Origin of the sequence: Mesorhizobium sp. M6A.T.Ce.TU.002.03.1.1 (assembly GCF_003997275.1) — a bacterium.
GTDB classification, from domain to species: domain Bacteria; phylum Pseudomonadota; class Alphaproteobacteria; order Rhizobiales; family Rhizobiaceae; genus Mesorhizobium; species Mesorhizobium mediterraneum.
In genome coordinates this window covers 1-44,114 of sequence record NZ_RZTI01000038.1, presented here as the reverse complement: position 1 = coordinate 44,114, position 44,114 = coordinate 1, and the positions used below count along the sequence as shown (strand labels likewise).

Annotated in this window: 45 protein-coding genes; 29 read left to right on the top strand and 16 right to left on the bottom strand. The window is 63.2% G+C overall.

The window, feature by feature from the left end; all coding sequences use genetic code 11:
- A partial coding sequence (locus tag EOC93_RS14335) for a zinc-binding alcohol dehydrogenase family protein (protein ID WP_164759135.1) occupies positions 1 to 867 on the top strand: 867 nt, incomplete at its 5' end.
- 341 nt (positions 868 to 1,208) lie between these two features.
- Here EOC93_RS14335 and phnF read toward each other — a convergent pair.
- Positions 1,209 to 1,952, bottom strand: a complete 744-nt coding sequence (gene phnF, locus EOC93_RS14330) for a phosphonate metabolism transcriptional regulator PhnF (protein ID WP_095488286.1) — start codon at positions 1,950 to 1,952, stop codon at positions 1,209 to 1,211.
- Between the two features lie 122 nt (positions 1,953 to 2,074).
- Between phnF and phnG the strand changes: the two genes are divergently transcribed.
- The 12 genes from phnG to phnE (EOC93_RS14265) all read left to right on the top strand — a co-directional run bounded on the left by phnG (position 2,075) and on the right by phnE (EOC93_RS14265) (position 13,025).
- The gene (gene phnG, locus EOC93_RS14325) at positions 2,075 to 2,536 is read left to right on the top strand and encodes a phosphonate C-P lyase system protein PhnG (protein WP_095488284.1); all 462 of its coding nucleotides are present in this window, start codon (positions 2,075 to 2,077) and stop codon (positions 2,534 to 2,536) included.
- A complete protein-coding gene (gene phnH, locus EOC93_RS14320) occupies positions 2,536 to 3,147 on the top strand; it encodes a phosphonate C-P lyase system protein PhnH (RefSeq protein WP_095488282.1) in 612 nt (203 codons plus the stop codon). The genes phnG and phnH overlap by 1 nt, the downstream gene beginning before the upstream one ends.
- Before the next feature lies 1 nt (position 3,148).
- Positions 3,149 to 4,261, top strand: coding sequence for a carbon-phosphorus lyase complex subunit PhnI (locus EOC93_RS14315; RefSeq protein WP_095488280.1), 1,113 nt, complete (start codon positions 3,149 to 3,151; stop codon positions 4,259 to 4,261).
- Positions 4,258 to 5,169, top strand: coding sequence for an alpha-D-ribose 1-methylphosphonate 5-phosphate C-P-lyase PhnJ (locus tag EOC93_RS14310; protein WP_095488278.1), 912 nt, complete (start codon positions 4,258 to 4,260; stop codon positions 5,167 to 5,169). The genes EOC93_RS14315 and EOC93_RS14310 overlap by 4 nt, the downstream gene beginning before the upstream one ends.
- Positions 5,166 to 5,942: a phosphonate C-P lyase system protein PhnK gene (gene phnK, locus EOC93_RS14305; RefSeq protein WP_095488276.1), complete on the top strand. Its 777-nt coding sequence runs from the start codon at positions 5,166 to 5,168 to the stop codon at positions 5,940 to 5,942. The genes EOC93_RS14310 and phnK overlap by 4 nt, the downstream gene beginning before the upstream one ends.
- A 208-nt stretch (positions 5,943 to 6,150) precedes the next feature.
- The gene (phnL, locus tag EOC93_RS14295) at positions 6,151 to 6,858 is read left to right on the top strand and encodes a phosphonate C-P lyase system protein PhnL (RefSeq protein ID WP_095488272.1); all 708 of its coding nucleotides are present in this window, start codon (positions 6,151 to 6,153) and stop codon (positions 6,856 to 6,858) included.
- On the top strand, positions 6,855 to 7,472 hold the full coding sequence (locus EOC93_RS14290) for a DapH/DapD/GlmU-related protein (RefSeq protein ID WP_095488270.1): 618 nt from the start codon (positions 6,855 to 6,857) through the stop codon (positions 7,470 to 7,472). The genes phnL and EOC93_RS14290 overlap by 4 nt, the downstream gene beginning before the upstream one ends.
- Positions 7,473 to 7,672: 200 nt before the next feature.
- On the top strand, positions 7,673 to 8,377 hold the full coding sequence (locus EOC93_RS14285; RefSeq protein WP_206073003.1) for a DUF1868 domain-containing protein: 705 nt from the start codon (positions 7,673 to 7,675) through the stop codon (positions 8,375 to 8,377).
- A gap of 123 nt (positions 8,378 to 8,500) precedes the next feature.
- Complete coding sequence (gene phnC, locus EOC93_RS14280; RefSeq protein WP_095488266.1) at positions 8,501 to 9,358, top strand: phosphonate ABC transporter ATP-binding protein; 858 nt, start codon at positions 8,501 to 8,503, stop codon at positions 9,356 to 9,358.
- Between the two features lie 146 nt (positions 9,359 to 9,504).
- Positions 9,505 to 10,413, top strand: coding sequence for a phosphonate ABC transporter substrate-binding protein (phnD, locus tag EOC93_RS14275; protein ID WP_095488264.1), 909 nt, complete (start codon positions 9,505 to 9,507; stop codon positions 10,411 to 10,413).
- 73 nt (positions 10,414 to 10,486) lie between these two features.
- Positions 10,487 to 11,461: a phosphonate ABC transporter, permease protein PhnE gene (gene phnE / locus EOC93_RS14270; protein WP_095488262.1), complete on the top strand. Its 975-nt coding sequence runs from the start codon at positions 10,487 to 10,489 to the stop codon at positions 11,459 to 11,461.
- A 4-nt stretch (positions 11,462 to 11,465) separates the two neighbouring features.
- Positions 11,466 to 13,025 (top strand): phosphonate ABC transporter, permease protein PhnE, encoded by a 1,560-nt coding sequence (phnE, locus tag EOC93_RS14265; protein ID WP_095488260.1) that lies wholly within the window; start codon positions 11,466 to 11,468, stop codon positions 13,023 to 13,025.
- A 20-nt stretch (positions 13,026 to 13,045) separates the two neighbouring features.
- On the opposite strand, the gene EOC93_RS14260 is transcribed toward phnE (EOC93_RS14265), so the two are convergent.
- From EOC93_RS14260 to EOC93_RS14250, 3 genes are all read right to left on the bottom strand, one after another.
- Complete coding sequence (locus EOC93_RS14260) at positions 13,046 to 13,900, bottom strand: sugar phosphate isomerase/epimerase (protein ID WP_095488258.1); 855 nt, start codon at positions 13,898 to 13,900, stop codon at positions 13,046 to 13,048.
- Between the two features lie 226 nt (positions 13,901 to 14,126).
- A complete protein-coding gene (locus EOC93_RS14255) occupies positions 14,127 to 15,314 on the bottom strand; it encodes a Gfo/Idh/MocA family oxidoreductase (RefSeq protein ID WP_127204930.1) in 1,188 nt (395 codons plus the stop codon).
- Positions 15,315 to 15,466: 152 nt separating this feature from the next.
- Positions 15,467 to 16,522 carry a sugar phosphate isomerase/epimerase gene (locus tag EOC93_RS14250; RefSeq protein WP_095488471.1) on the bottom strand — a complete coding sequence of 352 codons (1,056 nt, stop codon included), beginning with the start codon at positions 16,520 to 16,522 and terminating at the stop codon, positions 15,467 to 15,469.
- Between the two features lie 396 nt (positions 16,523 to 16,918).
- Here EOC93_RS14250 and EOC93_RS14245 point away from each other — a divergent pair, with 396 nt between their 5' ends.
- Genes EOC93_RS14245 through EOC93_RS14225 form a run of 5 tightly spaced genes read left to right on the top strand, consistent with a single transcriptional unit; the run spans position 16,919 to position 21,160 of the window.
- Entirely contained in the window at positions 16,919 to 17,806 is an 888-nt protein-coding gene (locus EOC93_RS14245; RefSeq protein ID WP_095488254.1) for a sugar phosphate isomerase/epimerase, read from the top strand.
- Between the two features lie 57 nt (positions 17,807 to 17,863).
- Positions 17,864 to 19,033, top strand: coding sequence for a mandelate racemase/muconate lactonizing enzyme family protein (locus tag EOC93_RS14240; RefSeq protein ID WP_095488470.1), 1,170 nt, complete (start codon positions 17,864 to 17,866; stop codon positions 19,031 to 19,033).
- Positions 19,034 to 19,035: 2 nt separating this feature from the next.
- The gene (locus tag EOC93_RS14235) at positions 19,036 to 19,749 is read left to right on the top strand and encodes a FadR/GntR family transcriptional regulator (protein ID WP_126104826.1); all 714 of its coding nucleotides are present in this window, start codon (positions 19,036 to 19,038) and stop codon (positions 19,747 to 19,749) included.
- A gap of 1 nt (position 19,750) precedes the next feature.
- Positions 19,751 to 20,731 carry a hydroxyacid dehydrogenase gene (locus EOC93_RS14230; RefSeq protein ID WP_127204929.1) on the top strand — a complete coding sequence of 327 codons (981 nt, stop codon included), beginning with the start codon at positions 19,751 to 19,753 and terminating at the stop codon, positions 20,729 to 20,731.
- A 42-nt stretch (positions 20,732 to 20,773) separates the two neighbouring features.
- Positions 20,774 to 21,160 (top strand): hypothetical protein, encoded by a 387-nt coding sequence (locus EOC93_RS14225; protein WP_245461459.1) that lies wholly within the window; start codon positions 20,774 to 20,776, stop codon positions 21,158 to 21,160.
- 11 nt (positions 21,161 to 21,171) lie between these two features.
- On the opposite strand, the gene EOC93_RS14220 is transcribed toward EOC93_RS14225, so the two are convergent.
- Positions 21,172 to 22,467, bottom strand: coding sequence for an amidase (locus EOC93_RS14220; protein ID WP_127204928.1), 1,296 nt, complete (start codon positions 22,465 to 22,467; stop codon positions 21,172 to 21,174).
- 119 nt (positions 22,468 to 22,586) lie between these two features.
- Between EOC93_RS14220 and EOC93_RS14215 the strand changes: the two genes are divergently transcribed.
- Positions 22,587 to 22,934: a GFA family protein gene (locus tag EOC93_RS14215; protein WP_127204927.1), complete on the top strand. Its 348-nt coding sequence runs from the start codon at positions 22,587 to 22,589 to the stop codon at positions 22,932 to 22,934.
- 37 nt (positions 22,935 to 22,971) lie between these two features.
- Here the strand turns inward: EOC93_RS14215 and EOC93_RS14210 are convergent, their stop codons facing one another.
- Positions 22,972 to 23,880 carry an SDR family oxidoreductase gene (locus tag EOC93_RS14210; protein WP_127204926.1) on the bottom strand — a complete coding sequence of 303 codons (909 nt, stop codon included), beginning with the start codon at positions 23,878 to 23,880 and terminating at the stop codon, positions 22,972 to 22,974.
- Between the two features lie 94 nt (positions 23,881 to 23,974).
- Here EOC93_RS14210 and EOC93_RS14205 point away from each other — a divergent pair, with 94 nt between their 5' ends.
- Positions 23,975 to 24,544 (top strand): helix-turn-helix domain-containing protein, encoded by a 570-nt coding sequence (locus tag EOC93_RS14205; protein WP_127204925.1) that lies wholly within the window; start codon positions 23,975 to 23,977, stop codon positions 24,542 to 24,544.
- A 45-nt stretch (positions 24,545 to 24,589) separates the two neighbouring features.
- Here the strand turns inward: EOC93_RS14205 and EOC93_RS14200 are convergent, their stop codons facing one another.
- Positions 24,590 to 25,801 carry an MFS transporter gene (locus EOC93_RS14200; protein WP_127204924.1) on the bottom strand — a complete coding sequence of 404 codons (1,212 nt, stop codon included), beginning with the start codon at positions 25,799 to 25,801 and terminating at the stop codon, positions 24,590 to 24,592.
- A 92-nt stretch (positions 25,802 to 25,893) separates the two neighbouring features.
- Between EOC93_RS14200 and EOC93_RS14195 the strand changes: the two genes are divergently transcribed.
- Positions 25,894 to 26,865 (top strand): AraC family transcriptional regulator, encoded by a 972-nt coding sequence (locus EOC93_RS14195; protein WP_095488245.1) that lies wholly within the window; start codon positions 25,894 to 25,896, stop codon positions 26,863 to 26,865.
- A 54-nt stretch (positions 26,866 to 26,919) separates the two neighbouring features.
- On the opposite strand, the gene EOC93_RS14190 is transcribed toward EOC93_RS14195, so the two are convergent.
- From EOC93_RS14190 to EOC93_RS14160, 7 genes are all read right to left on the bottom strand, one after another.
- Positions 26,920 to 28,005 (bottom strand): ABC transporter ATP-binding protein, encoded by a 1,086-nt coding sequence (locus tag EOC93_RS14190; RefSeq protein ID WP_127204923.1) that lies wholly within the window; start codon positions 28,003 to 28,005, stop codon positions 26,920 to 26,922.
- Positions 28,005 to 29,114, bottom strand: a complete 1,110-nt coding sequence (locus EOC93_RS14185; protein ID WP_127204922.1) for an ABC transporter ATP-binding protein — start codon at positions 29,112 to 29,114, stop codon at positions 28,005 to 28,007. Before EOC93_RS14185 ends, EOC93_RS14190 begins: the two co-directional genes overlap by 1 nt.
- Entirely contained in the window at positions 29,111 to 29,320 is a 210-nt protein-coding gene (locus tag EOC93_RS14180) for a hypothetical protein (RefSeq protein ID WP_126104818.1), read from the bottom strand. Before EOC93_RS14180 ends, EOC93_RS14185 begins: the two co-directional genes overlap by 4 nt.
- Positions 29,317 to 30,276, bottom strand: a complete 960-nt coding sequence (locus EOC93_RS14175) for a carbohydrate ABC transporter permease (RefSeq protein ID WP_095488237.1) — start codon at positions 30,274 to 30,276, stop codon at positions 29,317 to 29,319. Before EOC93_RS14175 ends, EOC93_RS14180 begins: the two co-directional genes overlap by 4 nt.
- A gap of 1 nt (position 30,277) precedes the next feature.
- On the bottom strand, positions 30,278 to 31,183 hold the full coding sequence (locus tag EOC93_RS14170; RefSeq protein ID WP_029348308.1) for a sugar ABC transporter permease: 906 nt from the start codon (positions 31,181 to 31,183) through the stop codon (positions 30,278 to 30,280).
- A gap of 73 nt (positions 31,184 to 31,256) precedes the next feature.
- Positions 31,257 to 32,573 carry an ABC transporter substrate-binding protein gene (locus tag EOC93_RS14165; protein ID WP_095488235.1) on the bottom strand — a complete coding sequence of 439 codons (1,317 nt, stop codon included), beginning with the start codon at positions 32,571 to 32,573 and terminating at the stop codon, positions 31,257 to 31,259.
- A 357-nt stretch (positions 32,574 to 32,930) separates the two neighbouring features.
- Positions 32,931 to 33,611: a TetR/AcrR family transcriptional regulator gene (locus EOC93_RS14160; RefSeq protein WP_127204921.1), complete on the bottom strand. Its 681-nt coding sequence runs from the start codon at positions 33,609 to 33,611 to the stop codon at positions 32,931 to 32,933.
- Positions 33,612 to 33,907: 296 nt separating this feature from the next.
- Between EOC93_RS14160 and EOC93_RS14150 the strand changes: the two genes are divergently transcribed.
- Genes EOC93_RS14150 through EOC93_RS14140 form a run of 3 tightly spaced genes read left to right on the top strand, consistent with a single transcriptional unit; the run spans position 33,908 to position 36,466 of the window.
- Positions 33,908 to 35,104, top strand: coding sequence for a Tm-1-like ATP-binding domain-containing protein (locus EOC93_RS14150; protein WP_127204920.1), 1,197 nt, complete (start codon positions 33,908 to 33,910; stop codon positions 35,102 to 35,104).
- 11 nt (positions 35,105 to 35,115) lie between these two features.
- Positions 35,116 to 36,042 carry a phosphoenolpyruvate hydrolase family protein gene (locus EOC93_RS14145; protein ID WP_095488229.1) on the top strand — a complete coding sequence of 309 codons (927 nt, stop codon included), beginning with the start codon at positions 35,116 to 35,118 and terminating at the stop codon, positions 36,040 to 36,042.
- Positions 36,043 to 36,046: 4 nt separating this feature from the next.
- Positions 36,047 to 36,466, top strand: coding sequence for a cupin domain-containing protein (locus EOC93_RS14140; protein WP_095488227.1), 420 nt, complete (start codon positions 36,047 to 36,049; stop codon positions 36,464 to 36,466).
- Here the strand turns inward: EOC93_RS14140 and EOC93_RS14135 are convergent.
- Positions 36,463 to 37,653 carry a Xaa-Pro peptidase family protein gene (locus tag EOC93_RS14135; protein ID WP_095488225.1) on the bottom strand — a complete coding sequence of 397 codons (1,191 nt, stop codon included), beginning with the start codon at positions 37,651 to 37,653 and terminating at the stop codon, positions 36,463 to 36,465. The genes EOC93_RS14140 and EOC93_RS14135 overlap by 4 nt on opposite strands.
- Before the next feature lie 368 nt (positions 37,654 to 38,021).
- Between EOC93_RS14135 and EOC93_RS14130 the strand changes: the two genes are divergently transcribed.
- The 5 genes from EOC93_RS14130 to EOC93_RS14105 all read left to right on the top strand — a co-directional run bounded on the left by EOC93_RS14130 (position 38,022) and on the right by EOC93_RS14105 (position 43,540).
- Complete coding sequence (locus tag EOC93_RS14130; protein WP_095488223.1) at positions 38,022 to 39,632, top strand: ABC transporter substrate-binding protein; 1,611 nt, start codon at positions 38,022 to 38,024, stop codon at positions 39,630 to 39,632.
- Between the two features lie 275 nt (positions 39,633 to 39,907).
- Positions 39,908 to 40,894 (top strand): ABC transporter permease, encoded by a 987-nt coding sequence (locus EOC93_RS14120; RefSeq protein ID WP_127204919.1) that lies wholly within the window; start codon positions 39,908 to 39,910, stop codon positions 40,892 to 40,894.
- Complete coding sequence (locus tag EOC93_RS14115; protein WP_095488219.1) at positions 40,891 to 41,721, top strand: ABC transporter permease; 831 nt, start codon at positions 40,891 to 40,893, stop codon at positions 41,719 to 41,721. Before EOC93_RS14120 ends, EOC93_RS14115 begins: the two co-directional genes overlap by 4 nt.
- Positions 41,718 to 42,737: an ABC transporter ATP-binding protein gene (locus EOC93_RS14110; RefSeq protein ID WP_164759134.1), complete on the top strand. Its 1,020-nt coding sequence runs from the start codon at positions 41,718 to 41,720 to the stop codon at positions 42,735 to 42,737. Before EOC93_RS14115 ends, EOC93_RS14110 begins: the two co-directional genes overlap by 4 nt.
- Positions 42,734 to 43,540, top strand: a complete 807-nt coding sequence (locus tag EOC93_RS14105; protein ID WP_095488217.1) for an ATP-binding cassette domain-containing protein — start codon at positions 42,734 to 42,736, stop codon at positions 43,538 to 43,540. The genes EOC93_RS14110 and EOC93_RS14105 overlap by 4 nt, the downstream gene beginning before the upstream one ends.
- On the opposite strand, the gene EOC93_RS14100 is transcribed toward EOC93_RS14105, so the two are convergent.
- The coding region (locus EOC93_RS14100; RefSeq protein WP_206532237.1) for a gamma-glutamyltransferase at positions 43,534 to 44,114 on the bottom strand (581 nt) is incomplete at its 5' end. The two genes, EOC93_RS14105 and EOC93_RS14100, sit on opposite strands and share 7 nt — an antisense overlap.

Below are 44,114 nucleotides of genomic sequence, written 5' to 3'. Positions count from 1 at the left end.
CTGGCCTACCCGCGCATCATGGGCCACGAGGTTTCCGGCACTATGATCGAGGCCGGCGACGGCGTCGATCTGGCCGTCGGCGAGCCGGTGGTCATCAACCCCTATCTCGCTTGCGGCAAATGCATCGCCTGCCGGCAAGGAAAACCGAATTGCTGCGTGAAGATCGAGGTGCTCGGCGTGCATCGTGACGGCGCCATGTGCGAACGCATCCTGGTGCCGGCGCAAAATCTTTATCCGGCAAACGGCCTGTCGCTGGCCGATGCCGCCGCCGTCGAATTCCTGGCGATCGGAGCGCATGCCGTGCGGCGCTCGCTGGCACAGCCAGGCGCGCGCACCCTGGTCATTGGCGCCGGGCCGATCGGGCTCGGCACGGCGCTGTTTGCCCGCATCGCCGGTCTCGACGTGACGCTGCTCGACATGAGCGCGGAGAGGCTGGATTTCGCCGCTAGCGAACTCGGCTTCGCGACCCTCGACGGTTCGCGGACGTCTGCGACCGATCTGGTGCGGGAGGCGACCGGCGGCGAAGGTTTTGACGTGGTTTTCGACGCCACCGGCAACACCCAGTCCGTCCAGTCGGCCTTCGCCCATGTCGCCCATGGCGGGACGCTGGTCCTGGTCAGTGTCGTCAAGGACGACATCGTCTTTTCCGATCCCGAATTCCACAAGCGCGAAATGACGCTGATCGGCAGCCGCAATGCGCTGCGCGCCGATTTCGACCATGTCGCCGCCTCGATCCGCGATGGCGCCGTGCCGCTGGCGAAGCTCGTCACCCATCGCACGACGCTGGGCGAGACGCCGCGCGACCTCGCCCGCTGGGCGCATGAGAAATCCGGCCTGATCAAGGCGGTGATCGAAGTCGGGTCATAACACGGCAGGCGGTGAGCCCGGCCCGAATGACAACGCCCCGCGCAGGTCGACCCCCACTCCGTCTCGGCTTCGCCGAGCCACCTCTCCCCCGAGCGACGGGGTAGAGGAAGGGTGCGAGCCTATTGCAGCCAACGCTCCTCAACCAGACTCCCTACTTCTCTCGCCGTCAGCGGGCTCCCTTCCTCTCCCTCCGGAGGGGGGAGAGGTGGCTCGGCGAAGCCGAGACGGAGTGGGGGAAGGCGGTCCTCAAACGCCAAACCGCTGACATGTAAGCGCGACCGAGCTGGTATGATATCAGCGTGGGTCAGATAAATCACGGTCTCGTATAAGGCCGGCACTACCTACAGCGCCGACAGTTTGAGCTCGACGCGCTCAGCCGGAAACCGCGTTTCGGCGAACTGGATCGGCTGGCCGTCCGGCGTGACGTTGACGGCGACCGTGACCAGCACGATGGCGCCGGGCTGCAGATCGAGATCGGCAAGGTCGGCGGCATCCGCGTGGCGCGCCGACAGCACCGTCGATTGCCTGAGATAGTCACTGATGCCGAAACGCTGGAGCGAAGCGGTCACCGATCCAGTTTCCGCGATAGCGGTCTCGATGCCTGCGAAGCGTTTTGCATCGAACCAGCCGGTGGCACGCGAGACCGGCTGTCCATCGGCTTCACCGCGTGTCTCAAGGCGGATGACGCTGGAACCCTTGGCTAGACCTAAGCCTTCGGCGACACGCCGGCTGGCCGGCTCGACCGCCGACTCGAGCAGCACGCTGCGGCGCTCAGACGCTTGCCCTTGCAAGCCCTCCGAAAAACGGGTGCGGGCGCCGATCGGATAGGACAGGCGCTTGCGCGAAAGCACGAAAGTGCCGCGCCCCTGCTCGGCCCTGAGCACGCCATCCTGCACCAGTGCTGCGATGGCGCTGCGCACCGTATGGCGGTTGACACCATAGCGCTCGGCCAGCGCGACTTCCGGCGGCAGCGCGGTATTCTCGGCAAAGTCGCCGACGGCGATCGAACGCAGGATTTGATCGGCGATCTGCCGCCACAGCGAGACGCCGCTGCGCCGCTCTATGCTGCTGGGCTGCCCGATCATGTCTTGCCCCGATCTTTTCGCCCGTGTCATGCACCCGTCATAGACACGCATTAGATAATAGGTATAATTTGTATAATTGTCTATATCAATAGACAAATTTTCGATGCAAGGGAATGTTAACCATGCGAGGACAGGAAGCGCGCGATCAGGCTCAGCGCAAGGCCGTTATGGCAACGCTGGCGCAATCGACCGGCGACGATATCGTCCGGCTGTGGAACGAAGCCGGCCTGCCTTCTGAGGCGGAACTCCTGCGCGGCCCCGAAACCGGCTTGGTCACCGTGCGCGGCCGCATCGGCGGCGGCGGCGCGCCGTTCAACGTTGGCGAGGCGACGGTCACCCGCGCTACCGTCCGGCTCGCCTCCGGACAGGTCGGCCACTGCTACGCGCTGGGCCGTGACAGGCAGAAAGCAAAACTGGCGGCGATCGCCGACGCGCTCTGGCAGGACCCTGCCCTGCGCCGTGAGGTCGAGACCAAACTCATTGCGCCGCTGCAGGCCGCACTGGCCAGCGCACGTGAACGGCGTCGCGCCGAGACGGCGGCAACGAAGGTCGATTTCTTCACCATGGTACGCGGAGAAGACTGATGGACATCGTAACCCAAGCGATCGAAGGCGGCTTTGCCGATCCGGTGTTCGACGCCCAGACGGTGTTCCGCGCCGTGATGGACGCAATGGCGCGGCCGGGCACCCTGCAGCCTCTGCCGGTCTTTGCCCGCCCGCCGGCGCCGCTATCAGCCACCGCGGGCGCCATTGCGCTGGCGCTGTGCGACAACGACACGCCGCTGTGGCTCGACCCCGTTTTGCAGGCCCCGGTAGCGGTGAAATCCTGGCTCGGCTTCCACACCGGCGCGCCCCTGGCCAACACGCCGGCCGATGCGCATTTCGCGCTGATCGCCACGCCGGCCGAAATGATGGCGCTCGACGGCTTCTCACAAGGCACCCAGGATTATCCCGACCGCTCCACGACGCTGATCCTGCAAGTCGGAGATCTCGTTTCAGGCGCCCCTCTGTTGCTCGAAGGTCCTGGCATCGAAAAGACTGCAAGCATCGCGCCGGCACAGATGCCGCGCCATTTCGTCGAACAGTGGAAGCAGAACAACCAGCGCTTTCCGCGTGGCGTCGACATCGTCCTCGCCACCCCGGACGGCGTCGCCTGCCTGCCGCGCACGACGCGCATCAAGACGATGGAGGCGTGATATGTATGTCGCGGTAAAGGGCGGCGAAGCGGCCATTGCCAACGCCCACGCCCTGCTCGCCGACCGCCGGCGCGGCGACCGCTCGGTGCCGGCGCTTCGCCTCGACCAGATCGTCGAGCAACTTGCGCTCGGCGTCGACCGGGTGATGAGCGAAGGCTCGCTCTACGACAGGGAATTGGCGGCGCTCGCCATCGTCCAGGCGCGCGGCGACATGATCGAGGCGATCTTCCTGGTTCGCGCCTATCGCACGACGCTGCCACGCTTCGGCTACACCAAGGCGATCGACACCGGCGCGATGCTGGTCGAGCGGCGTGTGTCGGCGACCTACAAGGATCTTCCCGGCGGCCAGCTTCTCGGCCCGACCTTCGACTACACCCACCGGCTGCTCGATCCCGAGCTTGCCGCGGGCCGCGACGTCGCCGAGCCGCAGCAGCGTGCCAGCGAGGCGGAAGCCATGCCCCGTGTCTCCGCCATCCTCGCCCGCGAAGGCCTGATCGAGCCCGACGGCGACATGCCGCAGGACCATGTCCCCGGCGACATCACCCGCGAGCCGCTGGAATTCCCGATGGCGCGCGACATCCGCCTGCAGGCGCTGTCACGCGGCGACGAGGGTTTTCTCCTCGCACTCGGCTATTCCACCCAGCGCGGCTATGCCCGCAACCACCCCTTCGTCGGCGAGGTTCGCATCGGTGAGGTCGAGTTGGAACTCGATGTCGCGGAGCTGCCCTTCGCGGTACCGCTCGGCTCCGTTCGCGTCACCGAGTGCCAGATGGTCAACCAGTTCAAGGGCTCGGCCAAGGCGCCCCCGCAATTCACCCGCGGCTACGGCCTCGTCTTCGGCCAGAGCGAGCGCAAGGCGATGGCCATGGCGCTGTGCGACCGGGCGTTACGCGCTTCGGAATTCGGCGAAGATGTCGTCGCCGCGGCCCAGGACGAGGAGTTCGTCATCTCGCATTCCGACAATGTCCAGGCGACCGGCTTCGTCGAGCATCTGAAGCTGCCGCACTATGTCGACTTCCAGGCCGAGCTCGACCTCGTGCGCCGCATGCGCGCCGAGCATGATGCTCGCGAAAACGCCGGCAAAGCCGAGGAGAAAAGGGAGGCAGCGGAATGACCGCACAACCGACCGACATCGCCACCTACAACTTCGCCTATCTCGATGAGCAGACCAAGCGGATGATCCGCCGGGCGATCCTCAAGGGCATCGCCATTCCCGGCTATCAGGTGCCGTTCGCCTCGCGCGAAATGCCGATGCCCTATGGCTGGGGCACCGGCGGCGTCCAGGTCACCGCTTCGATCATCGGCCCGGACGATGTGCTGAAGGTCATCGACCAGGGCGCCGACGACACCACTAATGCCGTTTCGATCCGCGCCTTCTTCAAGAAGGTCGCCAATGTCGCTGTCACCACCGAGACGGCGAAGGCGACCATCATCCAGACCCGCCACCGCATCCCAGAACATCCGCTGACATCGGGCCAGGTGCTGGTCTATCAGGTGCCGATCCCCGAGCCGCTGCGCTTCCTCGAGCCGCGCGAGACCGAAACGCGCAAGATGCATGCGCTGGAGGAATACGGCCTCATGCATGTGAAGCTCTACGAGGACATTGCCAGGCACGGTCGCATCGCCACCACCTACGCCTATCCGGTCAAAGTCGAGGGCCGCTATGTGATGGACCCTTCGCCAACACCGAAATTCGACAATCCGAAGATGCATCGTTCGCCGGCTTTGCAGCTATTTGGCGCCGGCCGCGAAAAGCGCATCTATGCGCTGCCGCCTTTCACCGATGTGGTCAGCCTCGACTTCGAGGACCATCCGTTCGAGGTGCAGACCTTCGACCAGCCCTGCGCGTTGTGCGCGGCTGAGAACGTCTATCTCGACGAGGTCATCCTCGACGATCATGGCGGCCACATGTTCGTGTGCTCCGACACCGATCATTGCGAGAAGCGGCGCGAACAAGGCCATCGCGGCCGCCTTGCGCCTGAAACCCCTCTTGCCCTGGAAAAAACGGAGCCGGCGCAATGACCGACGAGCCGCTGCTGCGCGTTTCAGCGCTCTCCAAATTCTATGGCTCGCGCGTCGGCTGCGAGAACGTCACCTTCGGCCTGTGGCCGGGCGAGGTGCTGGCGGTGGTCGGCGAATCCGGTTCCGGCAAGACGACGCTGCTCAACTGCCTGTCGACCCGGCTGCTGCCGAGTTCCGGCGCCGCCAGCTACCGCATGCGCGACGGCCAGTTTCGCGAGCTCTACCGGATGAGCGAGGCCGAGCGCCGCTTCCTGATGCGCACCGACTGGGGCTTCGTCCACCAGAACCCCGCCGACGGACTGCGCATGACGGTGTCCGCCGGCGCCAATGTCGGCGAGCGGCTGATGGCGGTCGGCGACCGTCACTATGGAAAAATCCGCGCCACCGCCGTCGACTGGCTGTCGCGCGTCGAGATTGACGAAGACCGCATCGACGACGAGCCGCGCGCCTTTTCCGGCGGGATGCGCCAGCGCCTGCAGATCGCGCGCAACCTCGTCACCGGGCCGCGGCTGGTGTTCATGGACGAGCCGACCGGCGGCCTGGACGTATCGGTGCAGGCGCGCCTGCTCGATTTGTTGCGCGGCCTGGTTACCGATCTCGGCCTCGCGGCCGTCGTCGTCACCCACGACCTCGCGGTGGCGCGGCTTTTGTCGCAACGCATGATGGTGATGAAGGATGGCCGCGTCGTCGAAAGCGGCCTCACCGACCGCGTGCTCGACGATCCGCGCGCGCCTTATACGCAATTGCTGGTTTCCTCGATTTTGCAGGTTTGACGATGGCGCCAAGTCACCCCCCTCTGGCCTGCCGGCCATCTCCCCCTCAAGGGGGGAGATTAGCAGCTTTCATGCCTCGCCCCTTCTGCAACGCAGGAGAATGGCGAAACCGAATACGACAGCCGATCTCCCCCCTTGAGGGGGAGATGGCCGGCAGGCCAGAGGGGGGTGCTGTCCCGCCAACGAACGACGATTGGAGCACCTTCTGATGGCAACCCCTGTCGTCGTCTCCGATGTCGCCAAGAGCTTCACCATGCATCTGCGCGACGGCATCAAACTGCCTGTCGTCGCCGGCGTCTCGTTCTCGATCAGGAGCGGTGAATGTGCAGTGCTCGGCGGCCCCTCTGGCGCCGGCAAGAGCTCGATCCTGAAGATGCTCTACGGCAACTACGCCGTCGACGCAGGCCAGATCATCGTCCAGCACGAGGATGGGCTCATCGATCTCGCAACGGCCAGCCCGCGCACCGTGCTTGCCGTGCGCCGGCTCACGATCGGCTATGTCAGCCAGTTCCTGCGCACCGTGCCGCGCGTCTCCGCTCTCGATGTCGTCGCCGAACCGCTGGTCGAGCGCGGCGCGGACCGTGAGGTTGCGCGCAACAAGGCGCGCGCCTTGCTGGCGCAGCTCAACTTGCCGGAAAAACTCTGGATGCTGCCGCCGGCGACGTTTTCCGGCGGCGAACAGCAGCGCGTCAACATCGCGCGCGGCTTCATCACCGAGCACCCGATCCTGCTACTCGACGAGCCGACCGCCTCGCTCGATGCCAGGAACCGCGATGTGGTGATTGCGCTGATCGCGGCCAAGAAGGCAACCGGCGTCGCCCTGCTTGGCATCTTCCACGACCACGACGTGCGCGAGGCGGTCGCCGACCGCGTCATCGACGTGACCGCCTTTGCCGCCGGGAAAATCGCCGCATGACCAGAAAGCTGTCGGAAACACCGCTGGTCCACGACACGGCGGAAGTCGAGAACTCGACGCTCGGCCGCTGGACCGAGATCGCCGACCGCTGCCGGGTTTCGGAGAGCACAATTGGCGACTATTCCTACATGATGCAGGACTGCGGTGTCTGGTGCGCGACGATCGGTAAGTTCGCCAACATCGCCGCCAGCGTCCGCATTAACGCCACCAATCACCCGACCTGGCGGCCGACGCTGCACCATTTCACTTATCGCGCCTCGGACTATTGGGACGACGCCGAACACGAGAGCGAATTCTTCGCTCAGCGTCGCGCCAAGCGCGTCACCATCGGCCATGACACCTGGCTTGGCCACGGCTCGACCATCCTGCCCGGCGTAACCGTCGGCGATGGCGCGGCGGTCGGCGCCGGCGCCGTGGTGTCGAAGGACGTTGCGCCCTACACCATCGTCGGCGGTGTGCCGGCGAAACCGATCCGCGAACGCTTCGACCGCCGCACGGCGGAACGTTATCAGGCGCTCGCCTGGTGGGATTGGGACCATATCAGGCTGCGCGCCGCGCTCGACGATTTTCGCGCGCTTTCGGCGGAAGCGTTTCTGGAGAAGTACGGTGAGTAGTGAGTAGTGAGTAGTGAGTAGTGAGTAGGAGATAGGAAGTCGCGGATTGGACGAAGGTCTCTCTTTTCACTACTCACTACTCACTACTCACTACTCACTACTCACTACTCACTCCCAACACACTACTCACTCCCACCACCACACCATTCATATCCCTGACACATGACTCGGACAAAGGCGGTCTTTCCCTGGAGATCGCCATGCCCATCAAACCTTCGCTCGCCGGATTCTTTGCCGGCTCGAACCCGAACCCTCCCGTGCATCTCGGCACGCGCTACGACACGTCAGGCAATTTCCTGACCGAGCCCGGCAACACGGTCGTCTGCCATCTCGTCAGCGGCTCAGCTTCCGAAACGGCGGTCATCGAAGTGCGTGAGCGGATGCGCGTTATGCCCGATGCCGACAGGCTGGCCTTCACGCCGATCTCCAGCCTGCATATGACGCTGTTCCAGGGCATCATCGAATATCGCCGCCGGCTTCCCTACTGGCCTGAGGATGTGCCCCTCGACACAAGCATCGACGACATGACCCGGCTCTATCTGGAGCGCCTGAATGGCGTCGGGGACCATGGCGCGTTTAAAGTCAGGGTTGTCGATGTCGTGCCGACCGGGCTTACCGTTACCGGCGTGTCGGACCAGGACGAGCGCATCATGCGCGCGTGGCGCGATGCCCTGTCGGTGCCGTTCGGATACCGGCATCCCGATCACGACAGCTATACTTTCCACATAACTTTCGCCTACCAGATCCGGCGCCTCGACGACGAAAGGGCCTCGCAATGGCAACAGCTATTCGATGACTGCCTCTCGCTGCTCGCCCTTCAGGCTCCGGTGATCGAGCTGCGGCCTCCGGCATTTTGCAGCTTCAAGGACATGAAGCATTTCGAGGAGCTTCTTGTCCTGGGCTGACGGCGCGACGTCTCTGCCTGTGGGCAGTAACAAAACTGACATCAATCCGACACCGCAGGTTCATGCGGCTGCGCTAGCGAAGGTTAACAGACCTTCGAAACGCGACTGGACTGGAACTTGCCTATGTCAGCAACCTCAGCCACGCTTGAAATCCGCGGCGTCACCCGCCGGTTTGGCAAGAACACCGCCGTCAGCAATGTCGATATCTCGATCCCGCATGGTCAGATGGTCGGCATCATCGGCCGTTCCGGTGCCGGCAAGTCGACCCTTTTGCGCATGATCAACCGCCTCATCGATCCCAGCCAAGGGTCGATTTTCTTTGACGGCGCCGAAGTCTCCAGCCTGCGCGGCTCGCTGCTCAGGCGCTGGCAGCGCGACTGCGCCATGATCTTCCAGCAGTTCAACCTGGTGCCGCGTCTCGACGTGCTGACCAACGTCTTGCTCGGCCGGCTCAATCACCGCTCGACCGTTGTCAATCTGCTCGGTGTCTTTTCTCGCGAGGAACGGGCCGAGGCGATCGCGGCGCTCGAGCGTCTCGACATTGCCCGCACGGCGCTGCAGCCGGCCGGCACCTTGTCCGGCGGCCAGCAGCAGCGCGTTGCGATTGCCCGTGCCATGATGCAGCAGCCGAAGGTGATCCTTGCTGACGAGCCGATCGCCTCGCTCGACCCGCTCAACGCCAAGGTGGTTATGGATTCGCTGCAGGACATCAATCTGCGCGAGGGCATCACCGTCGTCACCAATCTGCACACGCTGGATACCGCGCGCACCTATTGCAACCGCATCATCGGCATGGCCGCCGGCAAGGTCGTGTTCGACGGCCCACCCGAAGACCTCAACCGCGAGGCCGTGCGCCTGGTCTATGGTGCCGATAGCAATGGTGGCGAAATCTCCGAGGCCATCACCTCGACCAGCGTCACCATCAAGCAAAAAATCGCCGCATCCGCCGGACCGCTCGAGCCCGCATTTCCGGGCTACTAGTTCCATGATCCCGACAAGTGGATACCGGTATCCGGAAACGATCATGGACAAGCAAAAGAGCGCCTGGATCGCCGGCCCGCGTCAAGGGCGCTGTCAAAATTCGAACGCTACCGGCGCGATGCCGGAACCAACAGGAGAGACGCGACATGTTTAGAAAGATGCTTTTCGGTGCTGTTTCCATCGTCGCCATGGCGATGGGCGCGGTTCAGGCACAGGACCTGAAGGAATTCCGCGTCGGCATTTTGGGCGGCGAGAACGAAGCCGACCGTCTGCGCAACTACCAGTGCTTCGCCGACCACATCAAGGAAGTCCTCGGTGTCGAGAAAGTCTCGCTGTTCCCGGCCGCCGACTACGACGGCGTCATCCAGGGCCTGCTCGGCGGCACGCTTGACTATGCCGAGCTCGGCGCTTCCGCCTATGCCAAGATCTATCTCGAAAACAAGGACGCGGTTGAGCCTATCCTGACGACGGTCCAGACCGACGGTTCGACCGGCTATCATTCGGTCATGGTCGCCCGTGCCGATTCCGGCATCAAGACGCTCGCCGACATGAAGGGCAAGAAACTCGGTTTCGCCGATCCCGATTCGACTTCGGGTTACCTGATCCCGGTCACTTCACTGCCCAAGGACATCGGCATGGATGTGAAGAGCTACTTCGCGTCGACCGGTTTTGGTGGCGGCCATGAACAGCTCGTCCTCGAGGTCCTGAAGGGCACCTTCGATGCCGGCACCACCTGGGCCTCCGGCGTCGGCGACTTCAAGGACGGCTACAGCTCGGGCAATCTGCGCAAGATGGTCGACAAGGGCGTCCTCAAGATGGACGATCTTGTCGAATTGTGGCAGTCGCCGATGATCCCGAACGGCCCGCTGGTGCTGCGTGCGTCGATCGATGCCGGCGCCAAACAGAAGGTCACCGATTTCCTGACCAAGCTTCCGGAAACCGATCCAGCCTGTTTCTCGGCGATACAGGGCGGCGACTTCAAGGGCTATTCGCCGGTCACCCCGGAATTCTATCAGGCAATCATCGACGCCCGTAAGGCGAAGATCGGCTCGTAAGTAAACTGCCACAACGCCGCCGGGGCCATGTGCCGCCGGCGGCGTTGCCGCATCATGGGCCAGGGATCGATAAATGAGTGCGACCGACGTTTATCGTGCGCCTGCGCTTTCACCGGAGGGAGCCACTGTCGAGCGGCACTGGCGTGACCTCGCCGCCCGCCGGCGCCTTTACACGATCGGAGGCCTGGTTTTCCTGTTTCTCGCGCTCTCTGGCTCGCTCTGGTTCGCCAACGAAACCAACGCCGGAAAGTTCTTCGACCGCCTTCCATATATCGCCGACTTTTTCACGGAATTGAAGCCGCGCGACTGGTTCGATCCGGTGCGCGCGCTGTTCGACCTGCCGTCCCCCTACGACGATGGCAGCCTCAAGTTCGACTACCCAGAAGGCCGGGTCTATCTGACCCAAAGCATCTACGTTCCGGAATATTTCTACCGGATGATCGAGACGCTGAACATCGCCCTGTTTTCGACGCTGGTGGGCTCCACATTCGGTTTCCTGCTCTGCTTCCTGGCTGCGGGCAATATCACGGCCAGCCGCTGGCTCCGTTTCACCACGCGCCGCTTCCTTGAGATCGTCCGCGCCTTTCCGGAAATCGTCATCGCCGGCTTCTTTCTGGCGGTCTTTTCGCTAGGACCCATTCCGGCGATCCTCGCGGTTAGCATCCACACCGTCGGTGCGCTCGGAAAAATGTTCTTCGAAGTGGTCGAGAATGCCGACATGAAGCCTGAAGAAGGTTTGCGAGCCGTTGGCGCCAACTGGGTCGAACGCGTGTGGTTCGGCATTGTGCCCCAGGTTCTGCCCAACTTCATGAGCTATTTCCTGCTCCGCTTCGAGATCAATGTGCGCGCTTCGACCATTCTCGGCGCCGTCGGCGCCGGCGGCATCGGCGAATCCCTGCGTCTTTCGATCAGCCGGGGCCATGAGGCCAAGACCATCGCCATCGTCTTCCTGCTGTTCTGCACGATTGTCGGCGTCGATCAGTTTTCGGCGTGGCTGAGACATCGTCTTGTCGGCCGGCAAGCGTTCGCATACGGGCGCGGAGAGTAATGCGATGAACGCCGACGCCATCAACGACATCGCCACTCGCCATCCGGACGCGTTCCGGCTACCCCTATGGAAGCGCTATGCCGCCCCGCTCGGTATCGTTCTCTGCATCCTCTACACATTCTATTGCGCCTGGTTCTTCTCGGTCGTTACCGTTCTCGAAAAAGCGAACTGGAACCTTGCCGGCGCGTATCTCGCCGACTGGGTGTCTTACGAAATCCGGCCTGACATCGAATTCAAAGACAACCATCTGACGATCGACTACTCCCGCTTTTCCAAGCTGGGATCCAATCCAAATCCCGACTGGGTGGCCAAGCAGATGGCGGTGATCGAGCGGCGGGTCGACGCCGCACCTGCACCGGCGGCCGCGACGAACAAGTCGTCGCAGGAATCGTTTATGGCGCCTGGTGCGCCAACTGCCGAGAACCCGGCCGCCCCGTCAAACCAATCCGCTCCGGCTGTGCCTGAAACGGTGCGCGAAAACGCAGTTGTGGCGGCGACTGTCACTCTTGGCAGTGGTCAGATCGCCATCACGCCAAACCTTGTCACCGTGACGCGCGGCGGCGAAAGCGTCATTTTCGACATTGCCAAGGACAGCTCTGTGACGCCGCGCACACCGCTGCCTGACTGGATCGAGCAGCGCAGGCCAGGCTCGACAGCCTATGTCTCGTTCGGATTTCTCGGTCGCGCTGAAGTCCAAAACGACGAAGTCGTTGCCTGGAGGCGTTTCTTCGGCTGGGCCAATTTCGTGTTCGACACGAACTCGCCATTCTGGGGAAAGCCGTTCGGCGAGGTCGCTTCACTGATTATCTCCGGAGCACGCATCGATCCGTCGCGATCAAACGCGGCGCTCGCCTGGGACAACATCCTCAACAACGCCGAGTGGCAGCACGGCGACGTCTGGCTGAAGCTTTTGCAGACCATCGTCATGGCTTTCGTCGGCACGGTGCTGGCATCGATCGTCGCCTTTCCGCTCGCCTTCCTGGCTGCGCGCAACGTCACGCCGAGCCGGATTGCCAACCAGGCAACAAAACGCTTCTTCGATTTCCTGCGCTCGGTCGACATGCTGATCTGGGCGCTGTTCTTCACGCGTGGCTTCGGTCCGGGGCCGCTGGCCGGCATGTCGGCGATCTTCTTCACCGACACCGGAACCCTGGGCAAGCTCTATTCCGAGGCGCTGGAAAACATCGACGACAAGCAGCGCGAGGGCATCCGCTCGGTTGGCGCCACGCCGGCAATGGTGCAGCGCTATGGCGTGCTGCCCCAGGTTCTGCCGGTATTCCTTAGCCAATCCCTCTATTTCTGGGAATCGAACACCCGGTCAGCGACGATCATAGGCGCTGTCGGCGCCGGCGGCATCGGCCTGAAATTGTGGGAGGCCATGCGCACCAACACCAATTGGGCCAATGTTTTCTATATGGTTCTGTTGATCCTGGTTGTCGTCTTTATCTTCGACAACATTTCCAGTTTTCTCCGCCGCAAACTGATGGGATCGGTCGGAAACGGCAACAAGGAGCGGCGCGAGCGAGCGCCCGCCGGCCTGCCGCCGGCAGCTCGGGTCGCCTGAGAGGAAGGCTTAGCTGCGTCCTAAGCACCAGCCCTCTTCCAGCCGCTCTTGATGTGCTTGTAGCCGTCGCGATAGACGGCTTCCGGACTTTCCGAAAAGTCGCGCCAGACCTTGGTTGCCGCCGCCAAATCCTTCAGCGAGCGGCCGAAGGCCTCGATCGTCAGCCAGTCGTCATAGCCGCTCTTGCGGATGGCCGAAAACGTCTCCTTCCACGGAATGTGGCCGCGCCCAGGCACGCCGCGATCGTTCTCCGAAATATGGATATGGACGATATTCCTGCGGTTGCGCGTATAGGCGCCGATCGGGTCGGCTTCCTCGATATTGGCGTGGAAGGTGTCGTACATCGCCTTGATGTGCGGCCGGTCGATTGCGTCGACATGCTCCGACAAATCGTCCATGGTGTTGAGCAGATAGCATTCAAAGCGGTTGAGCGCCTCCAGCCCGATTGTGACGTTCTTCTTGCCGGCGTGGTCGCCGATGGCGCGTTGCGAGGCGACCGAGCGCTTCTTCTCCGCCGCCGTCGGCCCGCTGCCGGAAAATGCGCCGAGTGTCGAATGCAGCGGGCCGCTCAACGTTTTGGCGCCGAGCGCAGCTGAGCAGTCGATCGCCCATCTCATATAATCGATGCCGACCTTGCGCGTTCCGCCATCGGCCGAGATCAGATTCATCGCCGGATCGCCCATTGCCGAAACCGCGGTGCGCTCCAGTCCGATGCGGTCGAGCAGTTCGCCAAGTTTTGTGTAGTCGTCGGGCGTGCCGGAAAAGACCGGAATCTCGACGCCATCAAAGCCGGTCGCCTTGATATCTCTGAGCAATGACTCGTGTTTCTTCGATACGGCCGTCGTCCACAAAAACATGCACATGCCGATTTTCATCGACGCTCCCTCCCCTTTGACAGCCGGCTGGCTCCTCCGCCGACTTCGCCACAAGCCCCCTCATCCGGCCGCTTCGCGGCCACCTTCTCCCCGCTGGGGAGAAGAGGCAGACGCCAGCGCCGGCGATCTCCTCTCCCCTCGGGGAGAGGTCGGATTGCCCCGAATTGCCCTTGCAATTCGGCTGGCAATCCGGGTGAGGGGGCTTCCCGTTAACCGGGCGCAGCGATTAAAGCTTCGTCCAGGCTCCATTCTTCTTCGACGACTTCACGCAGGCCTCGATAAAGGCCATGCCTTCGACGCCATCCTGGATGGTCGGGAAGACGACATCCTTAGCCGGCTTACCGCCCTTGCGGCGCGCCGCGCGGATGGCGCGGGCCGCCTCCTGGTAGATGTTGGCGAAACCTTCGAGATAGCCTTCCGGATGGCCTGACGGAACCCGGCTGACGCGCCCGGCGACGGGCAGCGCGCCAGCGCCATTGCGGGTGATCAACTGCTTCGGCTGGCCGAACGGCGTGTACCAGAGATAATTCGGATCGGCCTGCACCCATTCAAGCCCGCCCTTCGACCCACAGATGCGCAGCTTCAGCCCGTTCTCGTGGCCGGGCGCCACCTGGCTCGCCCAGATCATGCCCTTGGCCGGGTGCGACTTGCCGACCGGTTTGAAGCGCAGCATCACGTTGACATTGTCATCGAGCTGCCGCCCCGGCACGAAGGCATCGAGATCTGCCGATAGCGAATCGAGCTCCAGCCCGCAGACGAAGCGCGCGAGATTGTAGGCATGCGTGCCGATGTCGCCCAGCGCACCGCCAGCGCCGGCCTGCTTGGGGTCGGAGCGCCAGGACGCCTGCTTCTGGCCGGTGGCGGCGAGGTCTTCGGTCAGCCAGTCTTGCGGATATTCCGACTGCACGATCCGGATGTCGCCGAGCTGCCCCTTGGCCACCATCTCGCGCGCCTGCCGTATCATCGGATAGGCGGTGTAGTTGTGGGTGAGCACAAAGACCTTGCCGGTCTTTTCAACCAGTGCCGCCAGCTTCTTCGCTTCCGCCAACGTCGTCGCCAGCGGCTTGTCGCAAATGACGTGAATGCCGGCTTCGAGAAATGCCTTCGCCGCCGGCACATGCACATTGTTGGGCGTGACGATGGCTACCGCTTCGATGCCGTCCGGTCGCTTGGCCTCGGCCTTGGCCATCTCAGCGAAAGAGCCGTAGCTGCGCGTGGGATCGAGCCCGAGTTCCGCGGCCGACGCTTTCGCACGCGCCGGATCCGACGATAGGGCACCTGCCACCAGCATGAACTCATTGTCCATGCGCGCCGCGATCCGGTGCACGGCACCGATGAAGGCGCCTTGCCCGCCGCCGACCATGCCGTAGCGGATCGGGCCGCCTCCCGTTTCCGACTTCGATGCGCCGACCATGATTTTCTCCCTCGTCGTTGCTTACCTCCCCCTTGAGGGGAGGTCGATCCGCGCAGCGGATCGGGTGGGGTCGCCGGGCGTGGAACTCGGCATGGACCGACCCCACCCGGCCCTTCGGGCCACCCTCCCCTCGAGGGGGAGGGACAGCGGCGTTAAATTCCCATCATGGCGCGCAGCATCTTTTTGTCGGTCGCGCCGCCGGCGAAGTCGTCGAAGGCCTTTTCCGTCACCCGGATGATGTGGTGCTCGATGAAGGGCGCGCCTTCGGCCGCGCCGTCCTCCGGATGCTTCAGGCAGCACTCCCATTCCAGCACCGCCCATGAATCATAGTCATATTGAGCAAGCTTGGAGAAGATGCCGCCGAAATCCACCTGCCCGTCGCCGAGCGAGCGGAAACGCCCGGCCCGGTTTGTCCAGCTCTGATAGCCGGAGTAGACGCCTTGCCGGCCGGTCGGATTGAACTCGGCATCCTTGACGTGGAACGCCTTGATCCGCTCGTGATAGATGTCGATGAATTCGAGGTAGTCGAGCTGCTGCAGCAGGAAATGCGACGGGTCGTAATTGATGTTGCAGCGCTTGTGGCCGCCCACCGCGTCGAGGAACATCTCGAAGGTCGCGCCGTCGAACACGTCTTCGCCCGGATGGATCTCGTAGCCAAGGTCGACGCCATTGTCCTCATAGACATCGAGGATCGGCTTCCAGCGTTTGCCGAGTTCAGAAAATGCTTCCTCGATCAATCCCGCCGGCCGTTGCGGCCACGGATAAAGGTAGGGGAAGGCCAACGCTCCGCAAAAGGATACCGACGCCTTGAGCCCAAGATTTTTCGAAGCCTTGGCGCCGAATTTCATCTGTTCGACCGCCCACTGCTGCCTGGCCTTCGGATTGTTGTGAACCGCAGGCGGCGCGAAGCCGTCGAACTGCGCGTCGTAAGCCGGATGCACCGCCACCAACTGCCCCTGCAGATGCGTCGACAGCTCGGTGATCTCGACGCCGGCCTCGGTGCAGATGCCCTTTACCTCGTCGCAATAGGCCTGAGAAGACGCCGCTTTCTCGAGGTCGAACAGCCGGCTGTCCCAGGTCGGGATCTGCACGCCCTTGTAGCCCAGGCCGGCCGCCCATCTGGTGATCGACGGCAGCGAGTTGAACGGCGCGGCATCGCCCGCGAACTGCGCCAGAAACAGCCCAGGCCCCTTCATCGTCGACGGCATCGGCATCCTCCCTAATTTTTCCACGACCAAGCATAGCGCCGATTGAAAGCAGGGCCAGCCTCTTTGGTCTTTTCGCACAGTGCGTTACGCACCGCTATTCTGGTATTACCAAACATCGAAATCTCGTCAAGCCACCTTGCTTGCCATCCGAAGCCTGCAACTATACCGAGTTTCGCGACATATTGCAATGTAATCAATGAGGTAAGCCAGGCATCAGAGCGGTAATCCTGCGCTTCTTGCCGTTCAGATCAAATTGCTGTAGACCTCGCTTCAGGCCCAATTGGTCGAACCAGTTTACGAAGAACGCTGGAGCGCCTTGGGGAGGAATCGTGCTGCGCGCTCCGATGGGTGCGTTGCAGGCGAGCTGTTACAGGCGAATTCTGGGAAGGACAGACCATGCATCTTTCGACGCACAACTGGATGCGGGCCGAACCGTTGGAGACGACGCTCAAACGCATCAAGAAATTCGGCTACGAGTCGATCGAGATTTCCGGCGAGCCCGCGCAATACAAGACCAATGAGACGCGCGCGCTCCTGAAGGAGCACGGCATCCGCTGCTGGGGGGCGGTGACGCTGATGCTGGGTGAGCGCAACCTTGCCGCCAAGGACCAGGGCCAGCGCGAGCGCTCGGTGCAGTACGTCAAGGACGTGCTGACCATGGTCAGCGAGCTCAATGGCGAGATCATCACGCTCGTTCCCGCGACCGTCGGCAAGGTGGTGCCGGACGGCACCGAAGAAGAAGAATGGAAATGGGTGGTCGACGCCACCAGGGAGTGCTTCACCCATGCCAAGAAGGTCGGCGTCAAGATCGCGGTCGAGCCGCTCAACCGCTTCGAGACCTATCTGTTCAACCGTGGCGCCCAGGCGCTGGCGCTGGCCGATGCGGTCAGCCCCGAATGCGGTGTCTGCCTCGACGCCTACCACATCCACATGGAAGAATTTAACGTCTATGACGCCATCCGGCAGGTCGGCAAGCGGCTGTTCGACTTCCATGTCGCCGACAACAACCGCTTCGCCGCGGGGCTCGGACAGATCGACTGGCCGAAGATCGTCGGCACGCTGAAGGAGGTCGGCTACGACGGCGCGCTGACCAATGAGTTCGTCGCCCCTGTCGACCGCACGCCGGCCGCTCCCTATCCCGACATGGTCGAGCGCAATCCAGTCGACATCTCGCCGGAGCAGCTGAAGTTCATCCAAGACCACGGTTCCAGCGTGCTCACGGAGAAATTCTACACCGACCAGATGCGCATCAATGCTGAAACGCTGCTGCCGCTGATCAAGTAGTCGGTCCGTTTGGGAATGAGCCTTCCGCCCTGACCGGCGGCAGGGCCGGGGATGAACATGCGCATCAAGACGGTCCAAGCCTGGTGGGTCCGCATACCGATCGAAGCCGCGAAGCAGCATCGCAGCGACTTCGGTCAGGTGACGACGTTCGACGCCGCCATCCTGCGCATCGAGACCGACGATGGGCTGGTCGGTTGGGGTGAAGGCAAGAATGCCGCCGGCAGCACCGGCAGCTATGGCGCCCTCGTCCACATGCTGAACCACGAGGTCGGCCCGCAGCTGATTGGCTGCGATCCGGCTGACATCGGGGTGATCTGGGAGATGCTCTACAATGGCGTGCGCCACGACAGCGCCGCGCAAAACGGCCACGCCATGCCGCAACTGGCGCGGCGCGGCATCAGTGTCGCGGCGATCAGTGCCGTCGACATCGCATTGTGGGATATTCTGGGCAAGTCGCTGGGGGTGCCGGTCTGGCGGCTGCTCGGCGGCCGCAAGCTCGAACGCATGCCGGCTTATGCTTCCGGTGGCTGGGCGTCCACCGAGGCGATCGGCGACCAGTTGAAATCCTATATCGCCAAGGGTGGCTTCAAGGCGCTGAAGATGCGGATCGGCGCGATGGACGGCACCCCGCACAATTCCGCCGCCCGCGTCCGCGCCGCCAGACAGGCGCTCGGCCCCGAAGTCGACCTGATGGTCGATGCGCATGGCACCTACACTGTGGCGGAGGCCAAGCGCTTCATCCATCTTGCCGGCGATCTCGATCTGGCCTGGTTCGAAGAGCCGGTCATCGCCGACGATAAGCCTGGGATGGCCGAAGTGCGGGCGTCCGGCTCCATCCCGATCGCCGCCGGCGAAAGCGAGGCGACGCGCTACGCGTTCCGCGACCTCGCCATGCTCAAAGCGGCCGATATTTTCCAGCCGGATCCCGCCTTCTGCGGCGGCATCAGCGAGGCGATGAAGATCGGCACCATCGCCAGCGCCTTCAATTTGCGCTTCGCGCCGCATCTGTGGGCCGGCGCCCCTTGCTTCTTTGCCGGGCTGCATGTCTGCGCTGCCTCGCCGGCTAGCTTTACCGTCGAATATTCGCTCGGCGCCAACCCGATGATCCACGATCTTATCGAAGAGACTGTCGAAGCAAAGGACGGTATGATAGCGATCCCCGAGAAGCCCGGACTGGGATTCACCCTTTCGGAACGGTTCCTGGAGGCGCACGCGCTACGCGGCTGATCATGAAAGAAAAGAACCTCCTCGCGGAACTCGCCGCCTATCTGTTCTCCCATTCCGACAAGGCGACGGGCCGAACGCCGTCTGAGCGTGAACTGGCGGAGCATTTCGCCGTCAGCCGTGGCCAGATCCGCGAGGCGCTGGCCATCCTCGAAGCCATGCGCATCGTCGAGCGCCGGGCCAAATCCGGCATCTATATCGACACCAAGCAGCCCAGCGTTGAGGCGATGGCACTGTTTGCGCGGGCCGGCCTGCCGCTCGACCCGATTATGATCTACGAGACGGTCGAGTTGCGCAAGATCCACGAAATCAAGGCCGCTGAGCTTGCCTGCTCGCGTGCCACCGAGGAAAATTTCGAGCGGCTGCGCGAAATCCTGAAGGCTTCGGAGGATCGCATTGCTGCGGGCGAAGGCCTCGCCAAGGAGGACCGCGAGTTTCACCTTGAGATCGTGCGAGCAACCAAGAACAGCGTTTTTCACAACATATGCAGCGTCTACTACATGATGGGCGAGCAACGCCTGCCGATCTATTTCAACGATCCCGAACGCAGCGTGCGCTCGCATGCGGAGCACATCCAGATCTATGAGGCGCTGCTGCGCCGCGACGGCAACCTCGCCCAGGCGCTGATGAGCGCCCATTTGCAAGGCGCGGAGAGCTACTGGAAAGGCCTGATCGAAGGCCGCGAAGAAACTCAAAGCCCAGCGCTCGAACAGGTCTGACATGCCTAGAATCCTGTCGACGCACACGCTGCACCCGCGCGCCTCCGCCATGCTGACCGGTGCCGGTGAACTCGTCGTCGCCTCCGCCCTCGATGCGCACACGCTGGCGACTGAGGCGAGGAACGCCGATATCATCATCGTTCGCGCGCCGCTGCCATCAGCGCTTTTCGAGGGCGCGACGAAGCTCCGGGCCGCAATCCGCCACGGTGCCGGGCTCGACATGGTCCCCATGGAAGCGGCCACCGCAGCCGGCGTGCTGGTCGCAAACGTGCCCGCGGTCAATGCACGGTCGGTCGCCGAATACGTGATGTTCGCGGCCCTAGCGCTGCTTCGGCGTTTCCGCCTGGTGGATCGCGACTTGCGGGCGAAGGGCTGGCTGGCCGGCCGCGACCACACCACTCTCGCCAGCGAGCTCGCCGGCAAGACGATCGGCATTGTCGGCTTCGGCGCCATCGGACAGGCAGTAGGCCATATCGCGGCACATGGTTTCGACCTGGACGTGGTGGCGACGACGCGCAGCATGGGGCCGGCGCTGGACAGGGTCGGCTTCCTGTCGATCGACGCGCTGGTCGAGCAGAGCGACATCATCGTTCTGTGCTGCCCGCTGACACCGGAGACGCGCGGCCTGATCAACCGCGAGCGCATCGGTCGAATGAAGCCGCATGCGCTGCTGATCAATATTTCGCGCGGACCGGTGATCGACGACGACGCGCTGATCGAAGCGCTGCAAAAGGGCCGTATCGGCGGTGCTGCGCTCGATGTCTTTGCGACGCAGCCGCTGCCTTCCAATCATCCCTATTTCGGCTTCGACAATGTCATCGTCACCCCGCATATGGCAGGGCTCACCGAGCAGTCGATGATGCGCATGGGCGTCGGGTCGGCTGATGAAACCTTGCTGGTGCTGGCCAACAAATTGCCGGTCAACCTGCGCAATCCCGAAGTGGTCGAGCACTACCGGCGGCGGTTTCCGGCCGACGCGTAGCGTCACCGCCGTTTCGCCCTATTTCTCCACGACGCTGGACCCATGCTCGTTGTTCGCCGCATGGCGCTGCTTGCTGCCATCTTTTCGATCTGCGTCCTGCCCTCGCTCGCTGTGGCGGAGAGCAGTTATGTCTATTGCGACAACGGCTTGCGCTGCGTGATGGCGCCCTGTCCATCGAACAGCGCGCTCGATCTTGCCACCGGCAAAATCATCAAGGGCGTGTCGATCGACATCGATGAATTGCCGCGGGAGGACAAGGCGCTCGATCTCTCGGACAAGCTCTACGCCGGCAAGGTCGTGGTTTTCGGCTCGATCGAGAACCGGACCCAGACCTTCAACGGCAAGCGATACACTCTGCCATGGCTGGTCGCGACCGGTATCGAACGCGCCTCCAGGGACAGCGAACGCGGCCACTGTTCGTCGCATTGACGTTCACGTCTTCAGTGGCCAAGCAGTGCCTCGACCCCCGCAGCGATGCGCAGGAGACGGTGGTCGTGGCCGTTGCGCGCCACCAGCATCAGCCCGGCCGGGCGCGCCATTCCCGGCATCGGCAGCGAGATCGCGCAGAGGTCGAACTGGTTGGCGACCTGGGTGTTGCGCAGCAGAAGGCCTTCCGTACGTTCACATAGAACTTCGTCGCTGGTCATCGACACGATAGTCGGGGCGGTGACCGGCGTGGTCGGCAGGGCCAGCACATCGATCGACGCCAGCCGCTCGTCCATGGCGGCGACAAGCGCCGTGCGGCGGCGGATTGCCCTTATATAGGCGGTGGCCGGAACGGCGGCAGCGCGCGACAGTGGCTCGCTCACCCGCGGATCGACCGGTGTCGTCGCACCTGTCGCCAGCCAATCTGCGTGGACCTCGGCACCCTCCATCGCCGCGATCGAGGCCCGCTTGGTTACCGCGCGCAGATCGGCAAGGAGGTCATCGATGGAGAGATCGGCGAGACGCGCACCCGCAAGCTCTACCTTGCCAACACATCGGTCGAACGCCGCCGCGACCTCTTCTTCCATATCCTCGAAGAGCACGCCGCGTGGAACGCCGATGCGCAGGCCGTCCAGCGGAAGCGGAACCAGTGCCACAGGCTCCTCGCCCGCCATCACCGCGTCGGCTGCGGCACATTCGGCAACGGTGCGCGCGAGTGGGCCGATGGAGTCGAGCGTGTTGGACAGCGGGAAAACGCCATCGCGTGGCACACGCCGTGCGGTCGGCTTGAAGCCGACGACACCGTTCAGCGACGCCGGAATGCGGACCGAACCGCCGGTGTCGGAACCGATCGAGATCTCGCTCGTGCCTTCGCCGACCGAAACGCCGGCGCCTGAAGACGAGCCGCCCGCAATCCGGCTGGTGTCGGTCGCATTGCCAGGCGTGCCGTAATGCGGATTGACGCCGATCGCGGTGAAGGCAAATTCGGTCATGTTGGCCTTGCCGAAGATGACGGCACCCGCCTGCCGTAATCGTCGAACGATGACGGCATCCCGCAGCGCCGGCGCCGCGGTGCCGAGCAACAACGAACCGGCTGTGGTCGGCTCGCCGGCGACGTCGAACAGATCCTTGATCGACACAATCGCTCCGTCGAGCGGTCCAAGTGTGACGCCAGCCTTGCGCCTGATATCGGCGGCATCGGCGGCTGCCCGCCCGGCTTCCGGATAGAGTTTTACGAATACGCTTTCATTGTCCGCGCGGACGGCGAGACGCGAAAGGACGACTTCGAGGCGGTCGCGGGCAGATTGCATTTTCGGTGTCGGACTCCGGACGCCTGCAACGTCTTACAGGCAACGACTGGTGCGTGACCTGCAGAGACATAACCCGGCACAAGCACATTTGCACCCTGTCGAAAGAAGGAGGAGACCTGATGCTCTACAAAGGCAGCTGCCACTGCGGTCAGATCGCCTTCGAGGTCGAAGGCGATCTGACCGGAGCCGTGCGATGCAATTGCTCGATCTGCTCGCGCAAGGGCGCACTGCTATGGGCCGTGCCGCATGCGGCATTGCGGGTGCTTGCCTGGGGTGACGATCTTGGCCGGTACACTTTCGGCAACCATGTCATCGCCCACCGGTTCTGCCGGACCTGCGGCATCCATCCCTTCGCCGAGGATGTCAGCGAAGGGAGCGAACGAAGCGCCTACGTCAACATCCATTGCATAGACGATCTCGATCTGGACGCTGTGTCGGTTTTCGACTTCGACGGCCGCGCGGCCTGAAACCGAAACTATTGCCGGCTCCCAGCGTTCGAGCGGTCTAGCGGTACCCCGTCACATCGGCTGGTTTGCCGGCGTCCTGAACCTCGGGAACGTAGCGCCACGCGTCGGGCCGCGAGCCGTCGAGATCGGTAAAGCCATAAACCCGCGCCAGCCCGCCGCTGGACAGCGACTGTCCGTTCCAGCGCGAACGATCCGGGTCCGCCGCCAGCGCCGCCACCGCGCGGCCGACGAAGCGCGGCGTCTCCGAGATGGCAAAATGCGGCACTTTCGCTGTCGCATCACGCCAGTTATCCTCCGTCACCCCAAAAGCCTCCAACATCATTTCCGAACGCAGCCAGCCGGGTGTCAGCGAAATCGAGGTGGCACCATGCGGGGCAAGGTCCTGGGCATGGGCCCAGGCCATGCGGGTCACCGACACTTTGGCGAGGTCGTAGAACGGGGAAAGCCGATAGTGGTCTGCATTATACTCGGCTGTGCCGTCGGTGACTTCGACAAGCAGCCCGCCCGGGCGCTCAATCAGAAGCGGCAGCGCGTAATGCGCGGTGATCAGATGCGTGTCGATGCCGAGCCGCAGCATGCGCAAACCATTCGTGAGATCATGCTCCCAAACCGGCTTGTTCCACTCGAACAGTTTCTCACCGCCCCAGATGTCGTTGACCAGTATATCGAGACGGCCCTGCTCGGTACGTATCCGGTCAACCAGCTTGCGCACGTCTTCCGAAATCAGATGATCGACCTGCACGGCAATGCCCTTGCCGCCAAGCGCCGAAACCAGTTCCGCCGTTTCCTCGATGGTTTCAGGACGCGCATATTCGGACGGATGCCCGCGCGTCGACCTGCCGGTGACGTAAACAGTCGCGCCGGCAGCGCCCAGTTCGACTGCAATGCCTCGGCCGGCGCCACGCGTGGCGCCCGCGACCAGAGCGACTTTTCCACGAAGCCTCATTAGGCTCTCCCAAAGCTCGATTCGACCAGGAGGTGCTGGTCTCTGCCGGTGCCATAATATATAAATGATCATTCGGTTATAAATGGATGTCAAGATGCCCCGGCCAAAAACCCAGTCCGACGAAGACGTGCTCGAAGCGGCGAACCGGCTGATCCACGCGCATGGCCCGGAAGCGCTCACCTTTGAGCGGCTGTCCGTAGCCTGCGGGCTGTCCGGCTCGACGCTGGTGCAGCGTTTCAAAAGCAAGGCCACTCTGAAGCAGAGGGCTCTGTTGCAGGCATGGGACCGGCTTGATGACAAGACGGCGAGGCTGTCGAAGACGATCCCAAGAACCCCTGGTGGAGCGATCGGGCTGCTGGTGGCGCTGTCGCAGGACTATGGCGGCATCGAATCCTATGCCGAAGGCCTTCTGGTGCTGCGCGAGGATCTGCGCGATCCGCTGCTTCGCGCACGCGGCGCGTCGTGGAAAGCTTCTCTGTGTGCCGTGCTCGACGCCTGTTTTGCCTCAGCAGCCGATGCGCCCGAGGGCGTCGGCCTGCTCATGGCTTCGCACTGGCAGGGCTCGCTGCTGTGGTGGAGCTTCGACCCCGAGGTCGAAGTGGCCGCTTATGTCGAAAACAGCCTGACCCGTTTCGTAACGGCGATATCGGCCCGAAGAGCGTAACCGATCTCCGGGCCGATCAAAGATGAATCCGCAAAGACGGCCGGGCTAATCTGCGTGCTTCGGACCAAGCGAGAACGCCGCCAAGGCCGCCAGTAACGTCGCGATCCCGCAATAGGCGAACGCACTGGCAACGCCGGCGTTGTCGACCAGCAGGCCGCCGAAAACGGCGCCCAGCGCAATGGCCACCTGGAACGTGGCGACCATCAGCCCGCCGGCGCTTTCAGCCTGGTCGGGAGCGGCTCGCACCAGCCAGGTTTGCAGCCCGACCGGCACCGCGCCGAAGGCAAAGCCCCAGGCGGCAACCGCTATCGCCGCAACGACTGGCGAGGCTCCGAGAGTAAGCAGCAACACCGCGGCCACAGCAATCAGCAAAGGCGCCAGGCCGACGGCGGTTTTGAGGCTGCGCTCGGCCATGAAGCCACCGGCAAAATTGCCGAAGAAGCCACCGATGCCGTAGGCGAGCAGCACAAGCGAGATCGTCTCGATATCCAGCGCGGGCACCTTCTCGAGAAACGGGCGGACATAGGTGAAGCCGGCAAAGTGTCCCGAAGCGACCAGCAGGACCACCAGAAGCGCAATCCTGATCATCGGGCGCTTCATCACGTCCAGCAAGGTCCGAACGCTTGCCACGCCCGCCGGCGGCAGCTTCGGAAGGGTGGCGATCTGCACGAGCAGCGCCAGGGCGCCGACAACAGCTGCGATCATGAAGGCCGTTCGCCATCCCCAGATGTCGCCGACATAGGCACCGACCGGGGCGGCGCAGACCGTCGCCACCGAAACGCCGGTGAGGATGATCGACATGGCGCGCGGCATCAGCCGCATCGGTACAAGCCGCATCGCCATGGCCGCCGACATCGACCAGAAGCCGCCGAGACTGATCCCGAGCATGATGCGAGCGATCAGAAGAACGGGAAGCGAGGAGGCAAACGCCGCCACCAGGTTCGACAGGATCAGCAGCACCGTCAGTCCCCACATGACCAGCCTGCGGTCCAGGCGTTTGGTGATGATGGCCATGGTCGGAGCGGCTATCGCGCCGACAACGGCCGTCGCTGTCACCGCTTGGCCCGCAGTCCCTTCCGTCACGCCGAGGTCCTGCGCCAGCGGCGTCAGCAGACTGGCAGGCAGGAATTCTGCGGTCACCAGCCCAAACACCCCAAGCGCAAGGGACACGACCGCCCCCCACGCCGGCTCGGCTCGTTCGTCGGTTTCCGCGGGATCAAGAACGGCGTCCATGACGCCTGTCGCGGGTTCGGTCATGATGGAATCTCCGGTCTGGTTGCAGCGCAGCATTTGGCTGCAATGCAACATAGGGAGTGACCGCCTGGAGTTTCCATGCTAGAAACACCATCATGCTTGACTATTCGTCCAAAGTTCCGATCACCGGCGATCCGCTGACAGACATATTGCGCGGGTTACGGCTCGACGGCGTCGAATACGGCCGCTGTGAAATGCAGGAGCCCTGGGGCCTCCAGTTTCCGGCCCAGACGGCGGCACGGTTTCATTTCATCGGCCGCAAGGGATGTTGGCTGCTGCAGCCGTCCGGCGAATGGGTGGAGCTCAAGGCGGGCGACGCGGTGCTGCTGCCGCGTGGTGCGGCACACGTCCTGGCGAGCGAGCCGGGTATCGAGGCTTCGCCGATCCAGGGCTACAAGGTCGCCGAGGTCTGCAAGGACGTTTACTGCATGTCCAATGAAGGTCGCCGGCCGGGGACGCTGCTGTTTTTCGGCAGCATGTATTTCAATCTCGACGGTTTGCACCCATTGCTCGGCATGATGCCGGACGTAATGCGCGCGCACGAGTTGGAAGCCTATGAACCCGGCATCCCGCATCTGCTGGAAGCCATGGCCCGCGAAGTGACGATGGAGCGCGTCGGATCCGGCGGCATCCTCGCACGGCTTGCCGATGTGCTCGCCGCCACCGTCATCCGCTCGTGGGTCGAGCGCGGCTGCGGCGACTCGTCCGGATGGATCGCGGCGGTGAGAGACCGCGAGATCGGCCGCGTGCTGGCGGCAATCCACCTCGAACCGGACCGCGATTGGACCGTGGAAACGCTCGCCAGGATGATGGGCGCCTCGCGATCGGGTTTCGCGGAACGCTTCGCGACGATCGTCGGTGAAACCCCGGCCAGATATGTCACCCAGGTGAGAATGCACCAGGCTCGGCAATGGCTGGTCCGCGACCGGCTGAAGATTTCCGTCGTCGCCGCTCGCCTGGGCTATGAATCCGACGCGTCCTTCAGTCGGGCGTTCAAGCGCGTCATCGGATCGGCTCCCAGCCATTTCCGGGCCGAGGAACAGGCTGAGACCCGCCAAGCCGGCTAAGCCTGGCCAGAGGCTTCAAGCCGCGTAGTATCTCCTCCGCCGAACAGACGCGCTCTAGCCCGCGTGACGGAGGCTTATCCCGCTAGCCTTGTCGAACAGCACCACCTTGTCCGGATCCCAGGCAAAGCGCACCGGCTGCTCGATCTCGACATCGGTTCTGGCCGGCACCGTGGCCCGCAGCATGGCGTCGCCGACGCGCAGCGTCAGGATCTTTTCGACGCCATGGTTCTCGACATCGTGGACGCGCGCCTCCACCGGCGCCCCGCTCTCGAGATAGACATCCTCGGGACGAATACCGAAGACGAGCGGGCGACCGTCGGTCGCACCGCTCGTCTTGCCTCCCCCCGTAAAAGGCAGTTCGAAATTCAGCGGTGCCATCACCGCGCGGCCGTTGACGAGCTTGCCGTCGATGAGGTTCATCGGCGGCGAGCCGACGAAGCTCGCCACATAGGTGTCGCGCGGATTGTTGTAGATCTCATACGGCGTGCCGGTCTGGACGATGCGGCCATGGTTGAGCACGCCGACCTTGTCGCCCATCGACATCGCCTCGATCTGGTCGTGCGTCACGAACAGGAAGGTCTGACCAAGGTTCATCTGGATGTTCTTCAACTCGGTGCGCAGCGCTTCGCGCAGCTTGGCATCGAGCGCCGAAAGGGGCTCATCCATCAGGAATACGCGGGGCTTCCTGACGATGGCGCGACCAATCGAGACGCGCTGCATCTCGCCGCCGGAGAGGCGATCCGTCTTGCGGTCGAGCAGATGCTCGATGCGCAAGGTCTTGGCAACGCGGTCGACGCGCGTCTTGATCTCGTCGGGCTCGATGCGGCGGATTTTTGGCTTCAGCGGGAATTCGAGGTTTTCGCGAACCGTGTAGCGCGGATAAAGCGAATATTGCTGCAGCACCAGCGCCACGTCGCGCTCGGCCGCACCCCAGTCAGCGACGTCAGCGCCGTCGATGAGTATTTGCCCCTCGTCCGGCTTTTCCAGGCCGGCGATCATGCGCAGCGTCGTCGTCTTGCCGGCTCCGGTCTCGCCGAGCAGCACGAAGAACTCGCCGTCGGCAATGTCGAGATTGAGCCCGGTCAATGCGGTGTGATTGCCGAATGTCTTCGAGATGTTCTTGAGCTGGATATGGGCCATCAGAGTCTCACCCCCAGCGAATTGCCGCTTGTCGTGTCGAAGAAGTGCGCCTGCGCCGGGTCGAGCTTGGCGAAGACCTGGACCCCCGGCTTGCCGACGAAACCGGAACGGGTGCGGGCACGCAACATCTGTGCCCCAACCTTGAGGTCGACAATGTCGTAGGAGCCTAGCGGTTCGATGATGTGCGCCTCGACCGGCAGATAACCGTCCGCCGCCTCGCGCGAGACCATCACTCCTTCGGGGCGGATGCCGAGCGCAAGACGGTCCTGCCCGACGTTCGCGGCGTTGAGCTGGCCGACCAGCTCGGACGGGAAAAGGAACCCTTCCGCGGCCCCGTCGACGGTGACCCTGGCGCCGGAGCCGTTCATCGTCACCGCCGCGTTGGCGACGTTCATCACAGGCGAGCCAACGAATTGCGCGACGAACAAATTGGCCGGGTGCGTATACACGTCCGATGGGCTGCCTACCTGTTGCAGAACGCCCTCATGCATAATGACGATGCGGTCGGCTAGGCTCATCGCCTCGATCTGGTCGTGGGTGACGTAGATGGTGGTCGAGCCCTGCTTGATGTGCAGCCGCTTGATCTCCGCGCGCATCTCCTCGCGCAGCTTGGCGTCGAGCGCGCCGATCGGCTCGTCCATCAGCATCGCTTTCGGCCGCCGCACCAGCGCCCGGCCGATGGCCACGCGCTGCATGTCGCCGCCCGACAGCGCCGACGGCTTCTTGCCGAGCAGGTCGGTGATCTGCAGCACTTTGGCGACCGAGCGCACCTCGCCGTCGATCTCCGCCTTGCTCTTGCGCATGGCGCGCAACGGAAAAGCGATGTTCTCGTAGACGCTCATATGCGGATAGAGCGAGAACGATTGGAACACCATGGCGATGTCGCGGTCGGCAGCCTTGAGATGCTGAACCGGCTTGCCGTCGATGAGGACATCGCCGCCGTCGATCGTCTCCAGCCCGGCGATGGCGCGAAGCGTCGTCGTCTTGCCGCAGCCCGACTGTCCGAGCAGCACGATGAACTCGTTGTCGTCGATCTTGAGATTGAGGTCCTTGATGACCTGAACGGCGCCAAAGAATTTCTGGACGCCACGAAGCTCGATCTGGGTCATGCGTGACCTTCTTTTTCCGGGGTGCCGGTCGCCTGCGGCTTCTGCCTTGGACCGATCCAGCCGGTGATCATGAACGTCACCAGCCCGACGATGATGATCGTCAGCCCGTAGCGATGCAGGAAGAGATTCCACGGCTGGCAGAGCGCGATGATGCCGCACACCATCACGATCTCGGCCGTGCGTTGGATTGTAGCATGGCGGATCATTTGCGGATCGCTCCGAAGGACATGCCGCGCAAGAGGTGGTTGCGGAGCAGGAAGGTGAAGATCGCGACAGGCAGCAGGAACAGGAAGGTTCCGGCGGCGATCACCGTCCAGTCCGACAGGCCGGAGCCGACCTGGCTGGGAATGAAGGGCGGTGCCGTCTGGGCGCGTCGGTTGGTCATGATCAGCGCGAAGGCATATTCGTTCCACGCCGTGATGAAGCAGAACACGGCGGTGGCGGCGATGCCGGTGGCGGCCTCAGGCAGCACGATCTTGAAGAAGGCTTCCATGCGCGTGTAGCCGTCGACGAGCGCCGCCTCCTCGTACTCCTTCGGAATTTCGTCCATGAACCCCTTCATCAGCCATACAGAGAAGCTGAGGTTGAAGGCGGTGTAGAGAATGATCAGGCCCCAATGCGTGTCGTTGAGGCCGACGACCCGGTACATCAGGAACATCGGGATCGCCACCACCACCGGCGGCAGCATGCGGGTCGACAGGATGAAGAACAGCAGGTCCTGTTCCCCCTTTATCTTGAAGCGCGAGAACCCGTACGCGGTGAAGGTGCCCATGCCGACGGCCAGGATCGTCGAGGTGATGGCGACGATCAGCGAGTTCATGAAGCGGCTCGGATAACCGGACCACTGCACCTCGCCCCTGCCCGAGCGCACCACCTTCTCGCCGCCGTCAAACACCAGCCGCTCCCACCACGGGGCGGCGGCGTATTGTTCCGGCGTCGGCGCAGTGCGCAACTGCGACCGCTTGGTGAAGAGCTTTACGAAGGGTGATATCTCAGGCTGGAACATCACCGTCGGCGGAATGGTGGTGGCAAGGTTGCGCGGCTTGAAGGCCGTCGAGGCTATCCAGTAGATCGGCGCCAGGAAGATCATCGTGATGATCAGCACACCGACGATGGCGAGCTTGTTGAGCGAACGCTCGGTAGAGGTGGTGACAGCGGCCATTCTAGCGCTCCTTCACCTTGTTCAGGTATTTGACGTAGATGTTGGTGATAGCCAGGATCATGATCAGCACGATGTAGGCTAGCGCGCAGGAGCGCCCGGTCTGCCACTCCTGGAACGCCATCTTGTAGAGCCGGATCGAGATCACCTCGGTGGTTGGCTGGCTGGTCAGGATGTAGGCGAGATCGAAGGTCTTGAACGCCTCCATGGTGCGAAAGATGATCGCGATCATCAGGATCGGCGCGACCAAGGGCAGCGTGATGCGAAAGAAGGTGTAGAACGAGCCGGCGCGGTCGATCGCCGCCGCCTCGTAGAGGTGCTTCGGCACTGCCGACAGGCCGGCGAGCGACAGCAGCATCACAAAGGGTGACCACATCCAGATGTCGGTGATGGCAACCGCGTAGAGCGCCATGTCGGGGTTGGACAGCCACTCGAAGGAGCCGAGGCCGAGCGTATAGTTGATGATGCCGAAGGACGGATCGTAGAGCAGCTTCCAGAACAGGCCGACGACAGCCATCGACAGCATCATTGGCAACAGCAGCAGGGTCGTCAGCAGGCCCTTCAACGGGATATCGCGGTTGAGCAGCAACGCCACGCCGAAGCCGACGATGACCTGGCCGACCACGGAGACGATGACATATTTGGCGGTGATGGCGAAATTCGACCAGATGAACGGGTCGTTGAGCAGCTCGCGGTAATTCTGCAGTCCGACGAAATTGGCGGCCGCCGGGCTCGATGCGCGAAAGTCGGTGAACGAATAGCCGAGCGAATAGATCAGCGGAAAGATGTTGAAGACGATCAGGAAAACGATCGTCGGAATGATGAAGAGATTGCGGATCGTGAGATCGCTCATGCCGCGGGCGGCGGAGCGCGAGTTGGGATCCAGGGTGGTCATGACTGCAGTGGCCAAGGCCCGTTCCTTCCTTGTCCGGAAAAGAAAACGGAAGGGGCAGGCTACCGCCCCCTCCGAGCGTTAATGCCGTTTACTTCACGCGGTTGTATTTCTTGAACGTCGCGTTCCAATCCGCGGCGAGCGAATCGAGCACTTCCTTGGCCGTGCCCTGATTGCCGGTGATGTACGGATAGACGCGTTGGTTCATCTGGATGAGCAGCTCGGCATATTCCGGCGTCGCCCAGAAGTCCTTCACCTTGAACATGGTTTCGTAGAAGGCCTTGTTGTAAGGCGTGGCGTTTTGGAATTCAGGCGACTCGAGCACCTTGGCGCTTGCCGTGTAACCGCCGAGTTCCGCCCATTTCTTCTGCGTATCTTCCTTGATGAACCATTCCAGGAACTTCATCGCCTCTTCCTGATTCTGGGAATAGGAGATGACGGAGATGCCCTGGCCGCCGAGCGCGGCGAACTGGTCGCCGTTCGGTCCTGGAGGGTTGGCGAAGAAGCCGGTGGCCTTTGCATTCGGGTTCGAGGCTTCGTTGATGAGCGCCGGGAAGAAGGCGAAATAGTTCATGCTCATCGCCGCCAGGTTTTCGGTGATCGCCTGGTTGTCCTCGATGAAGAAGCTCTTGGCCCAACCAGGAGGAGTGAAGGAGTAGAGTTCCTTGTAAGCCTCGAGCGCCTTGACGTTCTGCTCGGAGTTGATGATCCCGTCGACCTTGTAACTGGCATAGTCGCCAAGTTCGCCGCCGAAGGAGAAGATGGCGTTCTCGACGCCCATCACCAGAGCGTCATACGAGTTATCGGTATAGATGGCGACGCCGTAGCGCTTCTCGTCGGGACGGTGGAAGAATTCGGCGATGTCGCGCAGCTGCTTCCAGTCCTTCGGTATGCCGAGATCGTAGCCGTACTTGGCCTTGAAGGCCTCCATCTCCTTCGGATCCTCGAACCAGTCCTTGCGATAGGACCAGCCGACCGCGTCGCCCTCGGCCGGGATCGACCAGTATTTGCCGGAGTTGGACGGATATTCGGCGTAGTATTTCACCGTCGCCGGCGCCATCACTTCCTTCAGATTGTGCTTGTTGAAGAAGTCGGTGAGGTCGACATAGTGGCCGGCCTCAGAGGCGGCGCCGATCCACTGGGAGTCGCCGACCACCATGTCGTAGGCGCTGCCCTTGGCGTTGAACTCGGTGAACGCCTTGGTCTGGAAGTCGGGCCAAGGCGTGGTTTCGACCGTGACCTTCACGCCGCTTTCGGCCTCGTAAAGGTTGACGAGTTCCTGCAAATAGTTTGCCGGATCCCATTCAGCCCAGAATATGGTGAGTTCCTTATCCTGCGCGTAGACGGACGTTCCGCAGGCGAGCACTAAGCCGATACCAGCAAGCATACTGGTCATTGTCTTGCGCATAATGATTTCCTCCCTTGTGCGCATTCTACCGTATCATGCGAGCCGGCGGCGAGCCGACCCTGGTAGTTCCTCCCGTGACGGCAGCGTTCCGGTTTTGAGCCTCCTCGCCCAGCCGAAAATGGCTCGCAGCCCTCACATTTAATCCGCTTTATTGTCCTGATCTGGTATTACCAATTTCCGGCGTACGTCAAGCTCTTTCTTGGACGATGGCAGGCCCTCAGACAAGCGGATTCTAGCAACATCTGCCTGTTTTTCTTAAATTTTCCTACTCCTTGATACGCAAGAGCCTTGTTTTGGCTACGGCGCTACGATTATTGTCGGCACTTGACATCCCAATCTGGTCGAACCAGATCGATACTATTTCGTGGCTATCGCCGGCGCGCTTCTGTCTCCTTTGGCCATCGATTCCACCACTGCAGCTCGTACCAGGGCGCCGGCTGCCCATTGTGCTACCGACATCCTCTTGCGGCTGTCCAGCCCCCATATATCCTTCAGCACAATGAGCACTTCAACGCCGAAGATCAGCGACAGGGCCTGGGCCAGGCGCTTGAATTCGCGTGGCGGCAGCCGGTCCTTGAGCGGCGCGATCGCGTCCTTGAGCAGATCGACGCGATGGCCGCGCGTAAACGCCGGCTCGCCGCCCAGTGTGCCGGCCTGCCGCCGCGCCCACTGGTCGAGCGACAGCTTCAGCGCCGCCTTGAAGGTTGCCTCGAAGGCCTCGATGCGCGGCATGGCCGTGTCGAACAGTTCGACCACCCGGCGCTCGGGATCGGTCGAGGCTGATCTCCAGGTGAGGATCGGCCCGAGGCCTTCGTTGACCACCGCCTGCACCAGCGCCGCCTGGCTCGGAAAATACCGATAGGCAGTGGCGCGCGAGACTTCCGCCGCTTCGGCGACCTCGCTGACCGAGGGCGTGGCGCCCGCCTGCATCAGCCTTGTCGCCGTCTCCAGCATCAACCGCCTTGTGCGTGCCCGCGGTCCGCGCGCGGCAGAGCCGGCGTCCTCGGACACTGCCGCTTGTTGACGTGAGACATTCATGTCAATACGATACGCGCGTCTCAAAAAATTGCAATGGCCATCCCTCTGGTTACGTTGAAGCCCTACGGCGCCCCCCTCTGTCCTGCCGGACATCTCCCCCACGAGGGGGGAGATTGGCTGTCATCTGCACCTTCGCCAATCTCCAACATCGCATGGAAGGCGCCGATCGAGCGAACTGCCGATCTCCACCCAAGTGGGGGAGATGTCCGGCAGGACAGAGGGGGGCGCCGTAGCGCACTCCGTTCTCATGCACTGAACGCGGCCACCGTTCAGCCAGCCCCCAGGGAGGCACGCCCATGAAGCGCGTCTATGTTGTGGGCACCGCCGACACTAAGGGTGAGGAACTCGCTTTTCTGGCCGATGCGGTCGCTTCTACCGGTGCTGCTGTCGCCCGCGTCGATGTCGGAACGCGCGGTGCCACCGTGCCGGTCGATGTCGCGGCCAAAGAGGTCGCCGGCTACCATCCCGGTGGCAGCAGTGCCGTGTTGGGCATCGACGACCGCGGCACCGCGGTCGCGGCAATGGCCATCGCCTTCACCCGGTTTGTCCAATCGCGCACCGATATATCAGGTGTGATCGGCATCGGCGGTGGTGGCGGCACTTCGATCATCACATCAGGCATGCGCGCGCTGCCGCTCGGCCTGCCGAAGATCATGGTCTCGACGCTCGCCTCGGGCGACACCGCGCCTTACGTCGATGTCTCAGACATCGTCATGATGCCTTCGGTGACCGATATGGCCGGCCTGAACCGGCTGTCTCGTGTCGTGCTGCACAACGCCGCCCAGGCGATATCGGGCATGGCGGCAAAGCCTGCGCCGCCGTCCGACGGCAAGCCGTCGATCGGCCTCACCATGTTCGGCGTGACCACGCCATGCGTGACTTCCATCGCCGAGCAGCTTCGCTCGACCTATGACTGCCTGGTCTTCCACGCCACCGGCACCGGCGGCCGCAGCATGGAAAAGCTGGCCGACAGCGGCTTGCTGTCCGGTGTCATCGACATCACCACGACCGAGGTCTGCGACCTCTTGTTCGGCGGCGTGCTGTCGGCGACCGAAGACCGCTTCGGCGCGATCGCTCGCACCAAACTGCCCTATGTCGGCTCGGTCGGCGCGCTCGACATGGTGAATTTCTGGGCGCCGCCGACCATTCCGGAACGCTATAGCGGGCGGCTGTTTTACGAGCACAATCCGAACGTGACGCTGATGCGCACGACACCTGACGAAAGCCGCAAACTCGGCGAATGGATCGGCACCAAACTGAGCCTCTGCGACGGCCCGGTCCGGTTCCTCATTCCCGAAAAGGGCGTCTCGGCGCTCGACATCGAAGGCGGCGCCTTTTTCGACCCTGAAGCCGATGCAGCACTCTTCGAGGCCATTGAGCGCACGATCGTGCCTGATAACACGCGACGCGTGACGCGCCTGCCGCTGCACATCAACGACTCCGAATTCGCCAAGGCGGCAACAGCGGCCTTTCTCGACATCGCCGGACAGTGAGAGAAGAAAACATGGCCGCCATACCGCGCAAGAAAATCCTGGAAAAGTTCCGCAAGATGATTGCCGGCGGCGTGCCGATCGTCGGCGGCGGCGCCGGCACCGGCCTGTCGGCCAAGGCCGAAGAGGCTGGCGGAATCGACCTGATCATCATCTATAACTCCGGCCGCTACCGCATGGCCGGGCGCGGCTCGGCCGCCGGCCTGCTCGCCTATGGCAACGCCAACGAGATCGTCAAGGAGATGGCCTACGAGGTGCTGCCGGTGGTCAAGAAGACGCCGGTGCTGGCCGGCGTCAACGGCACCGATCCCTTCGTCATCATGCCGCTGCTGCTGGCCGAGCTGAAAACGATGGGCTTTTCCGGCGTGCAGAACTTTCCGACCATCGGCCTGTTCGACGGCCAGATGCGCCAGAGTTTTGAAGAAACCGGTATGGGCTTCGGGCTCGAGGTCGACATGATCGCCGCGGCACACGAGCTCGACCTCCTGACCACGCCCTATGTGTTCAACTCCGACGAGGCGCGCGCCATGACCAAGGCCGGCGCCGACATCGTTGTCGCCCATATGGGGGTGACCACCGGCGGCTCGATTGGCGCCACGTCGGCCAAGTCGCTGGACGACTGCGTGACGGAGATCGACGCGATCGCAGCCGCTGCGCGCTCGGTGCGCAAGGACGTTATCCTGCTTTGCCATGGCGGGCCGATCTCGATGCCGGATGACGCCCGATACATCCTCGAACGCTGCAAGGGCCTGCATGGCTTCTATGGCGCGAGCTCCATGGAACGGCTGCCGGCAGAAGCGGCGATCGCCAGGCAGACCGCCGATTTCAAGGCGGTCACGCTGGAGCATCGGACCCAAAAGTGGGAACCGGTTTTGGGAAAATCCGATGCGCAAACGAAAAAAAGCGGTGCCAAAACGACTGCGAAGAAAAAGAAGGGATGAGACGATGACCGACAAAAGCAAGGTGTTTGTCTATCCGAAGGATGTCAGCGCCTTCGGCTTCGACTGGGGCAGGCTGTCGTTGACGGTGGCGCCCGAGGTGAACGGCGCGACACGCTTTTCGGGCGGCGTCGTCGACCTTCCATCCGGCAAGGGCCACACGCGCCACAACCATCCGGGCGCGGAGGAGATCATCTTCGTCATATCGGGCAATGGCGAGCAGATGGTCGAGGACGAGAACGGCAATCCAGTTGTTGCGAAGGTCGGCCCCGGCTGCACCATCTATGTGCCGGAAAGCCGCTTCCACTCAACGCTGAACACCGGCGATGCGCCCATGCAGCTGTTCGTCGTCTATTCGCCAGCCGGACCGGAACTGACGCTGCGCGACCTGCCGGATTTCAGGCTGCTGCCGCCGGGTAGCGGCTAAGCCACCCCACCTCTGTTCCAACCCCTGCCCCGGTCGCCGAACATGACGTAGCCGCTATCGGTGACCGCCACGGTGTCTTCCAGCTTGATGAAGCCGCGCGTCGGGTGAAGCATCGTCGTCTCGACCGAGAGCACCATGTTTTTCTCCAGCGGCTTTTCGGCATAGGTGCCTTCATATGTCACCGGATGGTTGGTCATCAGGAACGGCGCTTCATGCGTGATCAGTCCCATGCCGTGGGCGAAGAAATCGGTGTAGGGCGCGACCTTGGATTTCTTCAGCACGCCCTCCGCATAGGAGATCATATCACCACCACGAGTGCCCGCCCTGACCTTGGAAAAAGCGGCCTGCTGCACCGTCTCGACTTCGGCCAGTAAATCCTCCAGTTCGGCGTCTGGCTCGCCCAGAATACCCATGCGGCAAAGGTCGCCGATATAGCCGTGATAGTTGCCGCCGGAATCGATCGACATCACCTCGCCCTTCTTCCACGCCTGTGACGAGCCGGCGCGGTTGTGGCTGGAGCCGAGCGTCAGCAGGCAATATTCGAAATGCGCGCCGCGATTGGTCTCCTCGCGCCGAAGTTGCTCGATGATCTCGGTCTTGGTCGTGCCTTCGCGCGCCCAGGCAATGGTCGCCAGCATGGAATCGGTGATCAGTTCGGAGGCGATGCGCAGCTTCTCCAGCTCAGCTTCCGTCTTGATGGCACGCATCCGCTCCAGCATATCGGTCGCGTCGATCAGCTTGGCGTCCGGCAACGCCTTGCGGATCAGGGTGTAGGCATCCGACGGCAGGAAAGCCGGCTCGATGCCGATGCGGGCGTTGCCCTTGCCGATTTTCGTCAGGTGCTCAACCGCAAGATTGGCAGCGTCGAGCGTGCCCCAGCACGCGGCGTGCAAGGTCGGCGTCCAGAACGGGTGGTTCTGGTGCTCGCCGCCCTCCATGCGGTTGCCGATATAGGCGGCATGCTCCGGCCCACCCTTCTCGTAGACGACAACAGGCAGATAGCGGCTGTGGCCGATCGCATCCATGGCGGCGAAGAAGATGAACTTGTAGCCGCCAAGCAGATATTGCGTGTTGTGCTTGGAGGTGGCGAGCAGCACATCGATGCCGGCCTCCTCCATCAGCCGATCGACCCTGGCATGATCGAACGGAATGGTGCTGACGGCATTCTTGCCCGGGGCGACGTTCATCTTTCTCTCTCCCTGAATTCCCTGGCCGGCCGGTCGCATCGCCGGCTGTTTTGGTCATGATCGGTCAAATCTGCACTATTTTGTCCAGTCTGGTCCAGCCAGAATAGGTGAAACGGCCGTTTCGGCACAGTTCGTCGTCGTATATCGCGATGCCTAAACCTGATCTGGTCTTACCAGATAAGCTCGGATTGAACCGCTTCCCGGTAACTGGTCCAGCGGACGAAATTTTCAAAGCCACGCCAGGATGCGCCAATTCCCTCTCTGGCGAAACCCTCGACAAGGCTCATAATCAGCCTTGCAAGGATGCCGTCTGGCGTCCGAGGGTATTGGCCACCCGGCCGGGTGGCTGAGAGGGACGGAGTTCGATCATGTCAGATGTCACGATTTCCAGACGCACCGTGCTTGCCGGTTCGGCATCGCTTCTGGCTTCGACGGCGCTGCCGACCATCGGTCTGGCGCAGACGCCCAGGAAAGGCGGGCGTCTGGTCGTCGCCGCCGATTCCGAGCCGCGCAACCTCAACTCGGCGATCGTCGCTTCCAACGGCGTGTTCTTCATCTCAAGCAAGATCGTGGAAACGCTGGCCGAGGCGTCCTTCGACGGCAAGGACGGGCTCGAACCACGCCTGGCGACAGGCTGGGAGGGCGCCGCCGACGGCCTGTCGGTGACATTCAAATTGCGCGAAGGCGTCAAATGGCATGACGGCAAGCCCTTCACGTCCGACGACGTCGCCTTCTCAGCGCTGCAGATCTGGAAGCCGCTGCAGAATCTCGGCCGCACCGTGTTCAAGGACCTGGAGACCGTCGACACGCCCGACGAACTGACCGCGGTATTCAAATTCGCCAAGCCGACACCGTTCCAGTTGATCCGCAACGCCTTGCCGGCGCTGAGCAGCGTGGTGCCGAAGCACATCTACGAGACCGGAAAGATCGAAGAGAACCCCGCCAACAATGCGCCTGTCGGCACCGGCCCGTTCAAATTCGCCGAACACAAACCCGGCGAATATTATCGGCTGGAGAAGAATGCCGACTATTGGGGCAAGGACCAACCTTACCTCGACGAGATCATCTACCAGGTGCTGCCCGACCGCACTTCGGCGGCAAGCGCGCTTGAGGCCGAAGAGATCCAGCTCGCCGCCTTTTCCGCCGTGCCGCTGGCCGATCTCGACCGCATCTCCAAAGTGCCTGGCCTCAAGGTGATCACCAAGGGTTACGAGGGCCTGACCTACCAGCTCGTCGTCGAGATCAACCATCGCCGCAAGGAGCTGGCCGACCTCAAGGTGCGCCAGGCGATCGCCCACGCCATCGACAAGGATTTCGTCGTCAAGACAGTGTTCCTCGGCTACGCCGCCACAGCCACCGGCCCGGTGCCAAAGAACGATCCGCAGTTCTATACGGCCGACGTGCCGACCTATGCCTTCGACGTGGCCAAGGCCAACGCCCTGCTCGACGAAGCCGGCTACAGCAAAGGCGACGACGGCAAGCGCTTCTCGCTGAAACTGTTGCCGGCGCCCTACTTCAACGAAACCAAGCAGTTCGGCGACTATCTGCGCCAGGCGCTCGCCGCCATCGGCATCGACGCCCAGCTGGTCAACAACGACTCGGCCGCGCATATCAAGGCCGTCTACACCGACCACGCCTTCGACCTTGCGGTTGGGCCGCCAGTGTTCCGCGGCGATCCGGCGATCTCGACCACCATCCTGGTGCAGAGCGGCATTCCCGACGGGGTGCCGTTCTCCAACCAGGGCGGCTACAAGAACGACGAGCTCGACGCCCTCATCGCCAAGGCATCCGAGACGCTTGATACCGCCGCGCGGACGGAGCTTTACAAGGAGTTTCAGAAAAAGGTCGCAGCCGACCTGCCGCTGATCAACGTCGCCGAATGGAGCTTTATCAGCGTTATCAGAGACACGGTGGGGAATGTCGCCAACAACCCGCGCTGGGCGGTATCGAACTGGGCGGACACCTGGCTGGAGGGGTGAGCTGCGGTTAATTGAGATTGACCTTCGCCAGTAGGTGAAGTTGGTAATGTCCGTGCTCGACGATACCCCCTCTGTCCTGCCGGACATCTCCCCCTCAAGGGGGGAGATTGGCTTGCTTTGATGCCGGCCCTTCCCTTAGCGATGTTTGCGATTGGCGCTACGGCGAGTGACGGCGGATCTCCCCCCTTGAGGGGGAGATGTCCGGCAGGACAAAGGGGGGCGCCTAGGCACTGCGCATCCCAGGATCGGCACATCGCCAAGCAGCCGGCGCCGCCATGACCCGCACCCTCATCCTTCTTCGCCGCCGCCTCGTCGGCAGCATCTTCGTGCTGCTGATTGTCGTCATCGGCACTTTCCTTTTGCTGGAATCCGCGCCCGGCGATGCGGTCGACGCCTATATCGCCTCGACCGGCGGCGACGCCGGCATGATCGAATTGCTGCGTCATCGCTGGGGCCTCGACCAGTCGGCGCTGACGCGGCTGGCGAACTATCTCTGGGCGCTGCTGCATCTCGACCTCGGCCAGTCCGTCACCTTCTCGCGACCGATCCGCGAGGTGATCCTCCAACGCCTGCCCAACACGCTGCTTTTGATGGGCAGCGCCACCGCGGTCTCCTTCGGGCTCGGCTCGGCGCTCGGCATTTATGCCGGCGCCAGACCCGGTAGCTTTCGCGACCGTTTCCTGTCGATCGGCTCGCTGGCGGTCTATGCCGTGCCGGGCTTCTGGCTCGGGCTGGTGCTGATCATCGTCTTTGCCGTCGACCTGCGCTGGTTTCCGATCGGCGGCATCGAGAGCCTCGCGTCGGGCAAGACCGGCCTCGACCGCGCGATGGATATCGCCAGCCATCTCGTCCTGCCGGTGTCCGCACTCGGCTTCATCTATCTGGCACTTTACCTGCGCATGATGCGCGCCGGCATGGCCGAAGTCTGGCGGCAGGATTTTGTCCTCGCCGCTCGCGCCAAAGGCCTGTCCCGCCGCCGCATCGTGCTCGCCCACGTCGCCCGCAACGCGCTGCTGCCGCTGGTCACCATGCTCGGCCTGCAATCGGCGCAGATGCTGGGCGGCAGCGTCGTCATCGAAAGCGTCTTTTCGGTGCCCGGCCTTGGCCGGCTGGCGCAGGAAGCGGTGGCCGCGCGCGACACGCCGCTGCTGCTCGGCATCATTCTCACCAGCGCCGTTCTGGTCGTCATCATCAATCTTCTCGTCGACATCGCTTACACCGTCCTCGATCCGCGCGTCGGCGCCAGCGAGGCCAGTGCGTGAACCCGCTTCGCCGTTTTTTCCGCACGCCGGAAGCGGTCGCCGGCGCGATCATCCTGGCGGCGCTGTGCGCCATGGCGCTTGCCGCACCACTGTTCTTTCCCGGCGATCCGCAAGCCATTGCCGGGCCGGCATTGCTGCCACCCTTTCAGGACTGGTCGCTGCCGCTCGGCACCGACAGGCTCGGCCGCGATGTGCTGGCCGAGCTTTTCCACGGCGCCCGCACCTCGCTGGCGGTCGGGCTGGCGGCGGCAGCCACAGCCCTTGCCGTCGGCGCGATAGTCGGCACAGTGGCCGGCTTTGCCGGCGGCGGCGTCGACGAAGTGCTGATGCGTATCACCGACGCCTTCCAGACCGTGCCGAGCTTCCTGCTGGCGCTGGCCTTCGTCAGCGTCGTCGGCCCATCGCTCGGTGTCGTCGTCGCGGCGATCGCGCTCGGTGCCTGGACGGGGCCAGCGCGTGTTGCCCGTGCAGAAGTGCTGTCGATCCGCGAGCGCGATTTTGTTGCTGGCGCCCGCGTCATCGGCATGCATCCGCTGGAGATCGCCTTTCGCGAAGTGCTGCCCAACGCATTGCCGCCAGTACTGGCATTGTCGTCGGTGATCGTCGCCGCCGCGATCCTCACAGAGGCGGCCCTTTCGTTTCTCGGCCTCGGCGACCCAAACCGCGTGACCTGGGGCGGCATGATCGCCGAAGGCCGCGCCGTGCTGCGCACCGCGCCTTTTTTGTCGATCATTCCCGGTGTAGCGCTCGTGCTGACCGTGCTCGGTGTCTATCTCGCCGGCGAAGGCGTCGTCGAGACGACAGCGGTGAGAAGGAGCCTGTCGTGACGGCGCTGCTTTCGATCCGCGATTTGACGGTGACCTATCGCCGCGATGGCAGCGAGGTGGCGGCGCTGAAACATGTCAGCCTCGATGTCGCCGCCGGCGAGCGCCTCGCCATCATCGGCGAGAGCGGCTCGGGCAAGAGCACGCTGGCGCTGGCCATTGCCGGGCTGCTGCCGGCTTCCGCCAGGATTGGCGGCCGTATTGACTGGTTTTTGCGATCGCCGTCATCCTGGGGCGCCAAGGCACCCCCCTCTGTCCTGCCGGACATCTCCCCCTCAAGGGGGGAGATTGCGCTCTCATCTCCGCCTTCGCCGATCTCCAAGGTTGCAGGAAGGGACCCAACAGCGAAACTGCTAATCTCCCCCCTTGAGGGGGAGATGTCCGGCAGGACAGAGGGGGGCCTCATGGAACGCAAAGCTCAAAAATCCGTCGCCAAACCCACCCACATTCCCCTCGGTGGCCGCGACATCGGCTTCGTCTTCCAGGACCCGTCGGCCAGCCTCGATCCGGTGATGGCGGTCGGCGAGCAGATCGCGGAAGTCGCGCACGCGCATCTCGGCCTTACCTGGTCGCAATCCTATGCCAGGGCAAAAACCCTGCTTGAACGCGTCCGGCTGCCCGATCCAGACGCCGCTTTGCGCGCCTTTCCGCACCAGCTTTCCGGTGGCCAGAAGCAGCGCGTGGCGATCGCCGCCGCAATCGCGGCCGGTCCGAAACTGCTGATCGCCGATGAGGCGACCAGCGCGCTCGACACCATCGTGCAGGCCGAGATTGTCGCCCTGATCCGACAATTGGTAGCGGAGGACGGCATGACGCTGCTGTTCGTCAGCCATGACATCGCGTTGGCCGCCGAGCTGGCCGAGCGCATCGCCGTGTGCCGGCACGGCGAGCTGGTCGAACTCGGTGCGACGGCGCAGATTATCGCTAGCCCGCGCCACGCCTACACAAGAGCGCTGCTCGACGCCCATCTCGGCCTCGACGCCGAACCGTTGTTGGAGCGGGCAGGAGCGTCGAGGTGAGCAGTCCATTGCTGGCCGTTTCCGGCCTGACCAAACGATATCGTCGCGGCGGCAAGACGATTGCCGCCGTCGATGACGTTTCCTTCGACATCGAGCCCGGCGAGACGCTGGCGCTGGCCGGGCCTTCCGGCAGCGGCAAGTCGACGATCGCGCGGCTGCTGCTGCGGCTGATCGAGCCCGACGCCGGCCGCGTCGAGTTCGAAGGCGGCGATTTCCTGTCCCTGAACGGCGCTGCCTTGCGCGCCCAGCGTGCTCGTCTGCAAATGGTGTTCCAGGACCCGCTTGCCGCCTTCAACCCGCGCGCCAGCGTCGCACGCGTGCTCGACGACCCCCTGCGCATCCATGGCATCGCCTCTCGAAAGGAGCGCCCGCGCCGCATCGCTGCTTTGCTGGAGCGCGTCGGCCTGAGCGCCGATCTCGCCGGCCGCGCCATCCACGAGATTTCTGGCGGCCAGCGCCAGCGCGTCGCGATTGCCCGCGCCATCGCGACAAAGCCATCGCTGATCGTGCTCGACGAAGCAGTGTCTGCGCTCGACGTATCCGTGCGCCGACAGATCCTGCAATTGCTGCTCGATCTGCAACGCGAGGAACGGATCGCCTATCTGTTCATTTCGCATGATCTCGGCGTTATCAGCGCCATTGCCCATCGTGTCGTCATCCTCGACGCCGGCCGCACCGCCGAGAGCGGCGACGCCCGTGCCGTCATCGACGCGCCGCAGTCGGCGATCGGCAAGGCGCTGGTGGCGGCAGCGCCAAAACTGAACAGGACCAGCAAAGACTCAGACGCGGCCGATCGTCAGTAACCGAGCGCGCAACCATCCTTGCGTGGATCGGACGCGCCGGTAAGCGTCCCCTTGTCCCAGTCGATCAGCACCAACTGACCGCCGCCATGCGGCTCGGTCGCGATGGACAGCTGATGGCCCCGCTCGCGCAGGCCGGCGATCGCATCGGCCGGAACGCCACGCTCCACCTCCACAGTATCTTGTCTGTAAAACACCCTCGGCGCATCCAGCGCCTCCTGCGGGTCCATGCCGAAATCGATCATGTTGGTGAGCAGGTGGACATGGCCGAACGGCTGGTAGCCGCCACCCATCACGCCGAACGGCATGATCGCCCGGCCCTTGGCTGTCACCATGCCCGGCATGATGGTGTGCATGGGGCGTTTTCCCGGTGCGATGCAGTTTGGGTGGTCCGCCGCCAGGCAGAAGCTGCTGCCGCGGTTCTGCAGCACGACGCCGGTCTTAGGGCCGACCACCCCGCTGCCGAACGAATGAAAGGTCGAGTTGATGAAGCTGACCGCATTACGGTCGCGATCGACCACCGAGATATAAACGGTATCGCTCGGCTGAAGCTCAAGCCGAGGCAGATGCGTCATCG

Bases quoted from the DNA above. Each gene is read 5' to 3' on its own strand.
- phnE (WP_095488260.1), top strand. From the start codon at position 11,466: ATGAACGCCGACGCCATCAACGACATCGCCACTCGCCATCCGGACGCG.
- EOC93_RS14205 (WP_127204925.1), top strand. From the start codon at position 23,975: ATGCCCCGGCCAAAAACCCAGTCCGACGAAGACGTGCTCGAAGCGGCG.
- phnE (WP_095488262.1), top strand. From the start codon at position 10,487: ATGAGTGCGACCGACGTTTATCGTGCGCCTGCGCTTTCACCGGAGGGA.
- EOC93_RS14230 (WP_127204929.1), top strand. From the start codon at position 19,751: ATGCCTAGAATCCTGTCGACGCACACGCTGCACCCGCGCGCCTCCGCC.
- EOC93_RS14290 (WP_095488270.1), top strand. From the start codon at position 6,855: ATGACCAGAAAGCTGTCGGAAACACCGCTGGTCCACGACACGGCGGAA.
- EOC93_RS14120 (WP_127204919.1), top strand. From the start codon at position 39,908: ATGACCCGCACCCTCATCCTTCTTCGCCGCCGCCTCGTCGGCAGCATC.
- EOC93_RS14250 (WP_095488471.1), bottom strand. From the start codon at position 16,522: ATGCCGTCGACGATGAAGGGGCCTGGGCTGTTTCTGGCGCAGTTCGCG.
- phnK (WP_095488276.1), top strand. From the start codon at position 5,166: ATGACCGACGAGCCGCTGCTGCGCGTTTCAGCGCTCTCCAAATTCTAT.
- EOC93_RS14255 (WP_127204930.1), bottom strand. From the start codon at position 15,314: ATGGTCGGCGCATCGAAGTCGGAAACGGGAGGCGGCCCGATCCGCTAC.
- EOC93_RS14140 (WP_095488227.1), top strand. From the start codon at position 36,047: ATGACCGACAAAAGCAAGGTGTTTGTCTATCCGAAGGATGTCAGCGCC.
- EOC93_RS14175 (WP_095488237.1), bottom strand. From the start codon at position 30,276: ATGGCCGCTGTCACCACCTCTACCGAGCGTTCGCTCAACAAGCTCGCC.
- EOC93_RS14200 (WP_127204924.1), bottom strand. From the start codon at position 25,801: ATGACCGAACCCGCGACAGGCGTCATGGACGCCGTTCTTGATCCCGCG.
- EOC93_RS14195 (WP_095488245.1), top strand. From the start codon at position 25,894: ATGCTTGACTATTCGTCCAAAGTTCCGATCACCGGCGATCCGCTGACA.
- EOC93_RS14315 (WP_095488280.1), top strand. From the start codon at position 3,149: ATGTATGTCGCGGTAAAGGGCGGCGAAGCGGCCATTGCCAACGCCCAC.
- EOC93_RS14260 (WP_095488258.1), bottom strand. From the start codon at position 13,900: ATGAAAATCGGCATGTGCATGTTTTTGTGGACGACGGCCGTATCGAAG.
- EOC93_RS14310 (WP_095488278.1), top strand. From the start codon at position 4,258: ATGACCGCACAACCGACCGACATCGCCACCTACAACTTCGCCTATCTC.
- EOC93_RS14210 (WP_127204926.1), bottom strand. From the start codon at position 23,880: ATGAGGCTTCGTGGAAAAGTCGCTCTGGTCGCGGGCGCCACGCGTGGC.
- phnL (WP_095488272.1), top strand. From the start codon at position 6,151: ATGGCAACCCCTGTCGTCGTCTCCGATGTCGCCAAGAGCTTCACCATG.
- EOC93_RS14285 (WP_206073003.1), top strand. From the start codon at position 7,673: ATGCCCATCAAACCTTCGCTCGCCGGATTCTTTGCCGGCTCGAACCCG.
- EOC93_RS14235 (WP_126104826.1), top strand. From the start codon at position 19,036: ATGAAAGAAAAGAACCTCCTCGCGGAACTCGCCGCCTATCTGTTCTCC.
- EOC93_RS14145 (WP_095488229.1), top strand. From the start codon at position 35,116: ATGGCCGCCATACCGCGCAAGAAAATCCTGGAAAAGTTCCGCAAGATG.
- phnD (WP_095488264.1), top strand. From the start codon at position 9,505: ATGTTTAGAAAGATGCTTTTCGGTGCTGTTTCCATCGTCGCCATGGCG.
- EOC93_RS14220 (WP_127204928.1), bottom strand. From the start codon at position 22,467: ATGCAATCTGCCCGCGACCGCCTCGAAGTCGTCCTTTCGCGTCTCGCC.
- EOC93_RS14180 (WP_126104818.1), bottom strand. From the start codon at position 29,320: ATGATCCGCCATGCTACAATCCAACGCACGGCCGAGATCGTGATGGTG.
- EOC93_RS14190 (WP_127204923.1), bottom strand. From the start codon at position 28,005: ATGGCCCATATCCAGCTCAAGAACATCTCGAAGACATTCGGCAATCAC.
- phnF (WP_095488286.1), bottom strand. From the start codon at position 1,952: ATGATCGGGCAGCCCAGCAGCATAGAGCGGCGCAGCGGCGTCTCGCTG.
- phnH (WP_095488282.1), top strand. From the start codon at position 2,536: ATGGACATCGTAACCCAAGCGATCGAAGGCGGCTTTGCCGATCCGGTG.
- EOC93_RS14240 (WP_095488470.1), top strand. From the start codon at position 17,864: ATGCGCATCAAGACGGTCCAAGCCTGGTGGGTCCGCATACCGATCGAA.
- phnC (WP_095488266.1), top strand. From the start codon at position 8,501: ATGTCAGCAACCTCAGCCACGCTTGAAATCCGCGGCGTCACCCGCCGG.
- EOC93_RS14215 (WP_127204927.1), top strand. From the start codon at position 22,587: ATGCTCTACAAAGGCAGCTGCCACTGCGGTCAGATCGCCTTCGAGGTC.
- EOC93_RS14165 (WP_095488235.1), bottom strand. From the start codon at position 32,573: ATGCGCAAGACAATGACCAGTATGCTTGCTGGTATCGGCTTAGTGCTC.
- EOC93_RS14245 (WP_095488254.1), top strand. From the start codon at position 16,919: ATGCATCTTTCGACGCACAACTGGATGCGGGCCGAACCGTTGGAGACG.
- EOC93_RS14160 (WP_127204921.1), bottom strand. From the start codon at position 33,611: ATGAATGTCTCACGTCAACAAGCGGCAGTGTCCGAGGACGCCGGCTCT.
- EOC93_RS14130 (WP_095488223.1), top strand. From the start codon at position 38,022: ATGTCAGATGTCACGATTTCCAGACGCACCGTGCTTGCCGGTTCGGCA.
- EOC93_RS14150 (WP_127204920.1), top strand. From the start codon at position 33,908: ATGAAGCGCGTCTATGTTGTGGGCACCGCCGACACTAAGGGTGAGGAA.
- EOC93_RS14225 (WP_245461459.1), top strand. From the start codon at position 20,774: ATGCTCGTTGTTCGCCGCATGGCGCTGCTTGCTGCCATCTTTTCGATC.
- phnG (WP_095488284.1), top strand. From the start codon at position 2,075: ATGCGAGGACAGGAAGCGCGCGATCAGGCTCAGCGCAAGGCCGTTATG.
- EOC93_RS14135 (WP_095488225.1), bottom strand. From the start codon at position 37,653: ATGAACGTCGCCCCGGGCAAGAATGCCGTCAGCACCATTCCGTTCGAT.
- EOC93_RS14185 (WP_127204922.1), bottom strand. From the start codon at position 29,114: ATGACCCAGATCGAGCTTCGTGGCGTCCAGAAATTCTTTGGCGCCGTT.